Origin of the sequence: Flavobacterium ginsenosidimutans (genome assembly GCF_037478105.1) — a bacterium.
Lineage (GTDB): Bacteria > Bacteroidota > Bacteroidia > Flavobacteriales > Flavobacteriaceae > Flavobacterium > Flavobacterium ginsenosidimutans.
Genome location: NZ_CP147988.1, coordinates 3806316 through 3863986, shown reverse-complemented (window position 1 = coordinate 3863986; position 57671 = coordinate 3806316). Strand labels below are relative to the sequence as shown.

Annotated in this window: 54 protein-coding genes, 2 tRNA genes and 2 rRNA genes (1 of these 58 only partly in view); 26 read left to right on the top strand and 32 right to left on the bottom strand. The window is 31.8% G+C overall.

The genetic code is table 11. The features are described from left to right. From V6624_RS17105 to V6624_RS17080, 6 genes are all read left to right on the top strand, one after another. Nucleotides 1-253, top strand: a 23S ribosomal RNA gene (locus V6624_RS17105); it begins 2629 nt to the left of the window's first position. Between the two features lie 175 nt (nucleotides 254-428). Then, nucleotides 429-538 (top strand): 5S ribosomal RNA (gene rrf / locus V6624_RS17100). Between the two features lie 69 nt (nucleotides 539-607). After that, nucleotides 608-680, top strand: a tRNA-Phe gene (locus tag V6624_RS17095). A gap of 6 nt (nucleotides 681-686) precedes the next feature. Beyond that, nucleotides 687-772 (top strand) — tRNA-Leu (locus V6624_RS17090). Nucleotides 773-883: 111 nt separating this feature from the next. After that, nucleotides 884-1336 (top strand): DUF1569 domain-containing protein, encoded by a 453-nt coding sequence (locus V6624_RS17085; protein WP_338839496.1) that lies wholly within the window; start codon nucleotides 884-886, stop codon nucleotides 1334-1336. A gap of 16 nt (nucleotides 1337-1352) precedes the next feature. Then, nucleotides 1353-1787, top strand: a complete 435-nt coding sequence (locus tag V6624_RS17080; RefSeq protein ID WP_338839495.1) for a nuclear transport factor 2 family protein — start codon at nucleotides 1353-1355, stop codon at nucleotides 1785-1787. Here V6624_RS17080 and V6624_RS17075 read toward each other — a convergent pair whose 3' ends face one another. Next, entirely contained in the window at nucleotides 1788-2438 is a 651-nt protein-coding gene (locus tag V6624_RS17075) for an endonuclease III (protein WP_338839494.1), read from the bottom strand. It abuts the gene before it with no gap. A gap of 49 nt (nucleotides 2439-2487) precedes the next feature. Continuing rightward, entirely contained in the window at nucleotides 2488-3354 is an 867-nt protein-coding gene (locus tag V6624_RS17070) for an alpha/beta hydrolase (protein WP_338839493.1), read from the bottom strand. A gap of 116 nt (nucleotides 3355-3470) precedes the next feature. Here V6624_RS17070 and V6624_RS17065 point away from each other — a divergent pair, with 116 nt between their 5' ends. From V6624_RS17065 to V6624_RS17040, 6 genes are all read left to right on the top strand, one after another. Next, nucleotides 3471-4898, top strand: coding sequence for a glycogen synthase (locus tag V6624_RS17065; protein WP_338839492.1), 1428 nt, complete (start codon nucleotides 3471-3473; stop codon nucleotides 4896-4898). Then, nucleotides 4888-6168, top strand: a complete 1281-nt coding sequence (locus V6624_RS17060) for a glucose-1-phosphate adenylyltransferase (RefSeq protein ID WP_111284061.1) — start codon at nucleotides 4888-4890, stop codon at nucleotides 6166-6168. The genes V6624_RS17065 and V6624_RS17060 overlap by 11 nt, the downstream gene beginning before the upstream one ends. 61 nt (nucleotides 6169-6229) lie before the next feature. Next, the gene (gene glgB, locus V6624_RS17055; RefSeq protein ID WP_338839491.1) at nucleotides 6230-8134 is read left to right on the top strand and encodes a 1,4-alpha-glucan branching protein GlgB; all 1905 of its coding nucleotides are present in this window, start codon (nucleotides 6230-6232) and stop codon (nucleotides 8132-8134) included. Nucleotides 8135-8337: 203 nt separating this feature from the next. Further along, on the top strand, nucleotides 8338-10737 hold the full coding sequence (locus tag V6624_RS17050) for a glycoside hydrolase family 31 protein (protein WP_338839490.1): 2400 nt from the start codon (nucleotides 8338-8340) through the stop codon (nucleotides 10735-10737). Nucleotides 10738-10820: 83 nt separating this feature from the next. Continuing rightward, a complete protein-coding gene (locus tag V6624_RS17045; RefSeq protein ID WP_111284056.1) occupies nucleotides 10821-11630 on the top strand; it encodes a M48 family metallopeptidase in 810 nt (269 codons plus the stop codon). Nucleotides 11631-11790: 160 nt separating this feature from the next. Beyond that, nucleotides 11791-13116 (top strand): MFS transporter, encoded by a 1326-nt coding sequence (locus V6624_RS17040; RefSeq protein WP_111284054.1) that lies wholly within the window; start codon nucleotides 11791-11793, stop codon nucleotides 13114-13116. A gap of 95 nt (nucleotides 13117-13211) precedes the next feature. Here V6624_RS17040 and V6624_RS17035 read toward each other — a convergent pair whose 3' ends face one another. From V6624_RS17035 to V6624_RS17020, 4 genes are read right to left on the bottom strand one after another with little or no spacing between them, the layout of a single operon-like run. After that, nucleotides 13212-13934 carry a head GIN domain-containing protein gene (locus V6624_RS17035; RefSeq protein WP_111284052.1) on the bottom strand — a complete coding sequence of 241 codons (723 nt, stop codon included), beginning with the start codon at nucleotides 13932-13934 and terminating at the stop codon, nucleotides 13212-13214. 19 nt (nucleotides 13935-13953) lie between these two features. Then, nucleotides 13954-15012 (bottom strand): hypothetical protein, encoded by a 1059-nt coding sequence (locus V6624_RS17030; RefSeq protein ID WP_111284050.1) that lies wholly within the window; start codon nucleotides 15010-15012, stop codon nucleotides 13954-13956. Beyond that, on the bottom strand, nucleotides 14996-15529 hold the full coding sequence (locus V6624_RS17025; RefSeq protein ID WP_338839489.1) for an anti-sigma factor: 534 nt from the start codon (nucleotides 15527-15529) through the stop codon (nucleotides 14996-14998). The genes V6624_RS17030 and V6624_RS17025 overlap by 17 nt, the downstream gene beginning before the upstream one ends. Nucleotides 15530-15543: 14 nt before the next feature. Then, on the bottom strand, nucleotides 15544-16098 hold the full coding sequence (locus tag V6624_RS17020) for a sigma-70 family RNA polymerase sigma factor (RefSeq protein ID WP_338839488.1): 555 nt from the start codon (nucleotides 16096-16098) through the stop codon (nucleotides 15544-15546). A 163-nt stretch (nucleotides 16099-16261) separates the two neighbouring features. Between V6624_RS17020 and V6624_RS17015 the strand changes: the two genes are divergently transcribed. The 8 genes from V6624_RS17015 (at nucleotide 16262) to rpsA (ending at nucleotide 26935) form a co-directional block, all read left to right on the top strand. Continuing rightward, nucleotides 16262-16945 carry a hypothetical protein gene (locus tag V6624_RS17015; protein ID WP_111284046.1) on the top strand — a complete coding sequence of 228 codons (684 nt, stop codon included), beginning with the start codon at nucleotides 16262-16264 and terminating at the stop codon, nucleotides 16943-16945. Nucleotides 16946-17205: 260 nt separating this feature from the next. Then, entirely contained in the window at nucleotides 17206-19659 is a 2454-nt protein-coding gene (gene lon, locus V6624_RS17010) for an endopeptidase La (RefSeq protein WP_111284044.1), read from the top strand. A gap of 203 nt (nucleotides 19660-19862) precedes the next feature. Then, the gene (gene porQ, locus V6624_RS17005) at nucleotides 19863-20882 is read left to right on the top strand and encodes a type IX secretion system protein PorQ (RefSeq protein ID WP_111284042.1); all 1020 of its coding nucleotides are present in this window, start codon (nucleotides 19863-19865) and stop codon (nucleotides 20880-20882) included. A 4-nt stretch (nucleotides 20883-20886) separates the two neighbouring features. Continuing rightward, nucleotides 20887-21492 (top strand): murein L,D-transpeptidase catalytic domain-containing protein, encoded by a 606-nt coding sequence (locus V6624_RS17000; RefSeq protein WP_338839487.1) that lies wholly within the window; start codon nucleotides 20887-20889, stop codon nucleotides 21490-21492. A 239-nt stretch (nucleotides 21493-21731) separates the two neighbouring features. Further along, nucleotides 21732-22424, top strand: a complete 693-nt coding sequence (gene cmk / locus V6624_RS16995) for a (d)CMP kinase (protein ID WP_111284038.1) — start codon at nucleotides 21732-21734, stop codon at nucleotides 22422-22424. 67 nt (nucleotides 22425-22491) lie between these two features. Further along, complete coding sequence (locus tag V6624_RS16990) at nucleotides 22492-23868, top strand: nucleoside permease (protein WP_111284036.1); 1377 nt, start codon at nucleotides 22492-22494, stop codon at nucleotides 23866-23868. A gap of 10 nt (nucleotides 23869-23878) precedes the next feature. After that, entirely contained in the window at nucleotides 23879-24793 is a 915-nt protein-coding gene (locus V6624_RS16985; RefSeq protein ID WP_338839486.1) for a hypothetical protein, read from the top strand. Nucleotides 24794-25159: 366 nt separating this feature from the next. Further along, nucleotides 25160-26935, top strand: coding sequence for a 30S ribosomal protein S1 (rpsA, locus tag V6624_RS16980; RefSeq protein ID WP_026728756.1), 1776 nt, complete (start codon nucleotides 25160-25162; stop codon nucleotides 26933-26935). Between the two features lie 132 nt (nucleotides 26936-27067). Here the strand turns inward: rpsA and V6624_RS16975 are convergent, their stop codons facing one another. The 3 genes from V6624_RS16975 to V6624_RS16965 are packed head-to-tail and all read right to left on the bottom strand — an operon-like array spanning nucleotide 27068 to nucleotide 28696. Then, nucleotides 27068-27592, bottom strand: a complete 525-nt coding sequence (locus V6624_RS16975) for an ExbD/TolR family protein (protein WP_111284032.1) — start codon at nucleotides 27590-27592, stop codon at nucleotides 27068-27070. A 23-nt stretch (nucleotides 27593-27615) separates the two neighbouring features. Further along, the gene (locus V6624_RS16970; RefSeq protein ID WP_111284030.1) at nucleotides 27616-28143 is read right to left on the bottom strand and encodes an ExbD/TolR family protein; all 528 of its coding nucleotides are present in this window, start codon (nucleotides 28141-28143) and stop codon (nucleotides 27616-27618) included. Between the two features lie 28 nt (nucleotides 28144-28171). After that, nucleotides 28172-28696, bottom strand: coding sequence for an ExbD/TolR family protein (locus tag V6624_RS16965; protein ID WP_338839485.1), 525 nt, complete (start codon nucleotides 28694-28696; stop codon nucleotides 28172-28174). Nucleotides 28697-28909: 213 nt separating this feature from the next. Between V6624_RS16965 and V6624_RS16960 the strand changes: the two genes are divergently transcribed. Next, nucleotides 28910-29464 (top strand): fasciclin domain-containing protein, encoded by a 555-nt coding sequence (locus tag V6624_RS16960; RefSeq protein WP_338839484.1) that lies wholly within the window; start codon nucleotides 28910-28912, stop codon nucleotides 29462-29464. A 62-nt stretch (nucleotides 29465-29526) separates the two neighbouring features. Here V6624_RS16960 and V6624_RS16955 read toward each other — a convergent pair whose 3' ends face one another. The 9 genes from V6624_RS16955 to V6624_RS16915 all read right to left on the bottom strand — a co-directional run bounded on the left by V6624_RS16955 (nucleotide 29527) and on the right by V6624_RS16915 (nucleotide 38171). After that, entirely contained in the window at nucleotides 29527-29892 is a 366-nt protein-coding gene (locus V6624_RS16955; protein WP_338839483.1) for a hypothetical protein, read from the bottom strand. Nucleotides 29893-29901: 9 nt separating this feature from the next. Continuing rightward, nucleotides 29902-30747 (bottom strand): DMT family transporter, encoded by an 846-nt coding sequence (locus V6624_RS16950; protein WP_338839482.1) that lies wholly within the window; start codon nucleotides 30745-30747, stop codon nucleotides 29902-29904. 63 nt (nucleotides 30748-30810) lie between these two features. Then, complete coding sequence (locus V6624_RS16945; protein ID WP_111284020.1) at nucleotides 30811-30954, bottom strand: SsrA-binding protein; 144 nt, start codon at nucleotides 30952-30954, stop codon at nucleotides 30811-30813. 81 nt (nucleotides 30955-31035) lie between these two features. Next, nucleotides 31036-32469: a serine hydrolase gene (locus tag V6624_RS16940; RefSeq protein WP_338839481.1), complete on the bottom strand. Its 1434-nt coding sequence runs from the start codon at nucleotides 32467-32469 to the stop codon at nucleotides 31036-31038. 83 nt (nucleotides 32470-32552) lie between these two features. Then, nucleotides 32553-34400 carry a M56 family metallopeptidase gene (locus V6624_RS16935; protein ID WP_111284014.1) on the bottom strand — a complete coding sequence of 616 codons (1848 nt, stop codon included), beginning with the start codon at nucleotides 34398-34400 and terminating at the stop codon, nucleotides 32553-32555. A gap of 10 nt (nucleotides 34401-34410) precedes the next feature. Then, complete coding sequence (locus V6624_RS16930) at nucleotides 34411-34779, bottom strand: BlaI/MecI/CopY family transcriptional regulator (protein WP_111284012.1); 369 nt, start codon at nucleotides 34777-34779, stop codon at nucleotides 34411-34413. Between the two features lie 18 nt (nucleotides 34780-34797). Then, on the bottom strand, nucleotides 34798-36411 hold the full coding sequence (locus V6624_RS16925) for a M56 family metallopeptidase (protein ID WP_338839480.1): 1614 nt from the start codon (nucleotides 36409-36411) through the stop codon (nucleotides 34798-34800). A gap of 7 nt (nucleotides 36412-36418) precedes the next feature. After that, nucleotides 36419-36787, bottom strand: coding sequence for a BlaI/MecI/CopY family transcriptional regulator (locus V6624_RS16920; protein WP_111284008.1), 369 nt, complete (start codon nucleotides 36785-36787; stop codon nucleotides 36419-36421). A gap of 166 nt (nucleotides 36788-36953) precedes the next feature. Further along, nucleotides 36954-38171: an MDR family MFS transporter gene (locus tag V6624_RS16915; protein WP_111284005.1), complete on the bottom strand. Its 1218-nt coding sequence runs from the start codon at nucleotides 38169-38171 to the stop codon at nucleotides 36954-36956. 99 nt (nucleotides 38172-38270) lie between these two features. Here V6624_RS16915 and V6624_RS16910 point away from each other — a divergent pair, with 99 nt between their 5' ends. The 5 genes from V6624_RS16910 to V6624_RS16890 all read left to right on the top strand — a co-directional run bounded on the left by V6624_RS16910 (nucleotide 38271) and on the right by V6624_RS16890 (nucleotide 42139). Continuing rightward, the gene (locus V6624_RS16910; protein WP_111284003.1) at nucleotides 38271-38870 is read left to right on the top strand and encodes a DUF1684 domain-containing protein; all 600 of its coding nucleotides are present in this window, start codon (nucleotides 38271-38273) and stop codon (nucleotides 38868-38870) included. Continuing rightward, entirely contained in the window at nucleotides 38870-39517 is a 648-nt protein-coding gene (locus V6624_RS16905; RefSeq protein ID WP_111284001.1) for a TatD family hydrolase, read from the top strand. The genes V6624_RS16910 and V6624_RS16905 overlap by 1 nt, the downstream gene beginning before the upstream one ends. Before the next feature lie 144 nt (nucleotides 39518-39661). Continuing rightward, nucleotides 39662-40375, top strand: a complete 714-nt coding sequence (locus V6624_RS16900; protein ID WP_263523034.1) for a tRNA threonylcarbamoyladenosine dehydratase — start codon at nucleotides 39662-39664, stop codon at nucleotides 40373-40375. Between the two features lie 190 nt (nucleotides 40376-40565). Continuing rightward, on the top strand, nucleotides 40566-41228 hold the full coding sequence (locus tag V6624_RS16895; protein ID WP_338839478.1) for an HAD family hydrolase: 663 nt from the start codon (nucleotides 40566-40568) through the stop codon (nucleotides 41226-41228). Nucleotides 41229-41296: 68 nt separating this feature from the next. Next, nucleotides 41297-42139 carry a DUF2911 domain-containing protein gene (locus V6624_RS16890; protein ID WP_111283995.1) on the top strand — a complete coding sequence of 281 codons (843 nt, stop codon included), beginning with the start codon at nucleotides 41297-41299 and terminating at the stop codon, nucleotides 42137-42139. A gap of 148 nt (nucleotides 42140-42287) precedes the next feature. On the opposite strand, the gene V6624_RS16885 is transcribed toward V6624_RS16890, so the two are convergent. From V6624_RS16885 to V6624_RS16820, 14 genes are all read right to left on the bottom strand, one after another. Beyond that, nucleotides 42288-42914 carry an MCP four helix bundle domain-containing protein gene (locus V6624_RS16885; RefSeq protein ID WP_111283993.1) on the bottom strand — a complete coding sequence of 209 codons (627 nt, stop codon included), beginning with the start codon at nucleotides 42912-42914 and terminating at the stop codon, nucleotides 42288-42290. 39 nt (nucleotides 42915-42953) lie between these two features. Further along, the gene (locus V6624_RS16880; RefSeq protein ID WP_338839475.1) at nucleotides 42954-43556 is read right to left on the bottom strand and encodes a hypothetical protein; all 603 of its coding nucleotides are present in this window, start codon (nucleotides 43554-43556) and stop codon (nucleotides 42954-42956) included. A 113-nt stretch (nucleotides 43557-43669) separates the two neighbouring features. Continuing rightward, nucleotides 43670-43996 carry a DUF805 domain-containing protein gene (locus tag V6624_RS16875; protein ID WP_338839474.1) on the bottom strand — a complete coding sequence of 109 codons (327 nt, stop codon included), beginning with the start codon at nucleotides 43994-43996 and terminating at the stop codon, nucleotides 43670-43672. Between the two features lie 13 nt (nucleotides 43997-44009). Beyond that, complete coding sequence (locus V6624_RS16870; protein WP_111283989.1) at nucleotides 44010-45734, bottom strand: sodium:solute symporter; 1725 nt, start codon at nucleotides 45732-45734, stop codon at nucleotides 44010-44012. A gap of 113 nt (nucleotides 45735-45847) precedes the next feature. After that, nucleotides 45848-48379: a PIG-L family deacetylase gene (locus V6624_RS16865; RefSeq protein ID WP_338839473.1), complete on the bottom strand. Its 2532-nt coding sequence runs from the start codon at nucleotides 48377-48379 to the stop codon at nucleotides 45848-45850. A 177-nt stretch (nucleotides 48380-48556) separates the two neighbouring features. Further along, nucleotides 48557-50179 carry a hypothetical protein gene (locus V6624_RS16860; protein WP_338839472.1) on the bottom strand — a complete coding sequence of 541 codons (1623 nt, stop codon included), beginning with the start codon at nucleotides 50177-50179 and terminating at the stop codon, nucleotides 48557-48559. 208 nt (nucleotides 50180-50387) lie between these two features. Beyond that, complete coding sequence (locus V6624_RS16855) at nucleotides 50388-50906, bottom strand: hypothetical protein (protein WP_111283983.1); 519 nt, start codon at nucleotides 50904-50906, stop codon at nucleotides 50388-50390. A gap of 189 nt (nucleotides 50907-51095) precedes the next feature. Further along, nucleotides 51096-52937 (bottom strand): hypothetical protein, encoded by a 1842-nt coding sequence (locus tag V6624_RS16850; RefSeq protein WP_338839468.1) that lies wholly within the window; start codon nucleotides 52935-52937, stop codon nucleotides 51096-51098. A 78-nt stretch (nucleotides 52938-53015) separates the two neighbouring features. Next, nucleotides 53016-54116: an AI-2E family transporter gene (locus V6624_RS16845; RefSeq protein ID WP_338839466.1), complete on the bottom strand. Its 1101-nt coding sequence runs from the start codon at nucleotides 54114-54116 to the stop codon at nucleotides 53016-53018. A gap of 102 nt (nucleotides 54117-54218) precedes the next feature. After that, complete coding sequence (locus V6624_RS16840; RefSeq protein ID WP_111283977.1) at nucleotides 54219-54749, bottom strand: mechanosensitive ion channel domain-containing protein; 531 nt, start codon at nucleotides 54747-54749, stop codon at nucleotides 54219-54221. Nucleotides 54750-54759: 10 nt separating this feature from the next. Then, on the bottom strand, nucleotides 54760-55344 hold the full coding sequence (locus V6624_RS16835) for a Maf-like protein (RefSeq protein WP_338839463.1): 585 nt from the start codon (nucleotides 55342-55344) through the stop codon (nucleotides 54760-54762). Then, nucleotides 55337-56263, bottom strand: coding sequence for a geranylgeranylglycerol-phosphate geranylgeranyltransferase (locus V6624_RS16830; protein WP_111283973.1), 927 nt, complete (start codon nucleotides 56261-56263; stop codon nucleotides 55337-55339). The genes V6624_RS16835 and V6624_RS16830 overlap by 8 nt, the downstream gene beginning before the upstream one ends. Before the next feature lie 85 nt (nucleotides 56264-56348). Next, complete coding sequence (locus tag V6624_RS16825) at nucleotides 56349-56876, bottom strand: HAD-IIIA family hydrolase (RefSeq protein ID WP_338839462.1); 528 nt, start codon at nucleotides 56874-56876, stop codon at nucleotides 56349-56351. Next, complete coding sequence (locus V6624_RS16820) at nucleotides 56860-57621, bottom strand: Rossmann-like and DUF2520 domain-containing protein (RefSeq protein WP_338839461.1); 762 nt, start codon at nucleotides 57619-57621, stop codon at nucleotides 56860-56862. The genes V6624_RS16825 and V6624_RS16820 overlap by 17 nt, the downstream gene beginning before the upstream one ends. Nucleotides 57622-57671 lie beyond the last annotated feature (50 nt).

Sequence of the window (57671 nt, the reverse complement as noted above, 5' to 3'; positions counted from 1 at the left end):
AATTTGAGTGGATCTGATTCTAGTACGAGAGGACCGAATTGGACTAACCTCTAGTGTATCTGTTGTCCCGCCAGGGGCACCGCAGAGTAGCTACGTTGGGAAGGGATAAGCGCTGAAAGCATATAAGCGCGAAACCCACCACAAGATGAGATTTCTTTTAAGGATCGTGGAAGATGACCACGTTGATAGGCTACAGATGTAAAGGCAGTAATGTCATAGTCGAGTAGTACTAATAATCCGTAAGCTTATGCACAACCTTTTCCCGATCCGCCTTGGCGGATCGGGAGGAAACTTTCTAAATAAAACTTGCTTTTCTTTATCTCAGTATGTTAAAATATTTGCTCGACGCAGAGCAGTTGATGGTTGATAGTTGATAGTTGTTGGAGAAATCCATCAACCGACAGCCAAAAACCAACAACTAACAGCCTTAAGGTGGTTATTGCGGCGGGGCTCACCTCTTCCCATCCCGAACAGAGAAGTTAAGCCCGCCTGCGCAGATGGTACTGCATCATTGTGGGAGAGTATGTCGTCGCCTTTCTTTTGAAAAACCCTGTTATTAAACGGGGTTTTTTATTCTAACTTTTGCTTATAGAAATATAAGCAATATGGTACCTTAGCTCAGATGGTAGAGCAATGGACTGAAAATCCATGTGTCCCTGGTTCGATCCCTGGAGGTACCACATAATGCTCGGATGGTGAAATTGGTAGACACGCTGGACTTAAAATCCAGTGAACAGCAATGTTCGTGCGGGTTCAAGTCCCGCTCTGAGTACTAAAACTTCAATTAGCTTTTGTTAATTGAAGTTTTTTTTGCATAAAATTGAGAGCAGTCACTAAATTTTATATTTTTACTTCACTATTTTATCTCAAATATTTATAAACTATGCAAAATGTTTTTCTTAAAGAAGATTGTGATCAATTTATAAGTAGAATTAACCAGCTTAAATCAGATACACAACCGCTTTGGGGTAAGATGTCAGTTGATCAAATGTTGGCTCATTGTAATGTTACTTATGAAATGGTATATGATGATATTCATCAAAAGCCCAATGTTTTAATGAAACTTCTTCTGAAACTATTGGCTAAAAATAAAGTAGTAAGTGAAACTCCTTATCCAAGAAATCTTAGCACAGCGCCACAATTTATTATTAAAGGAGATCGTGATTTTGAACTAGAAAAAAATAGATTGATTTCTTATATTGAAAGAACACAAAAATTAGGAGAAAATGAGTTTGAAGGAAAAGAATCTCTTTCTTTTGGTAAATTATCTTCTAAAGAATGGAATAATATGTTTGCAAAGCATTTAGACCATCATTTTTCTCAATTTGGCGTTTAAAATTAAATTAGTGGCTATGAAATTTTATATACTTATCTTTTGTATTCTTTTTGGATTATCTTCTAATGCTCAAAAACAAGAAGTTCAAAATTGTATTGAATCTTTTTTTGAAGGATTTCATCAAAGAGATTCTGTAAAGATTAAATTAGTTTGTTCTGATAAAATGATATTGCAGTCTATTAGTGAAAACATTGCTAAAGGGAATAAACTGTCTAATGAGAGCGCAAAGGAATTTTATAAATCTATAGCATCAATTCCTTCAAATATGAAATTTCAGGAAAAAATATTGAGCTATAATATTCAAATTGACGGAACAATGGCTCATGTTTGGGCGCCTTATGAATTTTACATAAATGATAAATTCAGTCATTCAGGTGTAAATACTTTTACTTTATTCAAAGAAAAAGATTCTTGGAAAATTATTTATTTGATTGATACCAGAAGGAAATAACTAATTTTCGAGAATTTCAGTGTTATAATACAAACATATATCATTTAATAGACACTCAAGGCATTTTGGTTTTGGTCTGCAAATTTCACGACCTAGAAATGAGATTGCCATTCCTATTTCTGACCAAATATTTTTAGGCAAAGCCTGCATTAAATCTTTTTCTATTTTATTTCCGTCTTTACTTTCTTTAATAATTCCAATTCTTGGCGCAACACGAATAACGTGTAAATCTGCAATAATTCCTTCGGCTGGTTTGCCTGTTTCTCTTAAAATTACGTTTGCAGATTTTCTTCCGATACCTTTTAATGCAGTTAGTCCTGACATTGTTAAAGGAATTTCATTGTCATTTTGAACTGTTTTTGCAATATCCAGAAGCCATTGTGCTTTAGTTCCATAATTTCGAACCTTAGTTATGTATGGCAAGAAAGTTTCTAAATCGGTTTTTGATAAGCTTTTAAGTGTAGGGAATTTGTCAAATAAAGCTGGTGCAATTGAATTGATATTGGCATCAGAATCCTGAGCTGATAAAACAACCATAACCAATAACTGATATGGATTTTTATAATCTAATGGATGTTTTCGTCCTTTATATTCTTTTAAAATAGGCATTAATTTAGTTTTCCAATCCGTATTTTTTCCAAATAAATCCATTTCAATTTAAATTTAAAACATTGGTAATTAGATTTTTGTGATTATAAATTTACGGATTTTTAATAAAATTTAGAATCTTTTTAATAACGTTATGATTTCCTAAAATTTTTCTGTGACCAAGACCTTCTGTTAGATATAAAGATCCATTTTCAAGATTTTCATTAATATGTATTCCCGCTTTAACTGGGACTTCAGGATCATCTTTGTCATGCATTACTAAAACAGGAATTTTTACTTTTAGAGCTGCTCTGAAAGCTGAAAAATCATCCATTTTAACTTGATATTTAGTTTCAAAAGAATCCTTCAAATGCGCACTAATCTCTTTTTTTAATCCAAGTTTAATAGTAAATTCATCCAAAATATCTTGAACAATATCACCACTTCCAATTATTACTGCTTTTTCTACTTTAAGTCCGTCTTTAATCGCATTTAGAACTGACATTCCGCCTAAAGAATGTCCGATTGCGATCTCAAAAGGTCCAAATTGTTTTTCAATTTCTAAAATTGATGCTATAAACTCAGACATTATTGTTGTTTTTCCTTTTGATTTTCCATGTGCTGGCGCATCAAAACTTACCGTTGAATATCCGTTTTCCAAAAGTTCGTCAGCTATTTTAAAAAGTTGAGTTCCTCTTCCAGACCAGCCATGAACCAACAAAACTTTACGTGGACTTTGTCCATAAGAGTAAGTTACAACGCTTTTATCAATTGCAGGAATAGGAATTAATTCTTGTAAACTTTTACGATCCATTTCTAATTCACGTTTAGGAACTTTATGCTTTATAGGCGTCGTAAATATTTTTGCAGCAAATTTTGTAACTAATTTTGTGGATATAAATTCGCAAATTTTCGCAGAAATTATAATAATCTTAGGAATTTTTAATGATTTAGTAGGATTAATTGCCTTTTTTGCCATTTCAATAAAACTTATTTAAATGAAGAATTATGCTTTTTTTTTGCTAAATTTAAAAAAGCATAAAAGTAACACTTAATTGATTGCTTCTTATAAATAATTATAAATTAATTTCTGGAATGGAAATATTTCATATTAGTGCAGAATGTTATCCTATGGCAAAAGTGGGTGGTTTGGCTGATGTAGTAGGAGCATTACCAAAATATCAGCAATCTGCTGGACATGATGTTAGGGTTGTTGTCCCTTGTTATGACACTAAGTTTAGAAATGAAAATAATTTTGAGTGTGTTCACTGGGGAACAGTTAAATTGGGGAATTTTAATTTTCCATTTAGTGTTCTAAAAGAAACGACAGATAAATTAGGTTATCAATTGTACTTAATAGAAATTAATGAATTATTTAACCGCCCAAATGTTTATGGTTATGAAGATGATATAGAAAGATTTTTGTCATTTCAAATTGCCACACTCGATTGGATTATAGCACGCAATAAAGTTCCTGATATTATTAATTGTCATGATCATCATACAGGCGTTATTCCTTTTTTACTGCAATTTGCTTATAAATATGAGATTTTAAAAGATGTAAAAACAGTTATCACAATTCATAATGGTTTATATCAAGGCTGGTTTGGTTTTGATAAACTGTATTATCTACCTGAGTTTGATTTAAGACATGTTGGATTTTTGGAATGGGGTAATTCTATAAACTCTTTGGCAGTAGGTATAAAATGTGCTAATGCTGTAACTACAGTTTCTCCAAGCTATTTAAATGAAATTAATATTTCAGCAAATGGCTTAGAATCGCTGTTTAATTCTGTTAGAAATAAATCTAGAGGAATTTTAAACGGAATTGACATTGAAGTCTGGAATCCGTTGAAAGATCCTATGATCGAGGAGAATTATTCGATCCAAGATTTTGAAATAGGAAAAAGAAAAAATAAAGAAAAGTTGTGTGAGCAATTTGAATTAGATCCATCAAAACCTTTATTCAGTTTTATTGGCCGACTGTTTGAAGAGAAAGGCGGTGATTTACTTCCTCATGCTTCTGCTTTGGCTTTATCTGAACATTTCGAAGAAATTAATATTTTGATTTTAGGATCAGGAAATTCAGAAATTGAATCGCAGTTAACTCAGCTGCGAAACGATTATAAAGGGAATTATAATGTTTTTATAGGTTATAATGAAGATTTGGCACATTTAATTTATGCAGGTTCAGATTATATTTTAATGCCTTCTAGGGTTGAACCATGCGGATTGAATCAGATGTATGCGATGCGTTACGGAACAATTCCGATTGTTAGAAGAACTGGAGGATTACGAGATACAGTTATTGATTATGGAGATGAAGGAAATGGAGTTTGTCACGATCAAGCTTCGGTGGCTGATATTTGCTATTCAATAAACCGTGCGGTTAGGTTGTATGAGGATAAAATAAATTTCAATAAAGTTTTAAAAAGAGGAATGTCAGCAGATCATTCCTGGGAAAGAGTTTGCCAAGAATATATCGAAATATACAACTTAATAATTCAGCAAAATGAAATTTAAAAAGAAAAATGTAGTTGCCATTATTTTAGGAGGTGGACAAGGTTCACGTTTATTTCCATTGACAGAAACAAGATCGAAACCTGCAGTTCCGATTGGAGGAAAATACCGTTTGGTAGATATTCCGATTTCTAATTGTATCAATTCTGATATTTTTAAAATATTTGTTTTGACGCAATTTAATTCAGCATCGTTAAATGCTCATATCAAAAACACTTTTAATTTTAGTATTTTAAGTCAGTCTTTTGTTGATATTTTGGCGGCTGAACAAACTCCAGATAATCCAACTTGGTTTCAAGGAACGGCAGATGCTGTAAGACAATGTATGTCACATTTTTTAAAACATGATTTCGACCACGCTTTAATTTTATCAGGAGATCAATTGTATCAAATGGATTTCAATGAAATGTTGGAAGCTCATATAGCTGCTGATGCCGAAATTTCTATTGCGACATTGCCAGTAAATGCTAAAGATGCTCCAGAATTTGGAATTCTTAAAACAGATCACGAAAACAATATTCATGCTTTTATAGAAAAACCGCATGCGTCATTATTGCCTGAATGGGAATCTGAGGTTAGTGAACAAATGCAGGAAAAAGGTAAAAAATACCTTGCCTCAATGGGAATTTATATTTTTAATAAATCATTGCTGCAAGAATTAATGGCTGATCCAGAAACAAAAGATTTTGGAAAAGAGATTATTCCGCAAGCCGTTGGAAAACATAAAATACTAAGTTATCAATATGAAGGATATTGGACAGATATTGGAAATATTGAGTCCTTTTTTGAGGCAAATATTGGTTTAACAGATGATATTCCAGAGTTTAATTTATTCGATAATGAAAATAAAATTTTCACGAGACCAAGATTATTGCCTCCTTCAAAGTTTAGAAATTCAATTATTAATCAATCTTTAATTTCGGAAGGCTGTATTATTAATGCGAAGGAAATTAAAAGCTCTGTAATTGGGATTCGTTCAAGAATTGGAGAGGGAACGGTTTTAGAAAACTGTTATGTCATGGGTAATGACTTCTATCAAGATCTTGAGGAAATGAACCATGAAAGCAGTATAAATAAAATTCACGTTGGTATTGGCGAAAATTGTTATATCAAAAATGCTTTGGTCGATAAGAATGTGCGCATTGGAAATAACGTTCATATTAGCGGAGGAAAACATTTAGACAATTTCACAAATGAATTGTACAGTATAAAAGATGGAATTGTTGTTATCAAAAAAGGTGTTACGCTTTCAGATAATTTTAGAATAGAATAAAATTTCAAAAAATCCAATATAAAAGTCCCAAATTCCAAACCCAATTATTCTCTAAACTAATATGAGCAAAGTAATCCCACATTCTCTTTTTACTGACTTTGATATAGATTTATTCAAAGCTGGAAAGCACTTCAAGCTATATGAAAAACTTGGAGCTCATTTAATTGAAGTTAATGGGATAAAAGGTGTTTATTTCGCAGTTTGGGCACCAACAGCTCATTCAGTTTCGGTTGTTGGCGATTTTAATTATTGGACGAAAGGAGAACACTCTTTAAATGTTCGCTGGGATTCTTCTGGAATTTGGGAAGGATTTATTCCGGATATTTCAAAAGGAACACTTTATAAATATAAAATTCAATCTAATATAAATGGTGTAATCACGGAAAAAGCCGATCCTTTTGCACTTTATTGCGAAAAGCCGCCTAAAACAGCTTCTGTTGTTTGGGATTTAGATTATAAATGGAAAGATGAAAATTGGATGCAGAATCGTCAGGATTTTAATGCTTTAGATAAACCTTATTCGGTTTACGAAGTACATTTAGGATCTTGGAAAAGAGCAGATCATAATCGTTTTTTGACTTATCTTGAACTTGCAGATGATTTAGTAAAATATGTAAAAGAAACAGGTTTTACGCATGTCGAATTTATGCCAATTATGGAATATCCTTATGATCCTTCGTGGGGTTATCAATTAACAGGATATTTTGCGCCAACTTCTCGTTTTGGAAAACCGCAGGATTTTATGGTTTTAGTAGATAAGCTTCATCAGGAAGGAATTGGAGTAATTTTAGACTGGGTTCCATCGCATTTTCCCGACGATGCACATGGTTTAGGTTATTTTGACGGTTCGCATTTATACGAACATCCAGATAGAAGGAAAGGCTATCATCCAGATTGGAAAAGTTTAGTTTTTAATTATGGACGAAATGAAGTTCGAGCTTTTCTAATAAGTAATGCTGTTTTTTGGCTTCAAAATTATCACATTGACGGACTTCGTGTTGATGCCGTAGCTTCGATGCTTTATTTGGATTATTCTCGAAAAGATGGCGAGTGGGAAGCTAATATTTTTGGAGGAAGAGAGAATTTGGATTCCATTAGTTTTCTTAAAGAGTTTAATGAAGTAATCTATTCTAATTTTCATGGAGTTCAAACTATTGCAGAAGAAAGCACTTCGTTTCCAATGGTCTCAAGACCAACTTCTGTTGGAGGTTTAGGTTTTGGCATGAAATGGATGATGGGTTGGATGCATGATACTTTAAAGTATTTTCAAAAAGAAACAGTTTATAGAAAATATCATCAGAATGAATTGACTTTTTCGATGACTTATGCCTTTACTGAAAATTTCATGCTTCCGTTTTCTCATGACGAAGTTGTATATGGCAAAAATTCTCTTATTTATAAAATGCCTGGTGACGAATGGCAACGTTTTGCAAATTTGAGATTATTATACGGATATATGTTTACGCATCCAGGAACGAAACTTTTGTTTATGGGAGCGGAGTTCGGACAAACATCTGAATGGAATTTTGAGCAAAGTTTAGATTGGCATTTACTTCAATTTGATTTTCATTCGGGAATAAAAAGATTAATTACAGATTTAAATCAATTGTATAAGTCACAGCCCGCATTGTATGAAAAGCAATTTAGAGGAGATGGTTTTGAATGGATCAATTATTCCGATCATCAAAATGCAGTTTTATCATATATCAGAAAGGGTAATAATCCAGATGAAAATATAATTGTGGTTTGCAACTTTACCCAAGTCGTTCGAGAGAACTACAGAATTGGAATTCCGAAAAAAGGCAAATTAAAAGAGATTTTTAATAGTGATGCCAAAATATATGGCGGAAGCGGAGTTGAGAGTTCGAATTCATTAAATGTTGAATCAATTTCTTATGATGGAAGAGATTTTTCTGCTGAATTAATTTTGCCACCACTTAGTGTAACCGTATATTCTTTGGTTTAATAAAAATCTTACAATCGTTTTTACTAGTAAGATTTTGTTATTATATCGTATTAAAATTATCGATTTATCGATTTTTTGATCAGTAATTTAAGACTCAGTCAGAAAAAACGTTTTCGTGAATAAACCTTTTATTCATAGAGGTTTACGAACTTTTTTTGTATGTTTGAAAGAAAGGCAAAGTTATAAATTAATTCATTCGAGATATGATTACAAACACATCATTAGAATACAAAGGCGATTTATATCCATCAAAAATTGTCTCTTATGAACATGAAGGAGATTCGATTTTCTTTAATACAGATAATAAAGTAATCTTAAAAGTCACCATTCTTCGTGATAGTTTAATTCGTTTTCGTTTTACTACAAAAGGATATTTTAGCAATGACTTTTCTTATGCTATTGATAAAACACAGCTTCATGGTTATAATTTTTTGGAAGTTACAGAAGAAGAAACATACTATCAAATTAGAACTAGCAAGGTAAAATGTAAAATTCAGAAAGCTGATGTACGTCTTTCAATTTACGATTTAAATGATTTTCTAATTCTTGAAGATGAACTTGGTTTTCATTGGGAAGAAAGCTATGAATACGGTGGAAATATCGTAAAAATGAGCAAATATTCTAAAGATGGCGAATGTTATTACGGACTTGGCGATAAAGCCACTCAAATGAATCTTAAAGGTAAAAGACTCGAAAATTTTGCCACAGATCAATATGCTTATCAAAAAGACCAAGATCCTCTTTATAAAGTAGTTCCGTTTTATATTGGCCTTCATAATAAACAATCTTACGGGATTTTCTTCGACAATACATTTAGGACTTTCTTTGACTTTTGTCAGGAAAGAAGAAATGTAACTAGTTTTTGGGCAGAAGGAGGCGAAATGAATTATTATTTCGTTTACGGTCCGCAAATGCAAGATGTTGTAACTACTTACACTGATTTGACAGGAAAACCAGAATTACCACCACTTTGGGTTTTAGGATATCATCAATGTAAATGGAGTTATTATCCTGAAAGTAAGGTAAAAGAAATTACATCAAAATTTAGGGAGCTTCAAATTCCATGCGATGCTATTTATCTGGATATTGATTATATGGAGGGATTTAGATGTTTTACTTGGAATAAAAACTATTTTCCAGATCCGAAAAGAATGGTTGCTGAACTAGCTGAAGATGGTTTTAAAACAGTTGTCATTATAGATCCTGGAATTAAAATTGATAAAGATTATTGGGTTTATAAAGAAGCTCTAGAAAAAGATTATTTCTGTAAAAGAGCCGATGGACCTTATATGAAAGGAAAAGTTTGGCCAGGAGAATGTAATTTTCCTGATTACACAAATCCTGTAGTTAGAGAATGGTGGGCAGGATTATTTAAAGAATTAGTTGCAGATATTGGAGTTAAAGGAGTTTGGAATGATATGAACGAACCTGCAGTAATGGAAGTTCCAAATAAGACTTTCCCGATAGATGTTCGTCATATTTATGATGGAAATCCTTGCAGTCATAGAAAAGCTCATAATATCTACGGAACACAAATGGCAAGAGCAACTTATCATGGTGTTAAGCGATTTGCATATCCAAAACGTCCATTTGTAATTACGAGATCAGCATATTCTGGAGCGCAACGCTATACTTCTTCTTGGACAGGTGATAATGTCGCAACTTGGGAACATCTTTGGCTAGCTAATATTCAGGTACAGAGAATGTCAATTTCAGGAATGGGATTTACAGGTTCTGATATTGGAGGATTTGCAGAACAGCCAACAGGCGAATTATATGCTCGCTGGATTCAGTTAGGTGTTTTTCATCCGTTTTGTAGAACGCATTCATCTGGAGATCACGGAAATCAAGAACCTTGGGCTTTTGATGAAGAAGTAATTAATATCACTAGAAAATTTGTTAGTCTTCGTTATCAATTATTGCCTTATTTATATACAATGTTTTGGCAGTATATTGAAGAAGGAATTCCGATGCTGAAACCTTTGGTTTACTTCGATCAAGATGATACACAAACGCATTATCGTAATGATGAATTCATTTTCGGAAATCAGATTTTAGTTTGCCCAATACTTGAACCTAATGCTGTAGGTAGACGTATGTATATTCCTAGAGGTGAGTGGTATAACTATTGGACAAATGAGCTATTTATAGGTGGAAGAGAAATCTGGGTTGATACCAAATTTGATGAGATTCCAGTCTTTGTAAAAGCAGGTGCAATTATTCCGAAATACCCGGTTCAACAATATGTTGGTGAGTTAGAATTTGATGAATTAACGCTTGATGTTTATTTCAAAAATGGTAAAGAACAGTCAGCAGTTTATGAAGATGCACAAGATGGTTATGATTATAAAAAAGGACGTTACAGCTTCTTGTCATTAAGAAATATCGGAAAAGAAAAAGAATTGATTATCCAGCTCCATAAAGAAGGAAAATACATAACTCCTTATACAAAATACAAAATCAACTTAATTGGTTTGCCATTTAAAGTTTCTGAGATTGAAATCGACAACGAAAAAATTGAATTTGATAAAGTTAGCTTTGAGAAGAATAATTTCTTAATCATTGATAAAGAGTTTAATGAACTTCATATTGTTGGGGAATAGTTTAATTCTGATATTTTTTTTCCTAATTGTATAAAATATTTTATTTTTTTAATTGTATTTTTGATATAAAAATAGCGTGAATTATGAAAAAATATGTGTTTTTAGGAATTTTTGGAGCGCTTGTTATAGCATGTGCAACAAATCCAATTACAGGAAAACAAAATTTGAATTTTGTTTCAAATAGTGAACTATTTCCATCTTCATTCCAGCAATACAGTCAATTTTTATCAGAGAATAAAGTGATAACTGGAACAGCAGATGCAAAACGCGTAGAAACTGTTGGTTATAAAATTAAAGCGGCAGCAGAGAAGTATCTGAATTATTTAGGACAATCTCAATATTTAAAAGATTATCGTTGGGAATATAAACTTGTTGATAATAAAGAAGTAAATGCTTGGTGTCTTCCTGGAGGAAAAATTGTGGTTTATTCTGGTATTTTGCCAATTACGCAAGACGAAGCAGGTTTAGCAACTGTAATGGGACACGAGGTTTCTCACGCACTTGCAAATCATGGCGCACAAAGAATGTCTGCAGCACAATTGCAGCAAATAGGAGGTGTAGCCCTTGATGCAGCAACAAGCAATAAATCCGAATCAACGAGACAAATATTTTCTCAAGCTTACGGAATTGGTTCTGAAGTGGGAGTAATGCTTCCATTTAGCAGAAGTAATGAAAGCGAAGCAGATAAAATAGGTTTAACTCTAATGGCAATTGCAGGATATAATCCAGACGACGCTGTTACTTTCTGGAGTAGGATGGCAGCTAAATCTGGCGGATCTGGAACTCCTGAGTTTATGAGTACGCACCCGTCTGATGCAACAAGAATTGCAAATATTAAAGCTTTAATTCCTGAAGCAAAAGCGATTGCTCTTAAAGTTGGAACAATAAAATAAGACAAACTTATTTTTATATAATGCAAAAAAGCTATTCGATTTCGAGTAGCTTTTTTCTTTCAGGAAGAGTTGATGATTTAATAATGCACGAATTGAATAATTTCTATCCGATTATGATAAAAATTAGATAAATTCGTAGCCTATTAATAAAATCATTTCTATGAAAAAACTTCAAAAAGGAGATAAGAAGCTCTTAAATGCTTGGGCATTTTACGATTGGGCTAACTCAGTTTATACCTTAACAATTGCTTCTGCTGTATTTCCAATTTTCTATGAAGCTTTATTTTCCGATCGTGATCATTATATTGATGTTTTCGGAATGCATCTTAAAAATTCGGCTTTAATTAGTTTTATTACGGCTGCAGCATTTTTAGTTGTTTCATTTATTTCCCCACTATTATCAGGAATCGCCGATTATGTTGGAAATAAAAAATCCTTTATGAAGTTTTTCTGTTACATGGGGGCTTTGTCATGTATGGGATTGTATTGGTTTGATTTGGATAATATTTATGTTGGTTTATTATTTTACTTTTTAGGATTATTAGGTTTCTGGGGAAGCTTAGTTTTTTATAATTCTTATCTTCCTGATATTGCATTTGAAGATCAACAGGATAAAATTAGTGCAAAAGGATATTCTTTAGGATATATAGGAAGTGTGATTTTGCTTATTATAAATTTAGCAATGATCATGAAACCAAAACTTTTTGGTATTACCGGTACAGATGGAGAAGCTGCAATGAAAGCAATGCGTTATTCGTTTGTAATGGTCGGAGTATGGTGGATTCTTTTCAGTCAATATACTTATTACTATTTACCAAACGGAAGTAGAGAAACAACTCAGAAACTAACTAAAAATGTTATCTTTAACGGATTTAAAGAGCTTAAAAAGGTTTGGGGAGCTTTACAGAATATTACACCATTAAAACGTTATTTAGGAGGTTTTTTTGTTTCTAGTATGGCAGTACAAACCGTAATGTTGGTTGCTACATATTTTGGAGCTCAGGAAATTCAATGGTCTTCAAAAGAAGAAAGTACAATTGGTTTAATTATTTGTATTTTACTTATACAATTAGTAGCTGTTTTGGGAGCAATTTTAACTTCCAGAGCTTCTGCAAAATGGGGAAATATTCCAACATTAATTGTTATCAATACTTTATGGGCTGTTTTCTGTGCTTTGGCATTCTTTATTACACTTCCATTGCATTTTTACATTATGGCAACCGTAATTGGTTTAGTAATGGGAGGAATTCAGGCTTTATCAAGATCTACGTATTCGAAATTACTTCCAGAAACAGAAGACACGACTTCATTTTTTAGTTTTTATGATGTTGCTGAAAAAATCGGAATTGTAATTGGAATGTGTGTTTACGGAATTATAGATCAAATTACTGGAAGCCCGCGTGCGGCAATTGTAATTTTAGCAATTTTCTTTATTACAGCAATCTTCCTTCTTAGAAGAGTACATAAAAAAGACGTTTCAAATTAATTGAAACGCCTTTAAAATAGCCAAATTACGAATTGCAATAATTATTACTTGATTGATGATAGTTTTGTAATTCGTGATTTTTTTTTCTTCTATAATTAGCTTTTTGAAATGCTTCCTGATCCTGAAACTTTTACATCTTTCTTCTCAGGATTTCCAATATATCTTATGTTTCCAGAGCCTGAAACTCTTGCAGTTAAACTTTCGTTACAAGAAACTTTACTATTTCCAGAACCTGAAACATTTGCTTCAACAATTTTTGATTTTAAATCTGCAGCATCGATGTCGCCCGAACCAGAAAGTTTTGTCGAAAAATTATCAGCAGTTCCTTTTAAGTGTACATTTCCAGAACCACTTACGTTTAATTCCAAATTATTAGCATCAACTGGTAAAGTAAAATTTCCAGAGCCAGATAATTTCACGACAAATTTGTCATTTTTAATTACGTCTTTTGACTGAATGTTTCCTGAACCAGATAAACTCAATTCAGATATTTTTTCAAAAGGAATTGTAATCTGAATATTTTTAGTTGGTTTTATATTCGTAAATTTTTCAACATAAATTTTTAGCGAATTATCCTCAACTTCAACTTTAATTGCAGATAATAAATTCTCTTCACCTTTTAAAGTTATTTTTCCCTCTTTTCCAGCAACCAAATCCACATCGAAAAAGCCTGAAATTCTAATTCCGTCATAATCTCCAGTTGTTCTGGTTTCTGTTACAACATTTCCGTTTCCTTTTAATTTGTTATTGTCTTGCGCATTAATAGTGCTGTTTATGAAAAGCACCGATAATGCTAATAGTAAAATTGATTTTTTCATTGTTTTGATTTTTAGATGATTAATTTTTTGTTAGCGAAATATTTCCGTAGTTCGAATTAATATTGATTTTATTCTGGCCTTTTTTCTTGTAGAAGCCAGCAATTCTTTTGCTGTTGTTTTTGACTTCAGAAACAGAAATATCTAAAGTATTGTCATGTTTGATATTCGAATATCTTGCAGAAATATCAAAGTCAAAAGCATAATTTGGTACATAGCCAATCGAAATGTCTGTATACCCGGAATTTATGTTGATATTTCCAGCTTTTTCATTCATTGTTTCAATTTTGATTTTACTATAATTAGTATCATAGCTAAAATTGCTTGAGATTTCTCCAATAATAATCGTTAAATAATTTCCTGAACCGCTTAAAGAATTGACTTTATCAAATTTAAGAGTCCCATAATTGCAATCCATTTTGATGTTTTGGCCATCTAAAAGATTAACATCTGTATAATTTGCACTTAGATTTAAATTTCCAGAATCACTAATTTTAAGGCCAGAATATCTAGCATCAACGTTTCCTGTTTTTATGTAATCAATACTTGAATTTTGGCAATATTGAATTGAAACTTGATTGTTAGTTCCATTTAATTTTCCTAAAACAACTTTTCCATATTTGCAGTCAATTTCTGTTGAAGATTCTGCATTTGGAACAAAAATATTACCGTATTTATTGGCCAATTTAACAGATCCATTTTTTGGAATTTTAATAACATAATTAATTTCAAAACTGTTATTGCTTCCTTTACTTTTAAGGTTAGAACTTCCAAGTTTAGTAACTGCAGAAACTAATCCTTTTAGTGCAGTTATATCTACATCAATGCTATTTAATCGTTCGTTAACCCAATTTTCATTTGGTCCGTTCACTTTTATGGTTATATCCAGATCAATTTTATCTTCGTCCCAAGTTGTCACAGTGATATTTCCGTATTTATTATCAACATCGATTCCTGCGTTCGAGTTTACGATATAAGTTTTCTTTATGTTTTTTTGCTTTGTTATAAAAGTATCATCATTTGAAAATCCTAAAAAAGGAATCAAAAGAAATAAGATTAGTAAGTTATAGTGTTTTTTCATTAGAGGTGTTTTTTAGTTTTTCATTGTCTTCAATTCTTTTCAAAACGGTTTGTAAAAAAGAAATACGCGTTTGAAGATTGTTTATCATTGCATAAATAATCTGTTTGTTCTCGCCATTTTTCTGCAATTCATTTATGATTTTTTGATAATCAGCATCAAAAGTTTTCATCTGACTCAAGGCGTCATTAATGATCTGCTCATTTTCGGGCGAACTTTTTTCTTTTAATTTAACCAGTTCGTTATCAATCAAAATATTGAAAATAGAATCGGTACGTTTAGTTTCTTTAGAGGCAAATTTGAATTCTTGTGGTTTTTCATTTTTGTAAAAAAGAGATATTCCAATCATTAATACAATTGAAGCGGCAATAGCCGTTACGAACCAATATTTTTTCTTAGGTTCTTTCTTTTCTAATTTTTGCAGAAAATCCATTTGATGGTCAGGCTTTAATTCCTGAATATCCCATTGGTTTTCAAATCTGTTGAATAATTCGTCTAAATTGTCTTTTTCATTTTTCATAATTCCAATTCATTTTATATCTCTTCCAATTTTTTTCTCAAACTGTCTTTTGCTCTGCTCAAAGTCGTTCTGCAATTTGCATAAGTAATGTTTAAAATTTCGCAGATTTCTTCTTGATCATAACCTTCAATGTAAAAAAGCGTCAACACCATTCTGTAATTGTCTTTTAGCTGTAGAATGGTATCTAAAACCTGTTTTACTTTTAGACTGTTTAAGTCAATATTTTCAGAAATAATTCCGTCATTTTCTTCAATTTTATAAAGCTGTTTACTAATATCTTCTACTTGAAAAGAGTTGTTTTTTTTATAAAAATCGATACTATAATTGATGATTATTTTTTTTAACCATGCTCCAAAAGCCACTTCTTGTTTATAGTCATTGATTTTTGTAAAAGCTTTTAAGAAACCTTCTTGCATGACGTCTTGTGCAAAATGTTCGTCTTTTACAATACGAAAAGCCACATTATACATCGCTTTACAATAGCGATTGTATATTTCAAACTGCGCTTTCTGGTTGTTGTTTTTACAAAGCGCAATTAGATCTTCGATATTTTGGTTTTTTATATTCAAGTAGTGGCTTTTGGTTTTTAATATAGACTTGGCTTTTTTTGGTTTGTTACAGTTTTGATAAAAAAATAAAAAATATTTTTTGATTTTACGTAATGCCGTAAGGTATAATACATTCATTGCTATAATTTCACATAAAATTTTAATACCAAAAACAAATTCAATTATGAGAAAACTAAACAAATGCTTTACTATCCTGTTTGTTATGACAGGATTTATGTTAACTTCATGCAGTAGTGATTCTGGTGAAACGGCTGGCGAATCAACAGGCGATTACTGGCCTTCTAAAGTAGGAAATCAATGGATTTTTGATCAAGATGGATCTGAAAGCACAATAAAAATTCTAAGCTCATCAAATAAAGATGGCAATACATATTATAAATTTAATCAGCTATTTGGAGGAAATGATGAAATTTCTGGTACAGCAGGCGCTTCATTAAAAAAGGTTAAAGGAGATTATTATGTAAGTATTGATGAAGTTACTTATGATGCAGAAGGAATAACTGGTAAAATGACTGGTTATGAATTCATCTTTTTTAAAGATTATCTAGAAGTTAATCAAACTTGGACAGGAAGTTATTCTCAAGAAACAACTTTTAACATAGCTAATTTTCCAGCTATTAAAATGACTGTAAATTATACAGGAACTATTTTAGAAAAAGGAACAAGTATAAAAGTGAAAGAGGTTACTTATGATAATGTTGTTAAATTTAAATTTCATTTGGATGCTTCAATGCAAGGACAAACATCTTCATCTGATTCTTACTATTGGATCGCTAAAGATGTTGGAATCGTTAAATTTGAAACATCAGGAAGTACTTCAGAATTAGTTTCATATTCTGTAAAATAATTCTAAAAAATACATTTTTAAAACCCGAAAATTCTTTTTCGGGTTTTTTATTTTCTAAACTGTACAATCAATTATTTTTCTAAAAATACTTAATTCGAATTATTTGTACTTTAAGTTTGTTTTGGCATAATGATTGTCTATTTTTATGCCCTATCTTGTAATTGAAATACGAAACGTGTTTTCAGTAAAAACTACAATAAGTCATACTCTTTTTACAGATAGTATAAAATTTTTAATGACAAAACGACTTATATTTTATTATGTCAAACCATAAAATACTTACTATTGACAATCTGTCACTTCAAGAATTTGACTCAGAGGCAGAATTAATTCCATTATTGACGCCGGAAGACGAGGAGGAAATGAATAATGAAGAGCTTCCTATTTCGCTTCCAATTTTACCTTTACGCAATACTGTTTTATTTCCTGGGGTTGTAATTCCAATTTCTGCTGGAAGAGATAAATCTATTAAATTGATTAATGATGCAAATGCTGGTGGTAAAATCATTGGTGTTGTATCTCAAATTAATGAAGAAGACGAAGATCCATCAAAAGACGATATTCATAAAATAGGAACTGTAGCACGTATTTTACGTGTTTTAAAAATGCCTGACGGGAATGTAACGGTTATCCTTCAAGGAAAAAAACGCTTCGAAATCGACGAAGTTGTTTTAGAAGAACCTTACATGACAGCAACTATTAAAGAAGTTGCAGAAGAGCGTCCTGAAGAAAATGATTCTGAATTTACCGCTATTTTAGATTCTGTAAAAGAATTAGCGATTCAGATTATAAAAGAAAGTCCAAATATTCCGTCTGAAGCTACATTTGCAATTAAAAACATTGAAAGCCAATCGTTTTTAATCAATTTTGTTTCTTCAAATATGAATTTATCTGTAAAAGAGAAACAAGGACTTTTATCGATAAATGGATTAAAAGAACGCGCTTTAGAAACTTTGCGTTATATGAATGTCGAACTTCAAAAATTAGAATTGAAGAATGATATTCAGTCAAAAGTTCGTTTTGACTTAGACCAGCAACAAAGAGAATATTTCCTTCACCAACAAATGAAAACCATCCAAGAAGAATTGGGTGGCGTTTCTCAGGAAGAGGAAATGGATGAAATGGGTCAGAAAGCGAAAACTAAAAAATGGGACGAAAAAACGCAGAAACATTTCGAGAAAGAATTATCTAAAATGCGCCGTATGAATCCACAATCTCCCGATTTTGGAATTCAGCGCAATTATTTAGAACTGTTTTTAGAATTGCCTTGGGGTGAATATTCTAAAGATAAATTCGATTTGAAACACGCCCAGAAAATATTAGATAAAGATCATTTTGGACTTGATGAAGTTAAGAAAAGAATGATTGAACATTTGGCAGTTTTAAAATTGCGAAATGACATGAAATCACCAATTATATGTTTAACAGGGCCTCCAGGAGTTGGTAAAACTTCTATCGGTCGTTCTGTGGCAGAAGCTTTAGGTCGTGAATATGTTCGTATTTCTTTAGGAGGTTTACGTGACGAAGCAGAAATTCGCGGACATAGAAAAACCTATATTGGAGCAATGCCTGGACGTATTATTCAAAGTTTGAAAAAAGCTGGAACATCAAATCCTGTATTTATTTTAGATGAGATTGATAAATTATCAAATGGTAATAGTGGCGATCCATCTTCAGCTTTATTAGAAGTTTTAGATCCGGAGCAAAACAGTGCTTTTTACGATAATTTCCTTGAAATGGGATATGACTTGTCTAAAGTAATGTTTATTGCGACTTCAAATAATATGGCGGCGATCCAGCCTGCGTTGCGAGACAGAATGGAAGTAATCAAAATGTCAGGCTATACAATTGAAGAAAAAGTTGAAATTGCTAAAAGACATTTATTTCCAAAACAATTAGAAGCTCACGGGTTAACTGCAAAAGATTTGATTATTGGTAAAAAACAATTAGAAAAAATCGTTGAAGGCTATACTAGAGAATCTGGTGTTCGTAATTTAGAAACTAAAATTGCTCAGGTAATTAGAAATGCAGCAAAATCTGTTGCAATGGAGGAGGAGTACAACAAAAAAGTTACAGATGAAGATATTGTAGCTATTTTAGGAGTGCCAAGATTAGAGCGTGATAAATATGAAAATAATGATGTTGCGGGTGTTGTAACTGGTTTGGCTTGGACAAGTGTTGGAGGTGATATTTTATTTATTGAATCTTTGATTTCTGAAGGAAAAGGAGCTTTGACTATTACAGGAAATTTAGGAACTGTAATGAAAGAATCTGCAACTATTGCCTTAGAATATATTAAGGCAAATGCTAAGAAATTAGGCATTAGCACAGATCTTTTCCAAAAATACAATATTCACTTACACGTTCCAGAAGGTGCAACTCCAAAAGATGGACCAAGTGCCGGTATTGCAATGCTGACATCTTTAGTTTCTCTTTTGACTCAAAAGAAAGTTAAGAAAAGCCTTGCTATGACAGGCGAAATCACTCTTAGAGGAAAAGTATTGCCTGTTGGCGGTATTAAAGAGAAAATTTTAGCTGCAAAAAGAGCAGGTATTAAGGAGATTATTTTATGTCATGAAAACAAAAGCGACATCGATGAAATTAAAGAAGAATATTTAGAAGGTTTGACTTTTCATTATGTGAAAGAAATGAGCGAAGTATTGGCGCTAGCTTTGACAGATCAAAAAGTTAAAAACGCTAAAGAACTAAAATAAGTTTTTAAAACTTCAAATTATAAAAATCCAAATTCCAATTTACCGATTGGGATTTGGATTTTTTTTTGTTTTTACATTTAGAATTTTAGTTTTCAAACTTGATATAAATATTAGATTTCATATAGTTATAAAAATTATTTTTTAAGTTATATAATTTTATCTTTGTATTTGCGTTATTCCCATATTGGAGCGCCCAAAACAAAATGCTTAAGAAAGTTATTTTATTTTTTACAATTTTAATTTGTTCGTTTTCTTTCGGACAAGTTGGGGGGCGTTACACCTATCAATTTTTAAATTTAACTACTTCACCAAGGCAGGCGGCGTTAGGAGGGGATATTATTACAATATATGATGAAGATGTTAATCAAGCTATGTCTAATCCAGCACTTATAAACGCAGACATGGACAATCACTTGGCAATGAATTATGGAAGTTATTACGGAGAGGCATCTTACGGTACAGCTTCGTATGCTTATACTTATGACAGGCATTATCAAACTTTTTATGCCGGTGTTACTTATGTGAACTATGGTACATTTGAGGGTTATGATGAAAATGGCCAAGCTACATCAAACTTTAGTGGAAGCGAAGGTGCGCTTTCTTTCGGATATGCCTACAATGTTCCTTATACTAATTTTTTTATTGGTGCTAGCGGTAAGTTAATTACTTCTTCATTAGAAACTTACAATTCAATAGGAGGCGCAGTCGATTTAGGTTTTTTATATCTAATTGAAGAGAAAAATTTAAATTTTGGATTGGTATTTCGCAACATTGGTACGCAGTTTACTACATACTCAGGAATCAAAGAGAATTTACCGTTTGAAATCGTTGCAGGTATTTCTCAAGAATTAGAACACGTGCCTATTCGCTGGCATCTTACATTAGAGAATCTTCAGCAATGGGATATTTCTTTTTCTAACCCCGTTCGTGGCGAAACTAACATTGATGGATCAACAAGTCCAGAGAAAGTTTCTTTTCTAAACAATACTTTAAGACACGTTGCATTTGGTGTGGAACTTTTTCCTAAAAAGGCATTTAATTTTCGAATAGGATATAATTTCAGAAGAGGAGAAGAGTTACGAGTAGATGAACAGCGTAATTTTTCAGGAGTTTCATTAGGTTTCGGTTTAAAATTAAACAAGTTAAGATTTAACTATTCGTATTCGAGATATACTTTGGCGGCCAACACCAGCCTTTTTGGTCTAACATTAAATTTTCAATAAATACATGAAACTATTTTATTTGGTTTTGTTTGTGACTGTAAGTTTTTTTTCTAGTTCAAAACTTGCTTTCAAAGAAGAGGATGATGCTATTTCTACAATAGAAATGGAACGAATTAACAGTAGAATTGCTGATATAAAAAACATGATTAGTATTGATTCTAAATACAATCAAAAGATTGCTTTTCTTATTGACATGAAAGTTCCTTCTGGGAAAAATCGCTTTTTTGTTTACGATTTACAAAAAAATGAAGTTGTAGATCAAGGTCTTGTCGCTCATGGTTCGGGTTCTGAAACAGGTGTGAAGGGAATTCTAAAATTTAGCAATATGCCTAATTCTAATTGCACTGCATTAGGAAGGTATTCAGTAGGCAAAACATACAAAGGTATTTTTGGAAAAGCATACAGATTGGCTGGTTTAGAGGAAACTAATAATAATGCTTTGAAAAGAGCAATTGTACTTCATCATTATTCTACAGTTCCTTATGATGAGCAAGATTATTATATCAGTAATAGTCACGGATGTCCAATGGTTAATGAGCAATTCTTCAAAAGAATAGAAAAAATAATTGATGGCTCAAAATCGAATATCATTATGGATATTTACTATTAAAAAGAACTTCTTAGTTAGAAATAATAAATAAAACTTTTTATTGTCGAAATGATTTATTTTCGATGATAAAAAGTTTTTTTAAGTTCATTAGTTAATGAGAAATTAAATAATATTTCATTATTAATATAGGTGTTCCAAATAAAAATAAAGATGGCTACATTTGTAGAAGTTTTGGCGACGCTTTTGTTATTAATCGAATAAGCGGTCATTAAAAAGAATAAAAATTTAAAAATAAAGAATTGAAAAAAATTACCATTGCAATCGACGGATTTTCATCTACAGGCAAAAGCACTCTTGCAAAACAATTAGCAAAAGAACTGGAATATGTTTATGTAGATACTGGTGCTATGTATCGTGCTGTAGCTTATTTTGCTATGCAGCATAATTTTATAGGAGCTGATTTTTTTGATAAAAATGCTCTTATTGAAAATTTGTCTAAAATTCAGTTAGAATTTAAATTCAATCCCGATTTAGGTTTTGCTGAAATGTATTTAAATGGTGATAATGTTGAAAAACAAATTAGAACTATCGAAGTTTCTAATTTTGTTAGTAAAGTTGCTGCTGTATCAGAGGTTCGTGCTAAATTAGTAGAACAACAGCAAGAAATGGGGAAAAACAAAGCTATTGTTATGGATGGAAGAGATATTGGAACTGTTGTTTTTCCGGATGCAGAACTTAAAATATTCATGACCGCTAGTGCAGAAACTCGAGCTCAAAGACGTTTTGATGAATTACAGCAAAAAGGGGACAATGTTTCTTATGAAGAAGTCTTGAAAAATGTTGTTGAAAGAGATCATATGGATACGCATCGAGAGGATTCTCCTTTAGTAATTGCTGATGATGCAATTGAGATCGATAATTCTTACTTAAATAAAGAAGAACAATTTGCAGCTGTTCTAGAATTAGTGAATGATGTTGTTAAAACAGCGTAATTTTTTGCAGATTTCATTTTAAATGGTAGTTTTACCGCTTCATTTTTACTAAAGACAAATTTATTATATGGGGATTAAAAACAGATTGATCTTAATGAGCTTTCTTCAATTTTTTGTTTGGGGAGCTTGGCTTATAACAATTGGAAATTATTGGTTTGGCACTAAAAACTGGGAAGGAACTCAATTTGGATTGGTTTTTGGAACAATGGGAATCGCTTCTCTTTTTATGCCTACACTTACAGGTATTATCGCCGACAGATGGGTAAATGCCGAAAAGCTTTACGGAGTCCTTCATATTTTATATGCTGCAGTTTTGTTCGGAATTGCGCAAGTTACAACACCAGACACCTTTATTATTGTAATGCTTTTGGCAATGTGCTGTTATATGCCAACAATTGCTTTGAGTAACTCTATTTCTTATACTTCGCTTAAATTAAACAATAAAAACATCGTTAAAGATTTTCCGCCAATTCGAGTTTGGGGAACAATTGGTTTTATTGTTGCAATGTGGATTACTAATTTAAGTGGAAGCAAAGCAACTGAATATCAGTTTTATATTGCTGGAATAGGTGCTTTAATTCTTGGGATTTATGCTTTTACTTTACCAAAATGTGAACCACAGCGCTTGATTAAAGAAAATGCTACTTGGATTGAAACATTTGGATTAGAGTCTTTTAAATTGTTTGCAAATTATAAAATGGCTTTGTTTTTTGTTTTTTCTATGTTTTTAGGAGGGGCGCTTCAGTTGACAAATGCTTATGGAGATGTATTTTTAGATGAATTTAAACATTTTCCAAAATATGCAGATTCATTTGTAATCCAATATTCTACTATTATTATGTCAATTTCTCAGGTTTCTGAAACGCTGTTTATCTTGGCAATTCCGTTTTTCTTAAGACGTTTCGGAATCAAACAAGTTATGTTGATTAGTATGCTGGCTTGGGTTTTACGTTTTGGATTATTTGCTTTTGGAGACCCTATAAGCGGATTGTGGATGATTATCTTGTCTTGTATTGTTTACGGAATGGCATTTGATTTCTTTAATATTTCAGGTTCTTTATTCGTAGAAAGCAATACCGATTCTAAAATTCGTTCTTCCGCACAAGGTTTGTTTATGATGATGACAAATGGAGTAGGAGCTGTTTTAGGAAGTTTAACTTCGGGTTGGGCAATTGATCGTTTCTTTACAAAATCGTTTCATACAACTACAGAATTAGCTGGATTTTTACAAACGGATTCTTCAAATGAGTTAATGGCTAAATTTGTGACAGGCCAAGGAAATTCAATTTCGCCTGAAGGTATTTTTGCAAACCCGGTTTTAATGAAAGATTGGCATACAATCTGGTTGTCATTTGCTATTTATGCCTTGGTGATTGCAATTGCTTTTGCTGTTTTGTTTAAGCATAAACATGATCCGAAGGAGATTGAGAATTTAAGTCATTAATTATCAGGTAATGATTGAAGATAAAAATCAATTAATAAATAAACTTTTTAAATCAAGTGCTGTAAATTCAATTATCCTTGAAAGAAAAGTTTTTGAATCTTTAAGTGAAAGAAAATGGCAAGTATCTCATTCTCCATATTATATTGATTTTGATTCTAAGAAACATCAAGAAATTGATGTTGTTGCTAGTAAGTATTGGAATGTTAAAGATGATTTTAGTTGTAGGGTTAACTTGCTAATAGAATGTAAGTCTTTAAAAGATTATCATATCATTGTTGATAATAAGAGAAACTCTAAGCGTTATGAATTAAAGGATTTTTGGATAGGTAATGATAATATATTTCATTATCAAAAGATTCGAAAATTGTTGAAAAAAGCTAAGATTAGCGAAAATGATATAAATACTATAATTAAAAAACTAGATTTATATTGTTCTCCAGATGGAATTGTTTATAGAAATGCAAATTATATATTTAATGCATTCAAGATTGATGCTTATAATGTTTTTAGAGAAACAAATATTGCTAATACTAAAGATATTGATAATTCTGTAATCTGGAAATGTCAACAAAGTTTGTCAAGTTGTATATCTTCAATTGAAGAGATGTTTTGGGCCGATATTGATTACTCTATTAAAAGAATTAAAAATGATTCATTATTTAATTCAAGTAATTTAGTAGAAGAAATCGTTTGTGATTTAATTGATGATGCAAAACATAAAGAGATTGTACATCCTGTAATTGTTGTTGAGTCAAATCTTTGGGAGTTAAATTCCGATGGGCTAGGTAAACTTAATTATTTTAGATTATGTTTCCAGCAGTTAAGAGATACTGAATTATGGGTAGATATAGTTCATGTTGATCATTTAGATGAATATTTTGAAAATTTAAAAATATATGATGATTTTATAAAAAACATAAAATAGGATCTATAAAGCCCGACAAGTTTTTAAAACCTGTCGGGTTTTCGTTTCTAAAGATCTTATGAAAACTAAAAGTTCTAATCTAGCCCCGATAGAGCGGATATCCTTTTATGGCAGGGTTTGCCATAAAAGATAGGAGCGAAAGCGGGACAAAAAGGTTTGAAAAACCATAAATCTTCTGCTTCTTAACAAAATGACTGATAATCAATACTGAATTATTTTGTAAGTCCAAATATTTGTAGTAATTTTGCAAACCTTTTGGCAGAGAAGAGTTTCCATTAGGTATCAACCATTTATGTAAAACAACTTCTGTATTTTCTATCGCATAGAGAAACTCGAGAAAAACAGAATACAAATTTTTTTATCAGCATGTCTGAACAAACAAAATCACAAGAAGAGTTTTTAGCAAATTTTAACTGGCACAACTTCCAAGAAGGAATCGATGCAGTAGATGAAAAAAACTTACAAGAGTTTGAGGAACTAGTATCAAAAACTTTCATCGCTACAGATCAAGAAGAAGTAGTTGAAGGAGTTGTAGTTAGAATTACAGATAGAGACGTTATCGTTGATATCAATGCTAAATCTGAAGGTGTTATTTCTTTAAACGAATTTCGTTACAACCCTAATTTAAAAGTAGGTGACAAAGTAGAAGTATTAATCGACATCCGTGAGGATAAAACAGGTCAATTAGTATTATCTCACAGAAAAGCACGTACTATCAAATCTTGGGATAGAGTTATTGCAGCTAATGAAACTGGAGAAATCGTTAACGGTTTTGTTAAATGTAGAACTAAAGGAGGTATGATTGTTGACGTATTCGGTATCGAAGCGTTCTTACCTGGATCTCAAATTGACGTTAAGCCAATTAGAGACTACGATGTATATGTAAACAAAATGATGGAATTCAAAGTGGTAAAAATCAACCACGAATTCAAAAACGTAGTTGTATCTCATAAAGCTCTTATCGAGGCTGATATTGAAGTACAGAAAAAAGAGATCATCGGTCAATTACAAAAAGGACAAGTATTAGAAGGTGTTGTTAAAAACATTACTTCTTATGGTGTGTTCATTGACTTAGGTGGTGTTGACGGATTAATTCACATTACTGACCTTTCTTGGAGTAGAATCAACCACCCAAGTGAAGTTCTTGAATTAGACCAAAAATTAAACGTTGTAATCCTTGATTTCGATGATGAGAAAACAAGAATTCAATTAGGATTGAAACAATTAAACGCTCACCCATGGGATGCTTTAGATGCTAACTTAACTGTTGGTGATAAAGTTAAAGGTAAAGTAGTTGTAATCGCTGATTACGGTGCATTTATCGAAGTTGCTGAAGGTGTTGAAGGTTTAATCCACGTTTCTGAAATGTCATGGTCAACTCACTTACGTTCTGCTCAGGACTTCGTGAAAGTTGGAGATGTTGTTGAAGCAGTTATCTTAACTCTTGATAGAGACGATCGTAAGATGTCATTAGGTATCAAACAATTGACTCAAGATCCATGGACTGACATTACTTCTAAATACCCAGTAGGTTCTAAACATACAGGTATCGTTAGAAACTTTACAAACTTTGGTATTTTCGTAGAATTAGAAGAAGGAATTGATGGATTAATCTACATTTCTGACCTTTCTTGGACTAAGAAAATTAAACACCCATCTGAGTTTGTAAACGTTGGTGAAAAACTTGATGTTGTAGTATTAGAATTGGATGTTGAAGGACGTAAATTATCTTTAGGTCACAAACAAACTACTGCTAATCCTTGGGATCAATACGAAGATTCTTTCGCTGTAGGAACTATCCACAACGGTGAGATTTCTGAAATCGTTGACAAAGGAGCTACTGTAGAATTCGGAGATGATATCGTTGCTTTCATTCCTACTCGTCACCTTGAAAAAGAAGACGGAAAGAAATTGAAAAAAGGTGATACTGCTGATTTCAAAGTAATTGAATTCAACAAAGAATTCAAAAGAGTAGTTGCTTCTCACACTGCTATCTTCAGAGAAGAAGAAGAGAAAAACGTGAAAGCTGCTGCTGAAACTACTGCATCTGCATCTACAAACGCACCAGCAGCGACTTTAGGTGATAACAATGATGTATTAGCTGCTTTAAAAGCTAAAATGGAAAAAACTGAGAAAAAATAATTCTTAGATTTTTTATAAATAGAAAGTCCCACAGCAATGTGGGACTTTTTTTATGTTTCAGGTTTCAAGTTTTTCCTCAATTGTCAGTTCGAGCGGAGTCGAGAACTTTTTGAAAACAATATTTACTTAGTATTAATTTGATGCTAACAATTTTGATTCTTCTCCACTAAATTCATCAACTATTGTATAGGTTTCAATATTGGCAACTTTCATTAGATCGAGTATGTTTACTAAATTACCGTAGTTTGATTTTTTACTCGGCTTTATTATTACAATTACACCATTCATTGGTTTTCCTACTGAAATCATATAGTCATGAACTTCTTTCTTTTTACGGAATACTTCTTGGTTGATTTCATTTTTCTCAGATTTAAATTCCTTTGGCGTTTCCATTGGAAATTCTAATATTCCAGAATAAGTTATTATTTTATCGTTGTCGTCTAATAATATGGTATAGACCCGATGAGCTTTGATACATGCATGACTCCATCTGCATACATCTTTTTCAGGTAAAGCGAGATCCATTGCTTTTGATTTCGATAGTTCCCCAACAACCATAAAAAATATAATAAGTAAGAAAGAAACACTAACCATTGCGGTTAAATCTACTCTTGAATTTAACTTTCTGCTTCTAACTTTTTTAGGTAGGTTTTTCATGTATCTTGATTTAAGTTAAAGAATTATTTTGAAGCCAATAATTTTGCTTCTTCTGGCGTAAAATCATTTACAATTGCATATGTACTTATATCTGCAATAGCCATTTCATCCAAAATGTCAACCAGATTTTTAAAGTTGCTTTTTTTGCTTGGTTTAATAATAACAACCATTCCTCTTCCAGGTCTTCCTATTTGAGCAGAATAATTGAGCATCTTTTTATTTTGTTTTAAAAGCTCTTGCCTGATTCCATTTTTTCCATATTCTAACTTTTTCGGAGCAATTTTTGGCACTTCCAATAATCCCATATAGCAGATTAATTTGTTGTCATCTCCAAGTAAAATTGTATAAGATCTATTTTCACCACAGCCACCTGTCCATCCACATGTATAGGCATCATAATCTGGTAAACTTAAATCCATAACTTTAGATTTTCGTAACTCGAGAGCGACCATAAAAAATATAATCAGCAAAAAAGAAACGCTAACCATTGCAGTTAAATCTACTCTTGAATTTAACTTTCTACTTCTAACTTTTTGAGGTAAATTTTTCATATGCTTTTTGATTAAGAAACAATTTATATTAATTAGAGGCTAGCAATTTTGATTCTTCTGCAGTAAAATCATCAACTATTGAATAGGTTTCAATTTTAGCAATTTTCATTTCATCTACTATATTTACTAAACTGCCATAGTTCGAGTGCTTACTCGGCTTTATAATAACAATTACTCCACTCATTGGTTTTCCTTCAGAAATCATATAATCGTGAACTTCTTTCTTTTTGCGGAACACCTCTTGTCTTATCTCATTTTTTTGAAATTTAAACTCTTTTGGTTTCTCCAATGGAAATTCTAATAAACCTGAATAAGTAATCATTTTACCATTTTTATCTAACAATATTGTAAAAAGTTGATCAGCTTTAAAACATCCAATATTCTCTAGACATGCATATTTCTCTGGTAAATACAAATTCATTTTTGGAGGTTTTGATAATTCGTTAACAACCATAAAAAATGAAATAAGTAAAAAAGAAACACTAACCATTGCAGTTAAATCAACTCTTGAATTTGATTTTCTATCTCTAAATTTTTGAGCTAAATTTTTCATAATTGATGTTTTTTGTTTTTAAATTTAACAATAAAATAAATGCAAAAAGTAAATATTTTAGATTTTTTTTGAAGAAATATTAAATTACGTTAATGCCTTGTTTTGCTGGAAATTTAAAAGAAAATCTGCGCTTTTTTACATAAGATTAGTTTCAAGCGAAAACCAAAACAACTTTATCCCCGTAAATGAGCTTATAACTTAAAATCATTAAATATGAAAACTAGAAAATTTTTAGCTCTTGCTGTTTTAGCTTTAGGATTTGCATTTACATCAAATGCTCAAAAATCAGTTATGGTTGGTGGCGCAGCGATGTATCCAAATAAAAACATAATTGAAAACGCCGTTAATTCAAAGGATCATACAACATTGGTTGCTGCAGTAAAAGCAGCTGATTTGGTTGAAACTTTACAAGGAAAAGGACCATTCACCGTTTTTGCCCCAACAAATGCAGCCTTTGATAAATTGCCAAAGGGAACTGTAGAAACATTATTGAAACCAGAAAACAAAAAGAAACTTCAAACGATCTTAACCTATCATGTTGTAAGTGGCAAACTGAATTCGAATAATATTGCAGATGCAATTAAAGAAGGAAAAGGAAAAGCGTCTCTTAAAACGGTTAGTGGCGGAACATTAACCGCATGGATGAAAGGAAAAGATTTATATATCAGTGATGAAAATGGAAACAAAGCAAAAGTTACAATTTCTGATGTAAATCAGTCAAATGGTGTGATACATGTAATTGATGCTGTGCTGCTTCCGAAAAAATAAATAAAATCTCCAGAATAGTTTGCCTACAATAAAAAGTCCTTTAGATTTTCTAGAGGGCTTTTTTATAAAAATCTATCTTTTACTATGTATAAAATTGAAAAGGTATTGATAGCAAACAAAAAGACAAGAACAGATCTATCCATTACCGCACCTTGTGCTAAACAGAAGAAATCTATAACGAAAATTAAAATTATTAAAGTGTATTTTATTTGCTCTTTTAATGTAAGCATGTTTTTTGTGAGAAAGTAGAAAATAGTACTGCAAATCAAAACAAAAATCTCAGAAGCAAATAACAAATAAAGTATAATAGTTAGATTTCTTAAGTCACCAATTCCATCAGTTTTAAGCCAGAATAATAACCAGATTAGAATAGAAATGAAAAATATTCCGTTTGTAACTTTAATGAATTGCAGAAAATTATTTTTCATTTGGGATAGTTATTTTTTCGCGGTTAATGTACTTCCTGCAGAAGCAATTATAACACAAACTACAGCCAAAATTTCGTTGAAATTCAAATTTTCATGAAGGAAAATAAAAGCACAAATAGAAGCGGCAGCAGGTTCTAAGCTCATTAAAATACTAAAAGTACGTGGAGGAAGCTGACCTAAAGCTTTCATCTCTAATGTAAACGGAATTGCACTTGATAACAGCGCAAGAGCAATACCCATTCCGAAAAGTTTTGGAGTAAGATTGGTTAAGCCATTTTCTAGAAAGCCAAATGGTAAAACTAAAAGCGCTGCAAACAACATTCCCGTTGAAACGGCATCACCATCATTCATTATTTGAGAAATCTTTCCGCCTAAAACTATATAAGTACTCCAAAATGCTCCAGCTAAAAGCGCACAGATAATTCCTATCGGATTCAAACTATCATTTGTCCAAGGAGCAATTAGTAAAATTCCTATTGCGGCCAATAAAACCCAGCAATAATCAACTAAACGTTTTGAACCCGCTATTGCTAATAGTAAAGGACCAACAAATTCTAGTGTTACAGCAAGTCCGATTGGGATTTTTTCTATAGCGAAGTAAAAAATCAAATTCATTGCGCCTAGAGACAGGCCATACGGAATTACAATTTTCCATTGTTTTGCTGTTACAGCCTTAAAATTAGGTCTGTAAGCTAATAATAAAATTAATGCAGAAACGCCAATTCGTATAGATGCTGTGTCTGCCGCGCCAATTGCAGGAAATAAAGTTTTTGCAATTGCTGCTCCACATTGCACACTTATAATTGCTAATAATACCGCAGGAACAGGAGGTAGGCTGATTTCTCTGTTTTTCATAAAAAGTAAGACAGAATCATAAAACGCTTAATTTCTGTCGGATAAATAAAAATGTATTCTAAATTAATTGCTTAAAGCTCTTTTAGTGACATAAGCGCGATAACCAATAATAGCCATCTGCCATTTCTTTGCTTTAGAAATATCTAAACCTTGTTTGGTAAAGCTTGGCAAAAGTAGTTTGTTTAGTTTAGCTAATAATTTATACATAGTAGATTTGTTTCGGCAAAGATATAAAAAAGACTTTGTGTTTGAAACAAAGTCTTTTAAGCAGTAAAATGTAAAAAGTATCTAGATTTTTAGAATGAGGTTTTCGTCTCCCTCAGTTTGTCGATTTATAGCATTTTTTGGAGCTTCCATCCAACCTGTTTTATTAATGACAAACTTAAAAAGATGCGTTTTGTCTTTTTCAAACTGTGATTTCGGAATCGATAGTTCAAATGTATTTTTGCTTTTCTGAATCATTTGAAAATCTTTGTCGTTGGGATTCCATTTGTCAAAGGAACCAGCGATTGAGACACTTTTAACTAAATTAGGATCTAAGTTTTTATCATGCTCATAAACAAAGACAACATTATCAGCTATGATTTTATAACCGTAAATTCCAGTTTGCTTTTTGTTTTCACTCAATAAATCATTAGAGAGTCTAACAATTGCCTCGCCTAATGCATTTGCAGTGCTTTCGTCACTTATATTTACAATAATTGAAATTCCTAATTGACGTTCCGGATAAATAACTAGCATATTTTGAGTACCAAATGCACCGCCATGTTTCCAACAGTTTTTACCGTTTTCGTCGACTTGAATATAATCCCAAAAATAACCGTTCCAAGTTGTTGGACTGTTTAATAGATTTCGTTGAGATTCTTGTACAATTTTATTTTTTGTATTTAATTCATAACTAATAAATTTGGTCAAGTCACTTAAAGTAGATTTTAATCTTCCTGCAGCTCCCCAAAGATTATCTGAAATCGTCGGCATTAAAACTCCTTTCAAATCATAGCCATTGGCGATTAAAGTATTAGGACTTAAATTTATGCCGCTTGATTGCATATCCAACTTTGAAAAAATATTTTCCTTTAAAAGTGTTTCGTAACTTTTCTGATAAACATTTTCTAAAATATGTGCTGTCAAATTAAGACTTCCATTGCTGTATTTAAATTTAGTTCCAGGTAAAGTGTCTAATTTAATGGTTTTAAGATCCTCAAAGAAGTTTTTACGAGTGTAATTCTCATCCATTTTTTTGAATGCTAAATAACTGCTGTCATTTCTGTTTTTTCTTAACTCGGAATTATCTGGAAGATCTTTGTCAAAACCAGTTCTAAAAGAAACCAAATCTTTTATTGTAATTGGTGTTCCATTATATTCTAAGTTCGCGTAAGAACCTGTAATATATTTTCTAATATCATCATCGGGATTTAGTTTTCCTTCTAAAACTGCCTGAGCAGCAAGTAATCCAGTAAATAATTTAGTAATAGATGCGACTTCAAAAACCGTATTATTATTGGCTATATTTTCTTTTCCTTTGTCAATTTCTCCGTAATGTCTGGTATATGTTTTTCCATTTCTGACAACGCCAATTGAGATAGAATTCGCTTTTGATTTATTAGAAAGTATTGAAGCAGTTTTATCCATTGCAATAAAAATGCTTTTATCAACGGTATTTTTTTGCGCTAGTATTGAAAAACTTAGACACAAGAATAAAATTGAAATATTTTTTTTCATGCGCGAGATTTTTGTTTTTACTGAAATAATAAATAGAAAAACCAGTGGTTTAAGCACTGGTTTTTCTGTTGAGAATTAAATAATTAAGCTTTTTTATTTTCTTTTTCCCAAGCTTTCATGTCTTTTTCATGCTGTTTCATGTCTTTAGCGTGTTGCTTCATATCTTTAGCATGTTGTTTCATATCTTTTTCGTGCTGTTTCATGTCAAGCTCATATTGCTTCATGTCTTGCTCGTATTCCTTCATGCTATTTTCGTAATCTTGAGAGTTATCTCCAAATTTGAATTTAAAGTCATAATTGAATTTCTCCATGTTAGCACTGAATTTTTCCATAGCGATTTCATATTTCGCCATTTCTTTTTCATAATCAGCTGATCTTTGAGACATGATAGCTTCAATTTGTTTTTCATAAGCGTCCATTTGAGGCTCAAATGATTCCATCTGCTTTTCGAATGCTTCCATTTCTTTTTCAAATTTACTCATCGCTACCTTATCATTTGGATTCTTTGGTGCAACTGGAGGTTTTGGCATTTTTGACATGTCTATTGCTGGAGCAGGAGGCAGTGGTCCTGAAGGAAATGAAGGTGGAGATGGAGGTGTTGGAGGAACAATATCTCCGTTACGAACAATTACTCTCTCATTTCTGATAATTATCGGTGTTCTAAAGTTTTTATCAGTATTGATAACAATAGCTTTTGCTCCATTTTCGTCAGTTCCAATAGCAAGCTCGCAATCTTTTATAGCTTGGTCTCCGTCAATTTTGATCGTTTGTTTTTTACCAGAATCTGATTTTACTTTGATCTGAATTGCAGTTAACTCTTCTTTCGTATTTCTTTTTACATCAGAGATTTCTACATCAAGATTATGATTTGCTTTTAATTTCCCTGGTAATTCGTTTAACTCTTTATCAGTTGTATTTTTTGTTATCTTGATAGTTTCGTCAGAATCTTTAACGGTGTCTCTTTTTATGATTGCGACATCATCTTGTTTTTTTTCTTGAGCAATTGTCTTTATTTGAAATAAAAGAATAAATGCACCAAGAGCAGGAATTACTGCCGAATATTTCCAGTAATTTCTTTTGTTTGATTGATTTTTGTTTAACATAACAATTCGTTTTTTGATTAATGATTGATAAAAATGATTGGTGATTGCAACACAAGTTTCATGTGTTGTTATTTTTAAAAGCGTGTATTGATACGCTTTTTTGTCCGATATTTTCTTCGCAGCTTCACTATCGGCAATAAATTCAAGATTTTGCAAAATAGCTTTTTTGTAAAGCCATACAATTGGGTTAAACCAAAATAGGATACAGAATATTCTAGAAATTAAAACATCAACGGTGTGTTTTTGATCGCTGTGCACTTTTTCATGTTCTAAAATGTTTTCTAATTCTGCAGCCGTGTATAGTGATGAGTTATACACAATGTAATCAAAATAAGAAAAAGGAGCAATATTTTCATTGACGTCAATAAATTTAAAATCATCTTGCTGTTCTACTTTTTTCCCTTTTAAAACAGAGTTTAAACTGTAAAAATCAAGTGCAAATTTGGTCATGAAAGCCAAGAAACCAATTCCGTACGCAAGAGCTAAAACTAAATCCCAATTGATTTCAAAACTTTCTTCTTCAACGACATTTATTGTTGTTGGTTTGTACTGAGGTTCATACGCAATAACATCATGATTTGAAGTTGGAATATTTTCAACAGTATTTCTCACGACAACAGGGTCTGGAGCCAGTGTCGGCGGAGCTTCGACCCAAATTACTTTGGTATAGACTACGAAAGGAAGTACAACAGAAGTAATTAATCCGGCGATTAAAAACCAACGGCTGCTGTTAAAAAAAGTTTCTTTGCGAAGTAACAAAATGTAAGCAAAATAGAACATTGCCAACAACCCGCTTGATTTTAAGATAAAAATGAAAAGTGCTTCCATAATATTTTGATTATTTACCTTCTTTTGGATTTTCTATCATATCTAAGATTTCGCGTAACTCATCTGCTGAAATTTTCTCTTCTTTAGCAAAAAACGAAACCATGCTTTTATAAGAACTATTAAAATAATTGTCTATTGCAGTACTCATAAAGCCTTTTCGATAATCTTCAATGCTTACAGCTGGATAATATTGATGAGTATTTCCATAAGCATTGTGAGCAACATAACCTTTCTCTTCCAGATTACGAACAATGGTTGACAAAGTATTGTAATGCGGCTGATCTTCTAAAATCTCTGCTTGAATTTCTTTTACAAAAGCTTTTTTCAGCTTCCATAAAATATGCATGATTTCTTCTTCTTTGTTGGTTAGTTTTTGCATCCTTTATATTTTAAATGATTACTCACGAGTTTCAATTTCGATAACGCCATTTGCACCAGCTTCGCCAAATTGCGCAATTGCGTCTATCCCCTTATACACGTGCATAGTTTTAATGTCGCGAGGCTTTAAATCTTCTAGTTTGAAAGTGCTTGGCATTACATCTCCATCTACAATAACAAGTTTTTTTCCAGTAAGCTTCACATTATTTGGAGTAGAAATGATAATTTTCGGACCGTTTTCAGTTGTTGTTATTGTGGTAACATTGTTGTCTTTATTTGTCGTTACAACAGTGCTAATATTTGTATTAGTATCACTGTTAGTTTTTGTACTAGTAATAGAATTAGTGTTAACATGGGTTTCTGTATTAGTAGTTATATTTTTGTTTTCTGTTGTTTTTGAAGTAACCTTCGCATTGTCGTTTGAACTTACTTTTTTGCTAACAACAATTTTTTCATCAGAAGTTTGAATGCCAGCTTTTTTGCTTCCATCTTTATCTGTAATAACAACTATTCCAAAATCTTTGATAGTTTTATCTCCAACTTGTATTGATTGCGTTTTCTCACTGCCATTAATTACATCAACTTTAATAGATGTTAATAGATTTTGAGAGTTTCTCTTGATTTCAGAAACTTTAAAATCAATATTGTGAATTGATTTTAAGCTTGCTTTAAGTTCATTTAACTCAGCATCTGTAGAGTTTTTTGTTATTTTGTAAACATTTACAGATTCATTTCCTACCGAAACTGCTTTTACATTCTGCTGTCTTTCTTTTGCAATTACTTCAATTTGAAATAAAAATACAAAAGCCGCTAGAGCAGGAATTACAACATAATACTTCCATGAATTCCTCTTTTTTGATTGATTTTTGTTTAACATGACGATTCGTTTTTTGATTAATGATTGATAAAAATGATTGGTGATTGCAACACAAGTTTCGTGTGTTGTTATTTTTAAAAGCGTATACTGGTAGGCTTTTTTATCTAAAATTTTTTTTGCAGCTTCACTATCAGCAATAAATTCTAAATTTTGCATTATTGCTTTTTTATAAAGCCAAACAATCGGATTGAACCAGAAAATGATGCTGAATGCTCTCGAAATCAGTACATCTATAGTATGATTTTGATCGCTATGTACTTTTTCATGTTCAATAATATTCTCTAATTCTGAAGGCGTGTACAGTGATGAGTTGTAAACGATATATTCAAAATAGGAGAAAGGCGCAATGTTTTCGTTTATATCTATAAATTTAAAATCGGCTTGTTGTTTTACTTTTTTTCCTTTAATAATTGAATTCAAACTGTAGAAATCAATTCCTAATTTTATAAAGAAAACTAAAAATCCGACCGCGTAAAGGCCAAGAATTAGAATCGTCCAATTAAAATCGACTGCTTCTTTTTGCGGATCATTTACTAATGATGTTGCGATATTTGTATTAAAATCGGTTGTAGCATCAATCCATATAACCTTTGTGTAACTTACTAATGGTAAAATAGAAGAAACGATCAAGCCTGATAATAAAAACCACCTGTTGCTGTTAAAAAATGTTTCTTTTCGAAGTAAAAAAAAGTAAACGCAATAAAAAAAAAGCATTAAGCTGCTTGATTTGGCGATATAAATGAAAACTGCTTCCATAAACCAATTATTTTTCTTCGTTTTTATTTTCGATCATAGATAAAATTTCACGCAATTCATCTGCTGAAATTTTTTCTTCTTTGGCAAAAAAGGAAACCATACTTTTATAAGAACTGTTAAAGTAATTATCAATTGCGGTTTTCATAAATCCTTTTCTGTAATCTTCAATTGCTACAACTGGAAAGTATTGATGTGTATTTCCAAAAGCATTATGTCCAACATACCCTTTTTCTTCCAGATTACGAACAATTGTCGATAATGTGTTATAATGAGGCTGGTCTTCTGTGATTTCGGCTTGAATTTCTTTTACAAAAGCTTTTTTAAGCTTCCATAAAATCATCATAATTTCTTCTTCTTTGTTTGTTAACTTCTGCATCTTCTCTAATTTTAATTCAAACCTACAACTATTTTTTTAGTTACACAACTATAAAACTAGTTATTTAACTAAAAATTAAGTTGAATTTGAATTTAGAGCGCAAAAAAGCCATTCAAATTTAATAGTAATAAATTGAATTTTAAGGGTTTAAGAAGTTAAAGTTTTTTTATGAAACTTTCTCGTTTGTTAAAGCATTTTTAATCCAAATGCAACATCCGGTTGCAACCACACCAATACTCGCCATAAAAAACCAGTTGATTTGGTAACCAAATCTGGTAATAATCTCAAAGCCAAGTTTAGAACTCACAATGTGTGCAAGACTGAAACTCATTGTATAAAGCGCCATATATCGACCTTCTTGTCCGCGTGGAGCACGACTTAAGGCAAAAGCATTAGAGAATGGAAAAGTAAGAACTTCACCAATCGAAATACAAACCATACTTACAACCAATATTCCAGCCCAGAAATTAATCAGAAGCAAAAAGAAACTAGAAGCCATTACAAAAGAACCTATAATTATGATTCGAATCTTCGGAAAGGCTTTTCGCTCTAAAAACCCAACTGTTGGCATTTCTAGAGAAAATATTAATAATCCGTTTAAAGTCATTAACAAACCTGTTTGGAATTCGCTTAAGCCAAACTTTTCATTATGATATAAAGGTAGGGTGGTAAATAACTGGAAGAAAATCATAGCTGTAATGAAACTTACAAATAAGAAAACCCAGAATATTTTATCATGAAAAACTGATTTTACATCAGAAGCACTTTCAGTTTTATCGTCGTGAGTTGCCTTTTTCTTTTCTTTTACCAATAAAGCAAAAATCGAGATCGAAATAATGCAAGAAGCTCCGTCAACCCAGAATAACCCTGAATATCCCATTCCCATAATAATCAAACCTCCAAGTGCCGGACCAGCAGCAAAACCTAAATTTACAGCAAGACGGACTAATGTAAGCGCGCGAGTTCTATTTTCTGGTTTAGCATAAGCTCCAAGAGAAACAAACATCGCAGGTCTAAACATATCGGCAATGGTCATAAGAACAAACATTGCGGCACAAAGTGTCCAGAAAGTTGTAATATATTGCACAAAGAAAAGAGAAACTCCACTAGTAAATAAACTAAAAATCATGATTTTATAGAATCCGATTTTATCTGAAAGTTTACCGCCAAGCCAAGAACCCAACATTGATCCAAAACCAAATGCAACCATAATCCAACCAACTTGATTGTATGAAAAATGAAGATCTTCTTTTAAATATTTGGATAAAAAAGGAAGAACCATTGTTCCGGCACGGTTGATAAAAGTGATGATGGCAAGAATCCAAACTTCTCTGGTGAAACCTCGAAAGTTGTTAATGTAGTGGGTTAAAGCAGTTTTAAGCATTTTGTTTGATAAATTATCGTCACAAAGTTAGGAAACTTTGTCTCGTTAAGTGGTTGTTGTTTTGTTACTTTTGAACTATTTTTGCAGAAAATTTCTAAGATGAAAACTATAAACGCCATAGCTTTATTGTTGGTTTTTAATTTTGCTTTTGCCCAAAAAAAGTTTAATAAAGCTGATGTTCAAAAATTCCAAAAGAGAATTAATTCAGAATTTGCTGATCCTAAGGCAAGTCCGTTGATGGCTGACGATTTAAAAACTTTTAAAAGCTTAGATTTTTTTCCTATTTCTGAAACTTATTTTGTGAATGCTACTTTGGTAAAAGCTAAAGGCGGAAAAGTTTTTGAAATGAAAACTTCAGGAAATTATACTCCAAAGTATATTAAGTATGGAACTTTAAACTTTAAAATAAATGGAAAAGCTTTTAAGTTGGCCGTTTACCAAAGTTTAGAACTTATTGTTCAGGAAAAATATAAAAATCATCTCTTTTTACCTTTTTCAGATTTAACAAGTGGAAAACAAAGCTACATTGGAGGCCGTTATATTGATTTAGAAATTCCGAAAGGAAATACAATAGCAATCGATTTTAACCAAGCTTATAATCCTTATTGTGCTTATAATTATAAGTATTCTTGTCCGCTTGTGCCTCAGGAAAATGATTTGAAAATTGAAATTAAAGCAGGAGTAAAAGCTTTTCATTAATGGAATATTTCAATTTTCATACGCATCAATTTACCAATCAGTCTAACGTTTTAGAATTGGTTAATCAGTATCCAAAAGATTTTGATGCTACGATTCCGTTTTATTCTATTGGGATTCATCCTTGGTATATAGACGAAAATCGTATTGATGAAGATTTGAAAATTATAGAAAAAAAATTGCAAACTCAAAATTGTTTGGCAATAGGCGAATGCGGTTTGGATAAAAGAATTGAAGTACCGTTTGATTTACAGATTTCAGTTTTTGAAAAACAGTTAGAATTAGCAGAAAAATTTAAGAAACCCGTAGTTATTCATTGCGTTGCCGCTTTTCAAGAAGTAATGGCAATTAAGAAAAGAATGAAAATAAACGTTCCAATGATTATTCATGGTTTTTCAAAGAATAATCAGTTGGCGGAACAATTAATTTCGGCAGGGTTTTATCTTTCATTTGGAAAATATTTATTGAAAAATCCAGATTTAAAAACGGTTTTTCAAAATGTTCCAAATGATCGTTTTTTCTTAGAAACAGATACAATTGAAGAATCAATTGAAGAAGTTTATGAATTAGCCTCTGAATATAAAGAATTAAATTTAAAAGAGTTGCAAGAAGTTATTTTAAGTAATTATAGAAGTTTGTTCGTATTGTAAAATGTGAACAGTTAAAAGTAAAATGTCATTTGTCAAGCTGAGCGAAGTCGAAGCCTCATTCCAATTAGAGCGCACTTCGACTTCGCTCAGGGCGACAATAAGAAAGAATTTAAAACTTGAAACAAAAAATAAAATAAAGAATATATGGCAGAATGGACAGAAAGAGCAGAGCTTTTGTTTACTAAAGAAGGATTAGAAAATTTACAAAAATCTAATGTTTTAGTCGTTGGACTAGGAGGAGTTGGATCTTTTGCAGCTGAATTTTTAGCAAGAGCAGGAGTAGGAAACATGACAATTGTAGACGGTGATGTTGTGGATATTACCAATATTAACCGTCAATTGCCAGCTTTACATTCAACAGTTGGTCAGCCAAAAATTAAAATTGTAGGCGATCGTTTGATGGATATTAATCCAGAATTAAATTTAACTCGTGTTCAGGAATTTCTTTCTCCAGAACGTGCTTTTGAGATTGTATCTCCAGAATTTGATTATGTTTTGGATTGTATTGACAGTATTACTCCAAAATTAAATCTGATCATTGCTGCAAAACGCAAAAGAGTAAAAATTATCAGCAGTATGGGAGCTGGAGGAAAAATGTTGGCTTCAAAAGTAAAAGTGACAGATATTTCTAAAACAATAAACTGCTATTTTTCTAAAACAATTCGTAAACGTTTAAAAGAAGCAAAAATCAATAAATTGAAAGTGGTTTTCTCTTCTGAAATTCAAGACGAAAAAAGCTTAAAGCTAACAGATGGTAAAAACTTCAAAAAATCATTCTACGGAACAAACAGCTATATGCCAGGATTATTTGGCTTACACGCTGCCGAAACAGTGATTAGACATTTACTTAAAAAGTAAGTTTTTAAGATGCCAAGATTCTAAGTTGCTAAGTTTTTTGTAGCTGTTAGATTGAATCTTAATTTTTTTTGAACCTTATAAATAGAACTCAAAACGAACTTTGTCAAAGTTTTAAACTTTGACAAAGTTAAATACGAAGAGAGAAACCTTAGAATCTTAGTATCTCAAAATCTCAGAAACTTAAAAAAAAATGATTAAAACAGTAATTTTTGATATGGACGGCGTAATTGTTGACACAGAGCCTGTTCATCGTTATGCCTATTATTTACAATTTTCAGAATTGAATATCGAAGTTCCTGAAGAAATGTATACCTCATTTACAGGATTTTCTACTCGAAATACATTCCAAACTTTAAAAAGCTATTTCCCAACTGTAGAGCAGGAAGTAGAAGATTTGATTCAGAGAAAGAGAACTATTTTTAATGATGCTTTTGATACTAAGGAAGATTTGTATCTTTTGGATGGTGTTGAAGATCTAATTAAGGATTTGTACAAGAACGGATTACAATTAATTTTGGCTTCTTCGGCTTCAAAAGTAACCATTGATCGAGTTTTTACAAGATTTAATTTGCATCAGTATTTTACACATATTGTTAGCGGAGAAGATTTTCCGCAATCAAAACCAAATCCAGCGATATTTATTCATGCTGCTTCATTGTCTGTAGCGCCAAAAGAAGAATGTATTATAATCGAAGACAGCACAAATGGTGTAAAAGCCGCAAAAGGTGCAGGAATTTATTGTGTGGGTTATAGAAGCGAACATTCACATCTTCAGGATTTGTCTGAAGCAGACTTGGTTATCGATCATTTTAGCGAATTAAACGCAGAAAAAATATCACAGCTTAAGGCCTGAATTATATAAAATTTAACATTTGTTCCCTGTTTGAATTTGTAAATTTGAAAAAAATTAAACTTAAAATAATGAAGAAACTACTTATTGCTTTAGCCCTGATCTTAGCGCCATTAGCATCAGAAGCACAAGTAAAAACGCCACAAGCAAGTCCGAAAGGATATATTAAGCAAACTGTTGGTTTGACCGATGTTGAAGTTACCTATTCAAGACCGGGAGCGAGAGGGAGAGCTGTGTTCGGGAATTTAGTTCCATTTGGGAAATTATGGAGAACAGGAGCGAATGAAAATACAATTATCAACTTTAGCGATGACGTAATTATTGACGGTAAAACGCTGAAGAAAGGAAAATATGCAATTTATACAGTTCCTAGAATCGAAAGCTGGGATATCATTTTTTATCTTTCTACAGACAACTGGGGATTGCCAGAAAACTGGAGCGATGCTTATGTAGCTTTGAAAACTACTGTAAAAGAGGATGCATTGCCAACGCCAGTTGAAACATTCACAATTGGAATTAATGGTTTAGATCCTAATTTTGGTTATTTAGATCTTGCTTGGGAAAACTCCCATGTTGCTTTAAAATTTGAAGTTCCTACAGCTAAAATTGCTGTGGCAAGTATTGACAAAGCTTTGGCTGGTCCAACTTGGAACGATTATTTTGCTGCGTCTCAATATTTATTTCAATCAAACGGAAATATTGAAACTGCAAGAACTTACGTTGACAAAGCGCTTGATATGAGTTCTGATAAACCATATTATGTATCAAGATTAAAATCTTTGATTCAAGCTAAACAAGGTGATAAAAAAGGAGCAATTGAAACTGCAAAAGCTTCTTTGGCATCTGCTGAAGCCGCAAACAACGCAGATTACGTAAAATTGAATAAAGACAGTATCGCTGAGTGGAGCAGATAAGTTTTTAAATTTTCAAAATATAAATTCCAAATTCCAAAGCCGACGGGTTTTGGAATTTTTTTTGTCCTTTTTTTTAAAACATAGAGCAATAAAGTGAAGATTAATTCACAAACTGTCATTGGAATTTTGAATTTAAAAAATTGAAATTTTAATTCAGACTTGGTGGTTCAGGAATTCTAACCGTTTTTTTGATTTTCTTTATCAGAAGATAGAAAGTAATTCCGCCCAAAATAATAAGCAATGCAATTTGAAGCTGGCCAAGCACATTGTTTCTGCTATACATGGCGTTTGCAACTGCAAGTTTAGCCTTTCCTTCCTCAATCTGAATTTGAGATAATGCTTCGAGTGTTTTTAAAGCTTGTGCGCTAGAATTAGCAATTTGATTCCAGTTTTTATTTTCGACTTGTTTGTTGATTTCTTTACAAGAAAGTAAAAACGCATCGAAATATTGTTTTTCCTTATTTGTTAAAACTGTTTTCGCGTACAAGTCATCGATATCATGAATAATATCAAGTGTATGAATAATTTCATCTTTTTTAATATTGTCGCTTAAATTTAGTTTTTCAGCCTCGGCTTTTATAAAATGAAGTTCTTTTGAATATTGAAAAATATAATGTGCCACAACCAACCTGTCTTTGTAAATGGCGTTGATATTGTCATTTACATTTTTGGAGTTTCGGAGCGTATTAAAATTCCCAAGCAAAATTATAAGCATTACTATTAACAGAATAAAAGCAGCTTTTGTTTTATTACTGTATTTTTTTTGATCTTTCATAAAGCTTATTTTTTTAGGAGTAACTTACTTATTTCAGTTTTATCGATTTGCCGTTTTGTACATCAGCTCAACGTTTTTAATCGAGCTTATTGGGGCGATTTTTATGTGTTTTTGCCCTATTGCAACATAAAAATAATACAAGCTATTTGTGCCGAGAAGACAAACTTCTTGCGGTTCTTCGTCATTAAAATTAATTTTATAATTATAATCTAAAGTTTGCTTGTCGATGCGTCCTGAAGTATAATAGCCGTCGGCGATACCAGTTCCTAAAAAGAAAGACAAAAGCACAACTGCCAATGTTCGTAAAGCAATACTATTGTAATAAGCTGTTTTCTCTTCTAAAGAAAATCCTTCTACAGATTTTAATTCAAACATTCTTTGTACAAAAGGTTCTTGATTATTCTTTAAAAGAAATTTTGGAAGATAATAATGGCTGACGAATAATGAAATTACTGCGAACAAAACTATCGGATTTGAACTCAAATACGCGATCGGACTCATTAAAATATCTGTAATTGTAGAGAATTTCAAGATATTTATTCCTAATTGATAATAGTAAATACAGTCTTTAAGTATTCCCATCATGATAAGAAATACATAGCCTAATGGAAGTAACTTTTCAATATCGCTCGAAATTTTCATTTAATTTCTCCAGTTTTAAATTAGTTAGTGGTCCGTTTTACAACTTACTAAAATAATATTTTTTACTTACAAAAAAGGAGAATTAGTTTTAAGATAGAGAAAAATAAAATTAATTATGATTTTTTTTTTGCTAATAATAGAAATATCCAAAAGGCAAAATTTAAAATAGGAATAAAATTAAAGACAATAAAAATAGGACTTGTATTTAAATCTCTTAAACGTCTTGTAATTACAGCTTGTGTTGGAACAAACGTAATTAATAATATTAGACAAGTATAGAATATATTTAAAATTCGTATATCGTTCAAATTTACATTTTTCCATAATTCAATAGCAAAATAACTAGCAATGATATTAAATGCAAAATAAAGTGCAAACTCTATTCGTCCAGACTTTTCTGTGAAAGAAGAATAAAAGAAAATTAAATTTTTTAATTTCATGTCTTTAATTAATTTACTCCAAAATCACTTCGTTATCATCCGATTTTCCTCTAAAAAATAAAAACTGTAATACAACTGCCAATACAATCGTTAAAATTGCTCCAATGAAATTAAGCCACAAATAACCCAGTTTTTCTTGGCTGTAAATCATAAAATAATAAATGACAAAAATCGTGAGCTGACTTATAATAGCGCTAATGAACATTGGCTTTGCCTGAACTTTTTTAGAATAAAAAGCAACAAGAAAAATTCCTAAAACGGTTCCGTAGAAAATAGAACCAATAATATTTACAAGCTGAATTAAATTTTCAAACAAAGTTCCAACGCAAGCAAAAAGTATCGCTATAACTCCCCAAAAAAGAGTAAAAAACTTAGTAACATGTAAATAGTGTTTCTCTGATTTTTCTTCTTTCTGGTTTCGTTTATAAATATCGATTGCAGTTGTAGAAGCCAATGCAGTAAGCCCAGAAGCCGTTGAAGACATTGCAGCCGAAAGAATAACGGCCAATAACAATCCGATAAGACCTTTTGGTAAATAGTTTAGGATAAAGTGAAAAAACACATAATCTTTATCATTTGTTTCTGTATGACTATCTGCTCTTGAAATAATTTCTTTCGCTTTATCTCGAAGATCTTTTTCTTTATTTGACAAAGCAACCAATTCTTTTCTTAAAATCGGATTGTCATAATCTTGGTTCAACTGATCGATGTACAATAAATTGATTACTTTTTTGTCTTCTGAAAGTTTGACTAACTTTTCCTCTAAAACGTGATATTCATTCTTAAAAGCCGATTTTTCAATCGCAATTTTATTATTTGGATTAAAATTTAAGGGAACTGGATTGAATTGAAAAAATACAAATACCATAACTCCTGTCAAAAGAATAAAGAATTGCATTGGAACTTTTAAAAGTCCGTTCATGATTAATCCCATCTGGCTCTCACGAACCGATTTCCCAGATAAATAACGTCCAACTTGAGATTGATCTGTTCCAAAATAGGCGAGAGCTAAAAAGAAACCTCCAGTTATACCGCTCCAAAAGGTGTATTTTTCTTCGGGATCAAAAGAGAAATCAACAATATTCATTTTATCGTTTGCTCCAGCAATATGAAGCGCACTGTTGAAAGTCATATCATTTGGCAGATAATGCAGAATCAAGAAAAACGTGATAAACATTCCAGACATAATAACAAACATCTGTTGTTTTTGGGTTACGTTTACCGCTTTTGTACCACCAGAAAAAGTATAGATAATTACCATAACTCCGATAATGATATTCATTATAGTTAAGTTCCATCCTAAAAGTGCAGACAAGATGATGGCTGGAGCATAAATGGTTAAACCAGTACCTAGACCTCGTTGAACTAAAAATAAAATTGCAGCAAGTGAACGGGTTTTAACGTCAAATCTTTTTTCTAAAAATTCGTAAGCAGTATAAACTTTACTTTTATGATATAACGGAATAAAAGTCACACAAATCACAATCATGGCAATTGGTAAACCAAAATAGAATTGCACAAAACCCATTCCGTCATGATATGCTTGTCCAGGCGTAGATAAAAATGTAATTGCGCTGGCTTGTGTTGCCATTACAGAAAGTCCTACAGTATACCAAGGTGTTTCATTGTTTCCTAAAATGAAATCTTCGACGTTTTTACTGCCTCGGGTTTTCCAAGAGCCATATCCAACAATGAATAATAATGTGACAATAAGTACGATCCAGTCAAATAGCTGCATAGGTTATGAGTATAATTGCATGATTAAGAAAAAGATAGCAATATAAATTGCATTAGCTACTAAAACGTAAGTGTAGCTTTTTTTCCATTTTTTTGTTTTTTTAGCGTCCATTTTTATTGCTTTAAATCTTGTTTAGGAGCTTCAATTGGCTGTTTTAGAGATATAATATTCGATAATAATCGATATGCTCCAGAAACACCTTCTGGCAATTCTCTAAAGAAACTCAAACCCGTGTAAATATAATATCCTTTTCCGTATGGCGCGACAAGTAAAGCTCCGTCTTTAGCAGATTCACCTTTATCATGCGACGAAATAATAGGAGTGAAGGCAGAGTCATATTCATTTGGATAATACAAACCTTGCTCTTGTGTCCATCCTTGAAAATCTTTTTCCGAAATTTTATTTGGCGTATTTAAAACAGGATGATTTGGCGCCAAGAAAGTAATTTTAGCATTTTCTTCTGTCACACGATCATTTGACAATTTTAACGGATATGGCGCAATTTTATCAGTTACCAATTTTCCATTTGTGTTGTACTGAACAATCATGTTTTTTCCGCTTTTTACAAAATTGAAAAGTATATTTTGTTTGTTTGCCAAAGCATTAACGGTATTGTAAGCACGAATTCCTGTAATAACAGTGCTGAACGAATCTAGCTTTTGAGGTGTAATTTCTTCAGGTTTTAAAATAGTGACTTTGTATCCCATTTGAGTTAAACTTTCAGGGACTTCGTCTCCAGCGCCCATGATATAAGCAATTGCATCGCCAGAAGTTTTTAAATCTATTCTAATACACTTTGATTCAGCTGGTTTTAAAACCATTTGTTTCGTAATATGGCTGAAATCTATAATAGTTTCATCTTTGTCAAAACGTTTATTGTCTACAACGGCAACGCTTTTCGCCATAACTTCTTCTGGATTTACAGGAGGCGTTACTTCAAAATAAAATACCTGTTCATTTCCTTTTTTGTCTAAAGTAAACGGAATTTCTTTAGGAGAAACAGACCAGCTTTTTGGTAATTCTAATTGTAGATTTCCTTTAACATCATCTTTTCCAGCACGAACTTTTACTGGAATCATTTTACTTTTAGTATTAGTAAAAAGTAAAACTCTTTCTAAAATTGAAGTTGTAACTTCTGGCACAATATCAAGGAAATTATACATTTCGCCTTTTACGCCATCATTGTATTTGTAAACAACAGTGCGCTCAAACGGAATTTCAACGTTATTAATTTTTACATTAAAAACAACTTTTGTATCGCGAATAATATCTGGAGTACCAATAATTTCTTGATTAGAAACAGTGTACATTCCAACAGTTGCTTTTTCTTTTAACCAATATGGCTGTGTATATTCTATATCGTTTGGAAGCTGTAACTGTAAATTGATCTTTTGATCGTTATTGTTTTTTAAAACGCTGTTTTGAGTTATCGTTTTATTATCTGGAAGTGTTGTTACACTAACTAACTGCATATCAACAGAACATCTATTGATTGCTTCAAGTGTTAATTTAATTGTGCTTCCCGGAGTTGCTTCCTGTTCATTTGAAACTGCTTCAAGATATAAACCTGAACAAGAGGCGATAATATTTTTTATAGCAGCAAGTTTAATTGTTTTCCAATGTGTATCGTCTAAAGATTCGATCATGGAATAGGCTTTAACTAAATCTGGAATACTTGCAGATGGATTACTGAAGTTATATTTTGAAACAATCGAAGCAATTAAATCTCCAACTGGTTTTCCGTTTTTAACACGATTCCAACTTGTATCGATTCCGTCAAATAAATTATCGCGCTCTCTTGGAGTTTCACCATTAATTAATTCTAAATATTCGGTTTCTTCACCGCGAACACCAGTACTTCCAAAACCTTGAGATTGGTGACGGCTTCGGCTTAAAGCTGCAATTTCCTGATTCGATTTTCCGATTCCTGTGTAGTAAACGCCTGTTTCTAGCTTTGTAAATTTAGATTTATTTGCCGCATCAAATTTTTCCTGGCTTCCGTAAAACCACCAAGACGGATTGAAGAATTGACGTTTTACCTGCCAAGGAGTAAGATATTTTAATTGTTCAGGATAAATTTTTGGATCATTTGTTAGTTTGAAACTTTCAACGCTCAACATAGCAGAAGAAGTATGATGTCCATGGGTTGTTCCTGGAGAACGGTGGTCAAAACGATTGATAATAATATCTGGTTGAAATTTTCTAATAGTCCAAACTACATCAGCTAGAACTTTATCTTTATCCCAAATATCTAAAGTTTCATCAGGATTTTTTGAGAAGCCAAAATCATTTGCTCTTGAAAAGAATTGTTCGCCTCCATCAATCTTTCTAGCTTCAATTAATTCTTGAGTTCGAATAACTCCAAGCAATTCCCGTAATTGCGGACCAATTAAATTCTGACCTCCATCTCCACGTGTAAGTGATAAATAGCCAGTTCTAGCATTCATTTCATTTGCTAAATACGAAATCATTCTAGTATTTTCATCATCTGGATGCGCTGCAACATACAATACAGAACCTAGAAAGTTTAATTTTTTGATTTGATTGTAAATTTCTACTGAATTTGGTTTTTGTGGCTGCTGTGCAAATGAAATTTGAAAACCTATAAAAAATAAAAGAAAGATTTGAACCTGTATTTTTCGCATATTGTGGTTAATTGTTTTTTTGAAAGTGCCTCAAAAGTACTAATTATTTTACGGAACAGTATTTAAATGAAATGTTAATGATTAATAATTTGAGCAATATTTGAATTACAGAAAGCAAAAAAGCTGCCAGAAATAATCTGACAGCTTTTGAAATTATCTTTGCGAATGTGCTCTAAATTATTTCAGTTTGTTTTCTGTATCAACATAATTTCCTGTAATAGTTACGTTGCTTCCTTTAGTAACTTTACCATAAATTGTAATTGAAGAAGTGCTGCCAATAAAATTGATTTTAGCCCCGCTGTTCAATCTTAAATCTCCCCAGATAACAACAGAACCTTCAATATTCAAAACTGATTTATCATTAATAATAAGCTCTGTTGGGTTTGTCTGCTGGTATTTACCTTGAGATAAAGTTCCTCTCATATTAAAAGTTCCTTGGCTATTTAAAGTCAAATTGCTAAGAACTGCAATAGAACCACAATGTGTTAGAACTGCACCAGAATTGATAATTGCCGAATTAATAGCAGTTGCTCCTTGGTATGATTTAATCTCATTAGAATTCAAGATCAAATCTCTACCTTGATTATATAAACCGTAAGTTAAACAGCTTGCAAATGTAGTATTTGGCTTTTCCATTTTAATGATTTTCAAACCACCTGTCCCGCTGGCAACATAAATATAATCACCGCTAGATTTTACATAGTTTGAAGAACCTGCAATTCCAACAGAACCTAATAAAGTTAGCTGTGTTGCAGATTGGTAAACATTAAGTCCAAGAGCTCCATTTGCAACAAAAGCATATCCATCGTTTACAGAAACAGCATTTGTTACATTGTCTTCAGCAGCAGTTGAAATCCCGATAGTTTGCAATTTTGATCCGCTGTTAATATCATAAACACCAAGACCGTTTGGACCTTCAGAAACTAATAATTTTGTTCCGTCAATATCCATTGTTCTTTTTGCACCGCTTACATCTGTAGATGTCGTAAAGCTTTTTTGCAATGCAAGAGTCGATTGATTATAGATATTAACTCCTTTAGTTCCGCTCAAAGTCACAACTTTATCACCAGAAAGAGCAATTGAACGTAAATCGGCCATTGCAGCTTTTCCAGTAATTGCTTTTGTTGAAGTGCTTAATTTGAATAAACTTCCGTTATCTCCCGTAACTGCAAAATAATTAGACGTATTGGCAGCAACATCTGTTGTAACTCTGCTTTCTAAATAATTCGTTTTTAAAGTATTGGTAAGTAATCCAGAACTTAAATCCATATTAAATACAATTGCCGGATTTCCTGCAAGTTGAGAATCTTTATCTACATCTTTTGCAGCTCCGATAATTAAATTCCCATTTGCGTAAGTAAGAGATGTAATATCCGTATTTGGAATTAAAGCAGAAGTAACCAATTTTGGTTTATAAGGATCAGAAACATCAATAACATCAATTGCTCCCGAATAAACATCGCCTCTTGTGATATAAGAAACATAAGCATAATTTCCGTTCACAGTTACATGACTCGCTTGAAGTATTTTTCCATTAGCATCAACTGGAGGTTTTACTTCAGCAATTTGAACTAAAGGAAAAGTAGTGTTAGTTGTTTCTGTCGTTTTTCCTGTAGCAGAAACATTGTCAACCGAGATAACACCAGAATTTGTAAGGTCAAGTCTTTGATTTAAGGCAGTTTGATCTGTAGTAATTGTAATGTTATTTAACGATTGGTTGTCGTTTTTGTCATTATTATCGTCACAACCAATTAGAAGTGACATTGCTAAAAATGAAAGTAAATAAACATTCTTTTTCATAAATTTCTTTTTTGGATTATAAAATTCGGCGCAAAGATAAAGTATAAATAAATTAATGTAAGGCATTTCTGTTGTTAAACTTATTGCCTTACAGTGATTTATACTAAAAATACAACGTTTTAACAAAAGATCCGATTAAACAAATCATAAAAAAAAGAGAGTACCAAATAAATGATACTCTCTTGTGTTGATTGCTAATGATTTAGCATTATCTTCTTCCGTGACCGTGTCCATGATCGTGATCGTCGTGATCATGTTTGTCATGGTGTTTATCATGTTTGTCGTGTTTGTCGTAATGTTTGTAGTCTTTACGATCGTAACGACGGTCATTGTAACCATATACAGGTCTTGGTTTGTATGGTCTTTGTGGAGCTCCGTGATATCCTTTATAATATTTTACTCTGTGACGATCAAAGTAAGTATAAGGAGTTCTTCCGTGGTAATCTGTCAAAACTACTTTATAACCTCCATACAAATCATAGTTTCTATATTGTCTAGGTAAGTAAGTTGTTCTTACCCATCTTCCTCCTCCGAAATAGATGAATTGCGATGCACGAACATCGTAATAAGCTTCAATATCTGGAAGATAGTAATATTCCATTTCGCTATATCCCACTGGTCCCCAAGCTGGTGGAGTTCCAATATTAACGTTAATCGATACTTGGGCTTGCGTGGCATTTGCAACCATTAGAAATAATCCGGCGATTGCTAATTTTATCGTTTTCATCTTTTTTTTATTTTTAAATGTTAATCTTGTATAGGGATATCCATATACTGTGCCAAAAAAATAAACGGGATGTATTTTATCGGATAAAAATGCATTTCAACGAATACGCTACCTATTATAAAGTTCTTAATTTGTTGATATTGAGTATTCTATCGTTTGTTTTGGAATTTAGAAAAAAAATAAAAAAAATTATTTGTAATTGACAACTCTAGGCTTTGCAAGTTCAAAACTTTGAAGTCCATAATCAGTAGTTTCAAATGTATTTGTTTTGAAAACATTATCACCTTGTTGAGGAATACTTGGGTAATAAGAAAGTGATAGTTGAAACGAGCTAAAAACCAAATAATCATTACTTACCAATAAACCAATAGTAAGTTTAGAATACGGTTTGCTTTTAGTCATTGCGATTTCTGGGCTTCCTAAAACTGCAATAGAATAATTAAAGAAAGGATTTAAACGAAAACCCAATAAAGCATGGGGAGAATAAGTTTGCGTCTGTAATGACAAAACGGCTTTACTTGTTCCATACAAATAACTGTTAAATCCTGCTAAACCATTTTCTTCATTTATGTTTAATTGATCTCCAATAATATCATCTCGATTTATTCCAATAATTACTTTAGGATTCACGAATTGTCTGATTTTCCATTTTCCGACACTAAACAATTTTGTAAAATAATTAGATTCAAACAAAAAAGAAGTCTGATAGGTTTTAGATTGATGAAAAAAAGTTCCAGCTTCAAAATTCATACTTAAAAATCCTAATCGATAATAATTTCCAAACGAAAATTGCGCACCAACATAAGGCCTCCAGAAAGTATTTTTGTATTGATAGCCAAAAGTTACGCCATAAATTCGTCCAATCGGAACGTCTTCGGTTTGTCCATTTCTAAAAATATAGCTGTCTTTAATAAACTTTCGTGTATTTAAACCAATTCCGCTTAAAATTAATTTTTCAGAAGAATAAAAATGATTTGGGTCATAAATCTCTGATGGCGATTCGCTGTAATTGACATTCAAAAATCGGGCAGTAGTAATCAAATTTGTTATTGCCCTATTTTCATCTTCAAACATTTTAAAGGCGTGTCCAGCCCAGAGATCCTGAGAAGTATATTTTTTTGGCTGATAAGCAAACTCGTGATTTGGGTCTTGTATTGCTTGTAAAGTATCTTTTCTGAAGCTTTCATCAACGTAAATTCCGCCCGCCCATTTGGTTAATGGAGAGTAGAAGTCTCGCTCAATATCAATACTTTTAATATAATTATTGTCCAAATCCATATTATAATGAAGGACAGTACCTATATAAGTATTCTTAATATTTGGAACTGTATAGGTTACGTCATTTCCATTTTGTCCATCGCTAAATCGATTGGTAAAACGATATTCTAATTGCTGTCCAGAACCAAAAAAATCCTTTTCTTTAAATCCGACAGAAACTTGATTGCTAGAAATAGAAAATCTCGGAATTGTACTCCACGAGTCTAAAACACGAATAGTAACATCAACAGAATCGGATGCGACGCCAACAGTCTGATTTGAAATTCGAACGGCAGTAACATAGCGTTGCGCACGAATTAAACGTTCGGTTTCTAGAACTTTATAAGTATTGTACGGAGTATTTTTCTTAAAAAGCAATAAATTATAAATCGCTATTTTTTTTGTTTTCAAATGAAGTCGGTTACCCATTCTTTCTCCCCAGTTTTTAGGCATTTGTGTGGTATCGGCAACAGAATGCCCAAAAGGATCTAAGGTAATGATGTTTATTTTTCGGATAATCTTTCCATCATAATGAGTAGAATCAATAGGAACTAGCAATTCTTTGTTTTTTTGTGACTTTTTAGATCTAAAAAACAATTTATGCATGGCTTGCGTAAATTTATTTTTCTTAGAATAATTTCGAATTTTGGTATAGATTTCTGTTGTGTCTTTTTGCGTTTTTGGTTCTTTTTTATTTGTATCTACCTGAGAATATCCGCTTTGTAAGCAAAAGCATAACAAAATAAAAAATAGTATTTTTTTGTTTAAAGACATTCGGTAGTTTTTCTGCTAATAGATTTAAGTTTTATGAATATACGTAATATATAGAAGCGTTATAGCATAACGTTCTTTTTAATTTTCTGTTGTAACTTTTCGTGTTCGCCATCTAAATTTCCGAGGAACATGATTTCCCATGAGATAACCCCATGCGGAGAGGGATTCAATTCGGTCAAAAATGATTTTCAAGATTGCCAAAAGCGGAATAGCTAAAAACATTCCAGAAACTCCAGCTGCGGCGCCTCCAACAATAATTCCCATAATCGAAACAAAGGCATTTATTTCTACTTTAGAATTAATAATTAATGGCACAAGAAGGTTATTGTCAATGAATTGTACAATAATATTCACAATCAAAATTCCAAGAATCACAGAAGTTTCGCCTGATCCCGTTAAAGAAGCTAAAATCGTTATAATTCCAGCGATTGTAATTCCAATATAAGGAATAAGGTTCAAGATACCCGTAATTAATCCTAACAATATGAAATATTTAATACCAATAATCCATAGTCCTAAACTTGTTAAGACAGAAACCACAAGCATTTCGATAATTAAACTTACGATATAATTGTTTATAGAAACTTTTATCTGAGAAAGAATATCCATTAAAACGGGATGATTTTCTTTTTTAATTAATTTGGCTAAGAACAGCTTAAAATGTTCTTTATAAATTAAAAACAGAAAGGTATAGACAATAATAATCATACTGTCTAAAAGAACGTCGCTTACAGATATTATAAAAGATCCCAATTTTGCCTGACCGGTCTTTACAGAATCTTTGGTAACCGAATCCAAATATTTTTTTTGATCTCCAATACTTACCTGAAAATTTTCTCTTATAAATTTATGAATTTCGATAATAAAAGAATTAGCATTTTTCTTTATAGTCTCAAAATCATTAGCCATATAAGTGACTTGATAAGAAATGAAAATCAAGATTCCAGCAATAAAAGATAGAAAAATTATCAGACAGGTAATTGCGGCAAGATGCCTTGGGAATTTCAATTTTGTATTGAAAAAAGTAAAAATAGGCAGTAATAAAACGGCAAATAAAAATGCCATTAATACTGGTGTCAAAATATCTTTTCCGATGCAAAAAATAAATGCAAAACAGATTAAAGTGACAAGAATAAAAGAAAGTTTTGCATAAAATGGTAAAGTTACGGGCCGAGTCATTTTTATTTTATTTAGCTGAATTTATAAAACAAAAATTACAATTAATTTGCCTTTTTACGTTCCAGCTTTTCCTGCGCCCGTTATAAAATTCCCATTACAATTTTAATCGAAAAATTCTCTTTCTTCATATTTTGCAGGAATGATCGAAATTCCTTTTTGCAGTAATAAATTGTTCGGAAAAACTATTTTTTCACCTTCTTTCGTTTTTAGACTTACGTGAAATGTATTGATATCTTCAATTTCAGCTTCGATCGGAAAATCTTTATCATGTATTTTGATTGTATCTCCAATTCTAAAAGGAAACGAGAAGAATAAAACCATTCCAGAAGTTATATTGCTCAAAATCGACCATTGAGCAAACATTGCAACACCAATAACGGTTGCTATAGAAGAAATTGTGATAAAAATATCTTCGGTTTGAACTCCCCAAATAACAATTAAACTTGTTACGACAAGAATGTTCATTAAAATGTTAATGTATTTGATAACCAAATTTGTACGGTGTTCAAATAATTGACTTGTATAGGCAAAACGTCTTATTAATTTGGCAATTACCATTCTTAATACAATCAAAACTCCAATAAGAATGATTGTTGCTATTATTTCGCGACTATACTCTTTAAAAGAAAACATAAATAAATTTTTACACTAAAGTAGTCAAAAATTCATAAACTTTGGCTGTTGGAAGTCCCATAACATTTGTATAAGAACCTTCAACTTTTGCAACTGCCATGAAACCAAACCATTCCTGAATTCCGTATGCGCCCGCTTTATCGTAAGGTTTGTAATTTTCGATATAATATAAAATAGCTTCGTCTGATAAATCATTAAAAGTTACTTTGGTAATATCGTGCAATAGAGTAGAAGAGTCCTTAGTTTTAAAGCAAACAGAAGTAATTACATCGTGTGTAGTATTAGACATCGATTTAATCATTTCGAAAGCTTCTTCTGCGCTTTTAGGCTTTCCTAAAGCTTTATTTTGATGCCAAACAATAGTATCGCTCGTAACTAAAATTTCATTTTCGTTCAATTCGCCTTCAAATGCATTGGCTTTTAGTTTGGCAAGGTAATCGGTGATTTCGACCGCTTTTAATTCTGGCGGATAAATTTCTTCGACATCTTTTAAGCGAATTTCAAAATCAAGATCTAAATCCTTAAAAAACTGCTGTCTGCGAGGAGATCCCGAAGCTAAAATGATTTTATATTTTTTTAGTTTTTCTTTAAGCATTGTATTTGATATTTAAGGCAATAACCAGGATTGATAAAATTCCGAAGAATAAAATAAGTTTTAAAATAGTGCTTAAATGTTGGAAATCTTTTTGTGTTTTAGCACTAAATATTTTTACAATAAAGTATAATAAAGGAGCTAATACTGTTGCAAAAGCATAAAAGATAGTTATATAAAGCTTATTCTGCATGAAATAGGTATTGCTATAAAGCGCAAGTAAAATAAACGCAACAATGGCAAAACCTAAAGCAATTTTAGCGGCTCTGTTTACGCCAATTGCAACTGGAAGTGTATTCATTCCCATATTGTAATCGCCATTTACATCTTCAATATCTTTAACAATTTCACGGATAAAATTAATCATGAAAGCAAATAAAGCATAGTCGGTTAAAATTGAGAAAAGACTTGCCATTTGCGCTTGATTTTCATGAGTTGTAGCAGGAAAAAGATCGAAAACCCCAATGATTAAAACACTTACAGCCAAAAGTAATGCTACAATAAAGTTTCCTACAATCATGATTTGTTTTAATGTTGTTGCGTAGAAATACAATAATGAAGCAATTAAAATGAAAAGTGATGCAAAAGTTGGTCTTTGAATAATATTTGATAAAATAAACCCAATTGCAACACCAGAAACGTTTAAACCAATATAAATGTTGTAAGCTGCTGTTTCGCTTATTCCTTTTCCAACAACAACATCATTTGGTTTATTGATACTATCTGTTCCTACATCATAAATATTATTAATAACATAACCTGCTGCAGCGAGTAAAACGGTGCTTAAAACCAACAATCCATATTGCCAGTCAGCTAATGCAAGCGGAACATCTTGTTGTTTTAAAAAAGCATAACGAAAAAGAAGCTGCATAAAAGCAAGCATTAAAAGGTTTTGATAACGTATAAGTTTTAGGAATTTCATTTTTTTTTCTAAGGTTCTAAGATACTAAGATTCTAAGGGGGCTAAGTTTTTTTATTAACTGAAAACTGCGACTGCGACTAAAAACTTAATCGTGCTGTCCGTTAAAATATTCCATCCATTTTCCCTGTACTTTCATTACTTGTTCGATAACGTCTCTTACAGCTCCGCGTCCGCCTTTTACGTGCGAAATATAACGGCAGATTTTTTTTATTTCAGGGCTTGCGTCTTGCGGACAAGTTGGAAGTCCCGTCAATTTCATGACATGAAAATCAGGAATATCATCTCCCATATACAACACATTTTCAGGTTTAATATTATGGCTTTCAATATATTCGTTAAAAGTTTTTACTTTATCAGGAGTTCCTAAATGAATGTCTGAAATACCCAAATTACGAAGACGAATACGAACACCTTCATTGCTTCCTCCAGAAATAATGCACACGTGATAACCGCTTTCAATTGCTGCTTTCATTGCATAACCATCACGAATGTTCATTGTTCTTAACATTTCGCCTTCATTGGTTACTAAAACAGAACCGTCTGTAAGTACGCCATCTACATCAAAAACAAACGTTGTGATGTCATTCATTAATTCTTTATAACTTTTTGCCATTATGCTGTATAGATTGTGTTAGGATTTTATAGATATTTTTTTTGTTTTCGTTTTGTAAAAAAGCCAAATGGGCATTGATTGTATTAGAATCGTGACGTATAGCCGGACCTGTTTGCGCATCAATTGGATCGAGCGTATTGATTTTATCTGCCGTTTCCTGAATCAAAGGTTTTAATATCGCAAAAGGCAACTGATTTTCTTCACAAATTTCGTGTCCCATTTGGTACAAATGATTTGTGAAATTGCTAACAAAAACTGCAGCGACATGAAGCGCTTTTCGCTGTTCAGAACTTATGGAATAAACTGCAGTAGAAACACTTTTTGCAACGGTTTCCAAAATCTTAAAATCGGCTGTATTTTCTGCTTCCAAGCAAAAAGGAACAATTGAAAAGTCGATATTTTTATTCTTAGAAAAAGTCTGCAACGGATAAAAAACACCGCGTCGATTTTTTGGATCCAAAAATTCAATTGAAGATGTTCCAGAAGTATGCACTACAAATTGATTGTTGAAAGGAATTTGTTCTGAGACCTCTCTGATTGCATTATCTGAAACAGAAATAATATATAAATCTGCTGGCTGTAATTCATTAAAATTTGTAATAATCTTTTCAGAATCAATTAAATGAAGTAAAGCTTCTTTCTTTCTAGAAAAAACCTGTTTAATTTCAATAATTTTATTTGCCGTGAAAGCCTTTATTAAATGCTGTGCAACATTGCCGGAACCAATTATTGTTATCTGAATCATAAGAGCAAAATTAGTATTATTTTTTTAATGCAAAGGGTCTGTCAAATTAT

Excerpts from the sequence above, each read along its gene's own strand:
- rpsA (WP_026728756.1), top strand. The coding sequence starts at position 25,160 with ATGTCTGAACAAACAAAATCACAAGAAGAGTTTTTAGCAAATTTTAAC.
- V6624_RS16870 (WP_111283989.1), bottom strand. The coding sequence starts at position 45,734 with ATGCAGCTATTTGACTGGATCGTACTTATTGTCACATTATTATTCATT.
- V6624_RS17085 (WP_338839496.1), top strand. The coding sequence starts at position 884 with ATGCAAAATGTTTTTCTTAAAGAAGATTGTGATCAATTTATAAGTAGA.
- V6624_RS17040 (WP_111284054.1), top strand. The coding sequence starts at position 11,791 with ATGAAAAAACTTCAAAAAGGAGATAAGAAGCTCTTAAATGCTTGGGCA.
- V6624_RS16935 (WP_111284014.1), bottom strand. The coding sequence starts at position 34,400 with ATGGAAGCACTTTTCATTTTTATCTTAAAATCAAGCGGGTTGTTGGCA.
- V6624_RS16875 (WP_338839474.1), bottom strand. The coding sequence starts at position 43,996 with ATGAAATTAAAAAATTTAATTTTCTTTTATTCTTCTTTCACAGAAAAG.
- V6624_RS17080 (WP_338839495.1), top strand. The coding sequence starts at position 1,353 with ATGAAATTTTATATACTTATCTTTTGTATTCTTTTTGGATTATCTTCT.
- V6624_RS16835 (WP_338839463.1), bottom strand. The coding sequence starts at position 55,344 with ATGCTTAAAGAAAAACTAAAAAAATATAAAATCATTTTAGCTTCGGGA.
- V6624_RS17070 (WP_338839493.1), bottom strand. The coding sequence starts at position 3,354 with ATGGCAAAAAAGGCAATTAATCCTACTAAATCATTAAAAATTCCTAAG.
- V6624_RS17000 (WP_338839487.1), top strand. The coding sequence starts at position 20,887 with ATGAAACTATTTTATTTGGTTTTGTTTGTGACTGTAAGTTTTTTTTCT.
- V6624_RS16960 (WP_338839484.1), top strand. The coding sequence starts at position 28,910 with ATGAAAACTAGAAAATTTTTAGCTCTTGCTGTTTTAGCTTTAGGATTT.
- V6624_RS16955 (WP_338839483.1), bottom strand. The coding sequence starts at position 29,892 with ATGAAAAATAATTTTCTGCAATTCATTAAAGTTACAAACGGAATATTT.
- V6624_RS16830 (WP_111283973.1), bottom strand. The coding sequence starts at position 56,263 with ATGAAATTCCTAAAACTTATACGTTATCAAAACCTTTTAATGCTTGCT.
- V6624_RS16950 (WP_338839482.1), bottom strand. The coding sequence starts at position 30,747 with ATGAAAAACAGAGAAATCAGCCTACCTCCTGTTCCTGCGGTATTATTA.
- V6624_RS16825 (WP_338839462.1), bottom strand. The coding sequence starts at position 56,876 with ATGGCAAAAAGTTATAAAGAATTAATGAATGACATCACAACGTTTGTT.
- V6624_RS16890 (WP_111283995.1), top strand. The coding sequence starts at position 41,297 with ATGAAGAAACTACTTATTGCTTTAGCCCTGATCTTAGCGCCATTAGCA.
- V6624_RS16855 (WP_111283983.1), bottom strand. The coding sequence starts at position 50,906 with ATGAAAACGATAAAATTAGCAATCGCCGGATTATTTCTAATGGTTGCA.
- V6624_RS16985 (WP_338839486.1), top strand. The coding sequence starts at position 23,879 with ATGATTGAAGATAAAAATCAATTAATAAATAAACTTTTTAAATCAAGT.
- V6624_RS16965 (WP_338839485.1), bottom strand. The coding sequence starts at position 28,696 with ATGAAAAATTTAGCTCAAAAATTTAGAGATAGAAAATCAAATTCAAGA.
- V6624_RS17025 (WP_338839489.1), bottom strand. The coding sequence starts at position 15,529 with ATGAAAAATGAAAAAGACAATTTAGACGAATTATTCAACAGATTTGAA.
- V6624_RS16930 (WP_111284012.1), bottom strand. The coding sequence starts at position 34,779 with ATGCAAAAACTAACCAACAAAGAAGAAGAAATCATGCATATTTTATGG.
- V6624_RS16885 (WP_111283993.1), bottom strand. The coding sequence starts at position 42,914 with ATGAAAGATCAAAAAAAATACAGTAATAAAACAAAAGCTGCTTTTATT.
- V6624_RS17060 (WP_111284061.1), top strand. The coding sequence starts at position 4,888 with ATGAAATTTAAAAAGAAAAATGTAGTTGCCATTATTTTAGGAGGTGGA.
- V6624_RS16840 (WP_111283977.1), bottom strand. The coding sequence starts at position 54,749 with ATGTTTTCTTTTAAAGAGTATAGTCGCGAAATAATAGCAACAATCATT.
- V6624_RS16845 (WP_338839466.1), bottom strand. The coding sequence starts at position 54,116 with ATGACTCGGCCCGTAACTTTACCATTTTATGCAAAACTTTCTTTTATT.
- V6624_RS16895 (WP_338839478.1), top strand. The coding sequence starts at position 40,566 with ATGATTAAAACAGTAATTTTTGATATGGACGGCGTAATTGTTGACACA.
- V6624_RS17050 (WP_338839490.1), top strand. The coding sequence starts at position 8,338 with ATGATTACAAACACATCATTAGAATACAAAGGCGATTTATATCCATCA.
- V6624_RS16920 (WP_111284008.1), bottom strand. The coding sequence starts at position 36,787 with ATGCAGAAGTTAACAAACAAAGAAGAAGAAATTATGATGATTTTATGG.
- V6624_RS17015 (WP_111284046.1), top strand. The coding sequence starts at position 16,262 with ATGAGAAAACTAAACAAATGCTTTACTATCCTGTTTGTTATGACAGGA.
- V6624_RS16905 (WP_111284001.1), top strand. The coding sequence starts at position 38,870 with ATGGAATATTTCAATTTTCATACGCATCAATTTACCAATCAGTCTAAC.
- V6624_RS16880 (WP_338839475.1), bottom strand. The coding sequence starts at position 43,556 with ATGAAAATTTCGAGCGATATTGAAAAGTTACTTCCATTAGGCTATGTA.
- V6624_RS17035 (WP_111284052.1), bottom strand. The coding sequence starts at position 13,934 with ATGAAAAAATCAATTTTACTATTAGCATTATCGGTGCTTTTCATAAAC.
- porQ (WP_111284042.1), top strand. The coding sequence starts at position 19,863 with ATGCTTAAGAAAGTTATTTTATTTTTTACAATTTTAATTTGTTCGTTT.
- V6624_RS16970 (WP_111284030.1), bottom strand. The coding sequence starts at position 28,143 with ATGAAAAATTTACCTCAAAAAGTTAGAAGTAGAAAGTTAAATTCAAGA.
- V6624_RS17030 (WP_111284050.1), bottom strand. The coding sequence starts at position 15,012 with ATGAAAAAACACTATAACTTACTAATCTTATTTCTTTTGATTCCTTTT.
- V6624_RS16925 (WP_338839480.1), bottom strand. The coding sequence starts at position 36,411 with ATGGAAGCAGTTTTCATTTATATCGCCAAATCAAGCAGCTTAATGCTT.
- V6624_RS16940 (WP_338839481.1), bottom strand. The coding sequence starts at position 32,469 with ATGAAAAAAAATATTTCAATTTTATTCTTGTGTCTAAGTTTTTCAATA.
- V6624_RS17065 (WP_338839492.1), top strand. The coding sequence starts at position 3,471 with ATGGAAATATTTCATATTAGTGCAGAATGTTATCCTATGGCAAAAGTG.
- V6624_RS17045 (WP_111284056.1), top strand. The coding sequence starts at position 10,821 with ATGAAAAAATATGTGTTTTTAGGAATTTTTGGAGCGCTTGTTATAGCA.
- lon (WP_111284044.1), top strand. The coding sequence starts at position 17,206 with ATGTCAAACCATAAAATACTTACTATTGACAATCTGTCACTTCAAGAA.
- V6624_RS16860 (WP_338839472.1), bottom strand. The coding sequence starts at position 50,179 with ATGAAAAAGAATGTTTATTTACTTTCATTTTTAGCAATGTCACTTCTA.
- V6624_RS16910 (WP_111284003.1), top strand. The coding sequence starts at position 38,271 with ATGAAAACTATAAACGCCATAGCTTTATTGTTGGTTTTTAATTTTGCT.
- V6624_RS16915 (WP_111284005.1), bottom strand. The coding sequence starts at position 38,171 with ATGCTTAAAACTGCTTTAACCCACTACATTAACAACTTTCGAGGTTTC.
- V6624_RS16990 (WP_111284036.1), top strand. The coding sequence starts at position 22,492 with ATGGGGATTAAAAACAGATTGATCTTAATGAGCTTTCTTCAATTTTTT.
- V6624_RS16865 (WP_338839473.1), bottom strand. The coding sequence starts at position 48,379 with ATGCGAAAAATACAGGTTCAAATCTTTCTTTTATTTTTTATAGGTTTT.
- glgB (WP_338839491.1), top strand. The coding sequence starts at position 6,230 with ATGAGCAAAGTAATCCCACATTCTCTTTTTACTGACTTTGATATAGAT.
- V6624_RS16975 (WP_111284032.1), bottom strand. The coding sequence starts at position 27,592 with ATGAAAAACCTACCTAAAAAAGTTAGAAGCAGAAAGTTAAATTCAAGA.
- V6624_RS16850 (WP_338839468.1), bottom strand. The coding sequence starts at position 52,937 with ATGTCTTTAAACAAAAAAATACTATTTTTTATTTTGTTATGCTTTTGC.
- V6624_RS16820 (WP_338839461.1), bottom strand. The coding sequence starts at position 57,621 with ATGATTCAGATAACAATAATTGGTTCCGGCAATGTTGCACAGCATTTA.
- V6624_RS16945 (WP_111284020.1), bottom strand. The coding sequence starts at position 30,954 with ATGTATAAATTATTAGCTAAACTAAACAAACTACTTTTGCCAAGCTTT.
- V6624_RS17075 (WP_338839494.1), bottom strand. The coding sequence starts at position 2,438 with ATGGATTTATTTGGAAAAAATACGGATTGGAAAACTAAATTAATGCCT.
- V6624_RS16900 (WP_263523034.1), top strand. The coding sequence starts at position 39,662 with ATGGCAGAATGGACAGAAAGAGCAGAGCTTTTGTTTACTAAAGAAGGA.